At 54.3% G+C, this 56,953-nt stretch carries 53 protein-coding genes, 2 tRNA genes and 1 pseudogene (2 of these 56 running past the window's edge); 34 read left to right on the plus strand and 22 right to left on the minus strand.

Annotation, left to right across the window (positions count from 1 at the left end; all coding sequences use genetic code 11):
* The 5 genes from V7Q49_RS11195 to V7Q49_RS11215 form a co-directional block, all read left to right on the plus strand.
* Window positions 1-237 carry the 3' portion of an FAD binding domain-containing protein gene (locus V7Q49_RS11195; RefSeq protein ID WP_333851203.1) on the plus strand. The gene continues 720 nt to the left of window position 1, outside the view, so the window shows 237 of its 957 coding nt (coding positions 721-957); its start codon lies off the left edge, out of view; it ends in the stop codon at window positions 235-237.
* Window positions 234-2,432, plus strand: a complete 2,199-nt coding sequence (paoC, locus tag V7Q49_RS11200) for an aldehyde oxidoreductase molybdenum-binding subunit PaoC (RefSeq protein ID WP_333851205.1) — start codon at window positions 234-236, stop codon at window positions 2,430-2,432. Before V7Q49_RS11195 ends, paoC begins: the two co-directional genes overlap by 4 nt.
* A 9-nt stretch (window positions 2,433-2,441) precedes the next feature.
* The gene (locus V7Q49_RS11205) at window positions 2,442-3,377 is read left to right on the plus strand and encodes an XdhC family protein (RefSeq protein WP_333851207.1); all 936 of its coding nucleotides are present in this window, start codon (window positions 2,442-2,444) and stop codon (window positions 3,375-3,377) included.
* Window positions 3,377-3,928 (plus strand): nucleotidyltransferase family protein, encoded by a 552-nt coding sequence (locus V7Q49_RS11210; RefSeq protein WP_333851209.1) that lies wholly within the window; start codon window positions 3,377-3,379, stop codon window positions 3,926-3,928. The genes V7Q49_RS11205 and V7Q49_RS11210 overlap by 1 nt, the downstream gene beginning before the upstream one ends.
* 237 nt (window positions 3,929-4,165) lie before the next feature.
* Window positions 4,166-5,368 carry a multidrug effflux MFS transporter gene (locus V7Q49_RS11215; protein ID WP_333851211.1) on the plus strand — a complete coding sequence of 401 codons (1,203 nt, stop codon included), beginning with the start codon at window positions 4,166-4,168 and terminating at the stop codon, window positions 5,366-5,368.
* Between the two features lie 7 nt (window positions 5,369-5,375).
* Here the strand turns inward: V7Q49_RS11215 and V7Q49_RS11220 are convergent, their stop codons facing one another.
* On the minus strand, window positions 5,376-5,954 hold the full coding sequence (locus tag V7Q49_RS11220; RefSeq protein WP_333851214.1) for a nitroreductase family protein: 579 nt from the start codon (window positions 5,952-5,954) through the stop codon (window positions 5,376-5,378).
* A gap of 214 nt (window positions 5,955-6,168) precedes the next feature.
* On the opposite strand from V7Q49_RS11220, the gene V7Q49_RS11225 reads away from it, so the two are divergent.
* The 14 genes from V7Q49_RS11225 (at window position 6,169) to V7Q49_RS11290 (ending at window position 19,278) form a co-directional block, all read left to right on the plus strand.
* Window positions 6,169-7,233: an alpha/beta hydrolase gene (locus V7Q49_RS11225; RefSeq protein ID WP_333851216.1), complete on the plus strand. Its 1,065-nt coding sequence runs from the start codon at window positions 6,169-6,171 to the stop codon at window positions 7,231-7,233.
* 585 nt (window positions 7,234-7,818) lie between these two features.
* Window positions 7,819-8,283, plus strand: a complete 465-nt coding sequence (locus tag V7Q49_RS11230; protein WP_333851218.1) for a PTS sugar transporter subunit IIA — start codon at window positions 7,819-7,821, stop codon at window positions 8,281-8,283.
* Between the two features lie 62 nt (window positions 8,284-8,345).
* Entirely contained in the window at window positions 8,346-8,627 is a 282-nt protein-coding gene (locus V7Q49_RS11235) for a PTS sugar transporter subunit IIB (protein WP_106992051.1), read from the plus strand.
* An 11-nt stretch (window positions 8,628-8,638) separates the two neighbouring features.
* A complete protein-coding gene (locus tag V7Q49_RS11240) occupies window positions 8,639-10,030 on the plus strand; it encodes a PTS galactitol transporter subunit IIC (protein ID WP_106992050.1) in 1,392 nt (463 codons plus the stop codon).
* Between the two features lie 77 nt (window positions 10,031-10,107).
* On the plus strand, window positions 10,108-11,619 hold the full coding sequence (locus tag V7Q49_RS11245; RefSeq protein ID WP_333851221.1) for an FGGY-family carbohydrate kinase: 1,512 nt from the start codon (window positions 10,108-10,110) through the stop codon (window positions 11,617-11,619).
* Window positions 11,619-12,653 carry a zinc-dependent dehydrogenase gene (locus V7Q49_RS11250; protein ID WP_333851223.1) on the plus strand — a complete coding sequence of 345 codons (1,035 nt, stop codon included), beginning with the start codon at window positions 11,619-11,621 and terminating at the stop codon, window positions 12,651-12,653. Before V7Q49_RS11245 ends, V7Q49_RS11250 begins: the two co-directional genes overlap by 1 nt.
* A gap of 163 nt (window positions 12,654-12,816) precedes the next feature.
* Window positions 12,817-13,560, plus strand: a complete 744-nt coding sequence (locus V7Q49_RS11255) for a GntR family transcriptional regulator (protein ID WP_106992047.1) — start codon at window positions 12,817-12,819, stop codon at window positions 13,558-13,560.
* A 5-nt stretch (window positions 13,561-13,565) separates the two neighbouring features.
* On the plus strand, window positions 13,566-14,405 hold the full coding sequence (locus tag V7Q49_RS11260; RefSeq protein ID WP_106992046.1) for a class II aldolase: 840 nt from the start codon (window positions 13,566-13,568) through the stop codon (window positions 14,403-14,405).
* 42 nt (window positions 14,406-14,447) lie between these two features.
* Window positions 14,448-14,720, plus strand: coding sequence for an HPr family phosphocarrier protein (locus V7Q49_RS11265; protein ID WP_333851225.1), 273 nt, complete (start codon window positions 14,448-14,450; stop codon window positions 14,718-14,720).
* Window positions 14,721-14,788: 68 nt separating this feature from the next.
* Entirely contained in the window at window positions 14,789-15,562 is a 774-nt protein-coding gene (surE, locus tag V7Q49_RS11270; RefSeq protein WP_333851227.1) for a 5'/3'-nucleotidase SurE, read from the plus strand.
* 87 nt (window positions 15,563-15,649) lie between these two features.
* Window positions 15,650-16,705, plus strand: a complete 1,056-nt coding sequence (locus V7Q49_RS11275) for a galactitol-1-phosphate 5-dehydrogenase (RefSeq protein ID WP_333851229.1) — start codon at window positions 15,650-15,652, stop codon at window positions 16,703-16,705.
* A gap of 56 nt (window positions 16,706-16,761) precedes the next feature.
* Window positions 16,762-17,097, plus strand: coding sequence for a hypothetical protein (locus tag V7Q49_RS11280; RefSeq protein WP_333851231.1), 336 nt, complete (start codon window positions 16,762-16,764; stop codon window positions 17,095-17,097).
* Between the two features lie 313 nt (window positions 17,098-17,410).
* A complete protein-coding gene (locus V7Q49_RS11285) occupies window positions 17,411-18,262 on the plus strand; it encodes an aldo/keto reductase (protein ID WP_333851233.1) in 852 nt (283 codons plus the stop codon).
* 26 nt (window positions 18,263-18,288) lie between these two features.
* Window positions 18,289-19,278 carry an aldo/keto reductase gene (locus tag V7Q49_RS11290; protein WP_333851235.1) on the plus strand — a complete coding sequence of 330 codons (990 nt, stop codon included), beginning with the start codon at window positions 18,289-18,291 and terminating at the stop codon, window positions 19,276-19,278.
* Window positions 19,279-19,312: 34 nt separating this feature from the next.
* Here the strand turns inward: V7Q49_RS11290 and V7Q49_RS11295 are convergent, their stop codons facing one another.
* The gene (locus V7Q49_RS11295) at window positions 19,313-20,206 is read right to left on the minus strand and encodes a LysR family transcriptional regulator (RefSeq protein ID WP_333851237.1); all 894 of its coding nucleotides are present in this window, start codon (window positions 20,204-20,206) and stop codon (window positions 19,313-19,315) included.
* A gap of 303 nt (window positions 20,207-20,509) precedes the next feature.
* Between V7Q49_RS11295 and V7Q49_RS11300 the strand changes: the two are divergent.
* Window positions 20,510-20,761, plus strand: a pseudogene (locus tag V7Q49_RS11300) (helix-turn-helix domain-containing protein); the annotation flags it as partial.
* A 50-nt stretch (window positions 20,762-20,811) separates the two neighbouring features.
* On the opposite strand, the gene V7Q49_RS11305 reads toward V7Q49_RS11300, so the two are convergent.
* Window positions 20,812-20,887: transfer RNA gene (locus tag V7Q49_RS11305), tRNA-Thr, on the minus strand.
* A 316-nt stretch (window positions 20,888-21,203) separates the two neighbouring features.
* Between V7Q49_RS11305 and V7Q49_RS11310 the strand changes: the two genes are divergently transcribed.
* Window positions 21,204-23,837, plus strand: a complete 2,634-nt coding sequence (locus tag V7Q49_RS11310; protein ID WP_333851239.1) for a bifunctional diguanylate cyclase/phosphodiesterase — start codon at window positions 21,204-21,206, stop codon at window positions 23,835-23,837.
* Between the two features lie 33 nt (window positions 23,838-23,870).
* On the opposite strand, the gene proA is transcribed toward V7Q49_RS11310, so the two are convergent.
* Complete coding sequence (proA, locus tag V7Q49_RS11315) at window positions 23,871-25,124, minus strand: glutamate-5-semialdehyde dehydrogenase (RefSeq protein WP_333851241.1); 1,254 nt, start codon at window positions 25,122-25,124, stop codon at window positions 23,871-23,873.
* A gap of 10 nt (window positions 25,125-25,134) precedes the next feature.
* Window positions 25,135-26,238, minus strand: a complete 1,104-nt coding sequence (proB, locus tag V7Q49_RS11320) for a glutamate 5-kinase (RefSeq protein WP_333851243.1) — start codon at window positions 26,236-26,238, stop codon at window positions 25,135-25,137.
* 303 nt (window positions 26,239-26,541) lie between these two features.
* Here proB and phoE point away from each other — a divergent pair, with 303 nt between their 5' ends.
* The gene (gene phoE / locus V7Q49_RS11325) at window positions 26,542-27,594 is read left to right on the plus strand and encodes a phosphoporin PhoE (protein WP_333851246.1); all 1,053 of its coding nucleotides are present in this window, start codon (window positions 26,542-26,544) and stop codon (window positions 27,592-27,594) included.
* 68 nt (window positions 27,595-27,662) lie between these two features.
* On the opposite strand, the gene crl is transcribed toward phoE, so the two are convergent.
* The 3 genes from crl to gpt all read right to left on the minus strand — a co-directional run bounded on the left by crl (window position 27,663) and on the right by gpt (window position 29,924).
* Window positions 27,663-28,064, minus strand: coding sequence for a sigma factor-binding protein Crl (gene crl / locus V7Q49_RS11330; RefSeq protein ID WP_333851248.1), 402 nt, complete (start codon window positions 28,062-28,064; stop codon window positions 27,663-27,665).
* 57 nt (window positions 28,065-28,121) lie between these two features.
* Window positions 28,122-29,366, minus strand: coding sequence for an esterase FrsA (frsA, locus tag V7Q49_RS11335; protein ID WP_333851250.1), 1,245 nt, complete (start codon window positions 29,364-29,366; stop codon window positions 28,122-28,124).
* A 99-nt stretch (window positions 29,367-29,465) separates the two neighbouring features.
* Entirely contained in the window at window positions 29,466-29,924 is a 459-nt protein-coding gene (gene gpt, locus V7Q49_RS11340) for a xanthine phosphoribosyltransferase (protein ID WP_333851253.1), read from the minus strand.
* 257 nt (window positions 29,925-30,181) lie between these two features.
* Between gpt and pepD the strand changes: the two genes are divergently transcribed.
* Window positions 30,182-31,639 carry a cytosol nonspecific dipeptidase gene (pepD, locus tag V7Q49_RS11345; protein WP_333851255.1) on the plus strand — a complete coding sequence of 486 codons (1,458 nt, stop codon included), beginning with the start codon at window positions 30,182-30,184 and terminating at the stop codon, window positions 31,637-31,639.
* Between the two features lie 211 nt (window positions 31,640-31,850).
* Here the strand turns inward: pepD and dinB are convergent, their stop codons facing one another.
* From dinB to V7Q49_RS11385, 8 genes are all read right to left on the minus strand, one after another.
* Entirely contained in the window at window positions 31,851-32,909 is a 1,059-nt protein-coding gene (gene dinB, locus V7Q49_RS11350) for a DNA polymerase IV (RefSeq protein ID WP_106996018.1), read from the minus strand.
* Between the two features lie 67 nt (window positions 32,910-32,976).
* Complete coding sequence (nqrM, locus tag V7Q49_RS11355; RefSeq protein ID WP_374049306.1) at window positions 32,977-33,177, minus strand: (Na+)-NQR maturation NqrM; 201 nt, start codon at window positions 33,175-33,177, stop codon at window positions 32,977-32,979.
* 2 nt (window positions 33,178-33,179) lie between these two features.
* The gene (nqrF, locus tag V7Q49_RS11360; protein ID WP_333851258.1) at window positions 33,180-34,403 is read right to left on the minus strand and encodes an NADH:ubiquinone reductase (Na(+)-transporting) subunit F; all 1,224 of its coding nucleotides are present in this window, start codon (window positions 34,401-34,403) and stop codon (window positions 33,180-33,182) included.
* 11 nt (window positions 34,404-34,414) lie between these two features.
* Window positions 34,415-35,011 (minus strand): NADH:ubiquinone reductase (Na(+)-transporting) subunit E, encoded by a 597-nt coding sequence (nqrE, locus tag V7Q49_RS11365; RefSeq protein WP_333851260.1) that lies wholly within the window; start codon window positions 35,009-35,011, stop codon window positions 34,415-34,417.
* Window positions 35,012-35,017: 6 nt separating this feature from the next.
* On the minus strand, window positions 35,018-35,656 hold the full coding sequence (locus V7Q49_RS11370; RefSeq protein WP_032616678.1) for an NADH:ubiquinone reductase (Na(+)-transporting) subunit D: 639 nt from the start codon (window positions 35,654-35,656) through the stop codon (window positions 35,018-35,020).
* Window positions 35,649-36,443 carry a Na(+)-translocating NADH-quinone reductase subunit C gene (locus V7Q49_RS11375; protein ID WP_333851264.1) on the minus strand — a complete coding sequence of 265 codons (795 nt, stop codon included), beginning with the start codon at window positions 36,441-36,443 and terminating at the stop codon, window positions 35,649-35,651. Before V7Q49_RS11375 ends, V7Q49_RS11370 begins: the two co-directional genes overlap by 8 nt.
* Entirely contained in the window at window positions 36,436-37,674 is a 1,239-nt protein-coding gene (locus tag V7Q49_RS11380) for an NADH:ubiquinone reductase (Na(+)-transporting) subunit B (protein ID WP_333851266.1), read from the minus strand. The genes V7Q49_RS11375 and V7Q49_RS11380 overlap by 8 nt, the downstream gene beginning before the upstream one ends.
* A 3-nt stretch (window positions 37,675-37,677) precedes the next feature.
* Window positions 37,678-39,021: a Na(+)-translocating NADH-quinone reductase subunit A gene (locus V7Q49_RS11385; RefSeq protein WP_333851267.1), complete on the minus strand. Its 1,344-nt coding sequence runs from the start codon at window positions 39,019-39,021 to the stop codon at window positions 37,678-37,680.
* A 425-nt stretch (window positions 39,022-39,446) separates the two neighbouring features.
* On the opposite strand from V7Q49_RS11385, the gene dpaA reads away from it, so the two are divergent.
* The gene (dpaA, locus tag V7Q49_RS11390) at window positions 39,447-40,187 is read left to right on the plus strand and encodes a peptidoglycan meso-diaminopimelic acid protein amidase (RefSeq protein WP_333851269.1); all 741 of its coding nucleotides are present in this window, start codon (window positions 39,447-39,449) and stop codon (window positions 40,185-40,187) included.
* Here the strand turns inward: dpaA and V7Q49_RS11395 are convergent.
* Window positions 40,158-40,925, minus strand: coding sequence for a class II glutamine amidotransferase (locus tag V7Q49_RS11395; protein WP_333851270.1), 768 nt, complete (start codon window positions 40,923-40,925; stop codon window positions 40,158-40,160). The two genes, dpaA and V7Q49_RS11395, sit on opposite strands and share 30 nt — an antisense overlap.
* A 45-nt stretch (window positions 40,926-40,970) precedes the next feature.
* Complete coding sequence (gene lpcA, locus V7Q49_RS11400; protein ID WP_095280885.1) at window positions 40,971-41,549, minus strand: D-sedoheptulose 7-phosphate isomerase; 579 nt, start codon at window positions 41,547-41,549, stop codon at window positions 40,971-40,973.
* A 238-nt stretch (window positions 41,550-41,787) separates the two neighbouring features.
* Between lpcA and fadE the strand changes: the two genes are divergently transcribed.
* Both fadE and V7Q49_RS11410 read left to right on the plus strand, forming a co-directional pair.
* Complete coding sequence (gene fadE, locus V7Q49_RS11405; protein ID WP_333851273.1) at window positions 41,788-44,232, plus strand: acyl-CoA dehydrogenase FadE; 2,445 nt, start codon at window positions 41,788-41,790, stop codon at window positions 44,230-44,232.
* Between the two features lie 109 nt (window positions 44,233-44,341).
* Complete coding sequence (locus V7Q49_RS11410; RefSeq protein WP_333851275.1) at window positions 44,342-45,112, plus strand: amidohydrolase; 771 nt, start codon at window positions 44,342-44,344, stop codon at window positions 45,110-45,112.
* Between the two features lie 99 nt (window positions 45,113-45,211).
* Here the strand turns inward: V7Q49_RS11410 and V7Q49_RS11415 are convergent.
* Both V7Q49_RS11415 and dnaQ read right to left on the minus strand, forming a co-directional pair.
* A tRNA-Asp gene (locus V7Q49_RS11415) sits at window positions 45,212-45,288 on the minus strand.
* Between the two features lie 130 nt (window positions 45,289-45,418).
* Window positions 45,419-46,162 carry a DNA polymerase III subunit epsilon gene (gene dnaQ / locus V7Q49_RS11420; protein ID WP_333851277.1) on the minus strand — a complete coding sequence of 248 codons (744 nt, stop codon included), beginning with the start codon at window positions 46,160-46,162 and terminating at the stop codon, window positions 45,419-45,421.
* 166 nt (window positions 46,163-46,328) lie between these two features.
* On the opposite strand from dnaQ, the gene V7Q49_RS11425 reads away from it, so the two are divergent.
* The 6 genes from V7Q49_RS11425 (at window position 46,329) to rnhA (ending at window position 53,446) form a co-directional block, all read left to right on the plus strand.
* Entirely contained in the window at window positions 46,329-47,981 is a 1,653-nt protein-coding gene (locus V7Q49_RS11425) for a sensor histidine kinase (protein ID WP_333851279.1), read from the plus strand.
* Window positions 47,974-48,669 carry a response regulator gene (locus V7Q49_RS11430; RefSeq protein ID WP_333851281.1) on the plus strand — a complete coding sequence of 232 codons (696 nt, stop codon included), beginning with the start codon at window positions 47,974-47,976 and terminating at the stop codon, window positions 48,667-48,669. The genes V7Q49_RS11425 and V7Q49_RS11430 overlap by 8 nt, the downstream gene beginning before the upstream one ends.
* 199 nt (window positions 48,670-48,868) lie before the next feature.
* Window positions 48,869-49,957, plus strand: coding sequence for an ABC transporter substrate-binding protein (locus V7Q49_RS11435; protein WP_333851283.1), 1,089 nt, complete (start codon window positions 48,869-48,871; stop codon window positions 49,955-49,957).
* A gap of 87 nt (window positions 49,958-50,044) precedes the next feature.
* On the plus strand, window positions 50,045-51,814 hold the full coding sequence (locus V7Q49_RS11440) for an ABC transporter permease (RefSeq protein ID WP_333851285.1): 1,770 nt from the start codon (window positions 50,045-50,047) through the stop codon (window positions 51,812-51,814).
* Entirely contained in the window at window positions 51,807-52,877 is a 1,071-nt protein-coding gene (locus tag V7Q49_RS11445) for an ABC transporter ATP-binding protein (protein ID WP_333851287.1), read from the plus strand. The genes V7Q49_RS11440 and V7Q49_RS11445 overlap by 8 nt, the downstream gene beginning before the upstream one ends.
* A 101-nt stretch (window positions 52,878-52,978) precedes the next feature.
* The gene (rnhA, locus tag V7Q49_RS11450) at window positions 52,979-53,446 is read left to right on the plus strand and encodes a ribonuclease HI (RefSeq protein ID WP_333851289.1); all 468 of its coding nucleotides are present in this window, start codon (window positions 52,979-52,981) and stop codon (window positions 53,444-53,446) included.
* On the opposite strand, the gene V7Q49_RS11455 is transcribed toward rnhA, so the two are convergent.
* The gene (locus tag V7Q49_RS11455; RefSeq protein WP_333851291.1) at window positions 53,447-54,163 is read right to left on the minus strand and encodes a class I SAM-dependent methyltransferase; all 717 of its coding nucleotides are present in this window, start codon (window positions 54,161-54,163) and stop codon (window positions 53,447-53,449) included.
* A 32-nt stretch (window positions 54,164-54,195) separates the two neighbouring features.
* On the opposite strand from V7Q49_RS11455, the gene gloB reads away from it, so the two are divergent.
* A complete protein-coding gene (gene gloB, locus V7Q49_RS11460; protein WP_333851293.1) occupies window positions 54,196-54,951 on the plus strand; it encodes a hydroxyacylglutathione hydrolase in 756 nt (251 codons plus the stop codon).
* 71 nt (window positions 54,952-55,022) lie between these two features.
* Window positions 55,023-56,390 (plus strand): murein transglycosylase D, encoded by a 1,368-nt coding sequence (gene mltD / locus V7Q49_RS11465; protein ID WP_333851295.1) that lies wholly within the window; start codon window positions 55,023-55,025, stop codon window positions 56,388-56,390.
* Between the two features lie 53 nt (window positions 56,391-56,443).
* Here mltD and V7Q49_RS11470 read toward each other — a convergent pair whose 3' ends face one another.
* Window positions 56,444-56,953, minus strand: partial view of a class I SAM-dependent methyltransferase gene (locus tag V7Q49_RS11470; protein ID WP_333851297.1) — the 3' portion only. The gene runs 261 nt beyond the window's last position; the window shows 510 of its 771 coding nt (coding positions 262-771); its start codon lies off the right edge, out of view — the gene reads right to left on this strand; it ends in the stop codon at window positions 56,444-56,446.

The following is a 56,953-nucleotide window of genomic DNA, read 5'->3' on the forward strand; positions in this document are numbered from 1 at the left end:
CTGGTTTCGGTTGCTGCGATTGTCCAGCCAGACGGCAGCGGACGCGTCGCGCTCGGCGGCGTCGCCCACAAACCCTGGCGGGTTGAACAGGCCGATGCGCAGCTCCCCCAGGGGGCGCAGGCGGTCTATAACGCGTTGTTTGCCGACGCGCACCCGACGCCTGAAAACGCGTTCAAATTAACGCTGGCGAAGCGCACGCTTGCCTCCGTGCTGACAGAAGCGAGGGCCCCGGTATGAAATTCGATAAACCCGCAGGCGACAACCCAATCGATCGGTTGAAGGTGGTCGGTCAGCCCCGGGATCGTATTGACGGTCCCTTAAAAACCACCGGCATGGCGCACTATGCCTACGAGTGGCATGACACCGCGCCGGACGCAGCCTATGGCTATGTGGTCGGATCGGCAATCGCCAAAGGTGAGATCGCGGCTATCGACACCCAGGCCGCGAAAAACGCGCCGGGTGTATTAACGGTGATCACAGCCAGTAGCGCGAACGCGCTCGGCAAAGGCGAGAGAAACGCGGCCACTTTATTGGGCGGGCCGAAGATAGAGCACTACCATCAGGCGGTTGCGCTGGTGGTGGCAGAGACCTTTGAGCAGGCCCGGGCGGCGGCGTCGCTGGTGCAGGTGAGCTACCGGCGTGAAAAAGGATCGTACTCACTGGAGGATGAAAAACCCGCCGTCAGCCAGCCTCCCGAGGATACGCCGGATAAAAACACCGGCGATTTTGAATCTGCCTTTTCTGCCGCCGCGGTGAAGCTGGATGCGACCTACACCACGCCCGACCAGAGCCATATGGCGATGGAGCCCCATGCCTCGATGGCCGTCTGGGAGGGTGACAAAGTAACCCTCTGGACGTCGAACCAGATGGTGGCCTGGTGTCGTACCGATCTGGCGGCGACCCTGAAGATCCCGGAGGAAAACGTGCGCGTCATCTCGCCCTATATCGGCGGCGGCTTTGGCGGCAAGCTGTTCCTGCGAAGCGATGCCCTGCTGGCCGCGCTGGCCGCCCGCGCCGTGAAGCGCCCGGTTAAGGTGATGCTGTCGCGACCGACAATCCCCAATAACACCACCCACCGTCCGGCCACCATTCAACATATCCGTATCGGGACTGACACCGCCGGGAAAATTACCGCCATTGCCCATGACAGCTGGTCCGGCAATCTTCCCGGCGGCACGCCGGAGACGGCGGTTCAGCAGACGGAATTGCTCTACGCGGGTGCCAATCGCCATACCGGCCTGCGGCTGGCAAAACTGGATCTGCCGGAGGGCAACGCCATGCGTGCCCCTGGCGAAGCGCCGGGTTTGATGGCGCTGGAGATCGCCATCGACGAGATGGCGGAAAAAGCGGGCGTCGATCCGGTTGAATTCCGCATCCTCAATGACACCCAGGTCGATCCGGCCGATCCCAGCCGGCCTTTTTCCCGTCGTCAGCTTATCGAGTGCCTGCGTACCGGGGCCGAGGCGTTCGGCTGGAAACAGCGCAACGCAACGCCCGGACAGGTCCGCGACGGTCGCTGGCTGGTGGGCATCGGCATGGCGGCCGGTTTTCGCAATAATCTGTTAGAAAAATCCGCCGCGCGCGTGCATCTCGATGCCGCCGGAAACCTGACGGTCGAAACCGACATGACCGACATCGGCACCGGGAGCTACACCATCATTGCCCAGACGGCGGCAGAGATGCTGGGCGTGCCGCTGGAGAAAGTGACGGTTCATCTCGGTGATTCGAGCTTCCCGGTATCCGCCGGTTCTGGCGGCCAGTGGGGCGCGAACACCTCCACCTCGGGAGTGTACGCCGCCTGCGTGAAGTTGCGCGAAGCCATAGCCACGAAGCTGGGTTTTGATCCTGACCAGGCGCAGTTCAGCGACGGCAAGATCGCCAATGACACCCGCAGCGCGGACATCTCCGAGGCCGCCGCCAGCGGCACGCTGACGGCCGAAGACGGTATTGAATTCGGCGATCTGGATAAGCAGTACCAGCAGTCGACCTTTGCTGGCCATTTTATCGAGGTGGGCGTGGATAGCGCGACCGGGGAAGTGCGGGTCCGTCGGATGCTCGCGGTATGCGCGGCCGGACGCATCCTTAACCCGAAAACGGCACGCAGCCAGGTTATCGGCGCGATGACCATGGGGCTGGGCGCGGCGCTGATGGAAGAGCTGGCGGTGGATACCCGGCTGGGCTATTTCGTCAATCACGATATGGCGGGATATGAAGTGCCGGTTCATGCCGATATTCCCGAACAGAAGGTGATTTTCCTTGATGATACCGACCCCATCTCCTCCCCGATGAAAGCCAAAGGCGTGGGCGAGCTGGGCTTATGCGGCGTGGGCGCTGCTATTGCCAATGCGGTGTATAACGCAACGGGGGTGCGGGTCCGGGACTATCCCATCACCCTGGATAAGCTGATCGGCGACCTGCCGGACGTGGTTTAAGGAGGAACAATGCCCCAACTTCTTAATCTGGCGGACGATCTGCGCCAAACGCCGGAACGGGCCTTTCTGACTGACGACAGCCAGGAGATATTGCGCTTCGCGGTAGAGGCACTGATGTCCGGCAAAGCGGCAGCGCTGGTGATGCTGACGGAGATACGCGGCGGCGCGGCGCGATCCCTGGGGGCACAGATGGTGGTGCGCGAGGATGGCCAGTACTGTGGTTTTGTCTCCGGGGGCTGCGTCGAAGCGGCGGCGGCATTTGAGGCGCTGGACGTCATCGCGACAGGACAGGATCGCGAGGTGCGTTATGGTCAGGGCTCGCCCTGGTTCGACATTGTCCTCCCCTGTGGGGGTGGGATCACGCTGTCTATCCATAAGCTGCGTTCGGCGCAGCCGCTGCTGGCGGTGTTGAACCGCCTCGAGCAGCGGCTGCCCGCGGGGTTGCGCTACACGCCGCAGACCCGGACGCTCACCTTCATGCCTGCGCCTGTATTAACCCGCTGGCATAACAACGGGATCGAGACAGGCTTCCATCCCTGCGTGCGGGTGCTGATCCACGGAGGCTCCATCGAAGCGCAGGCGACGGCAGAGCTGGCGGCGGCGGCAGGATATGACATTTGTCACTTCGATCCCTGCTCGGGTAATCCTGCTTCGCAGATTGATACTGACACGGCGGTGATCCTCCTGTGGCACGATCTTCACCGGGAAATGCCCGTCCTGCAGGCCGCCCGCGACGCGAAGCCGTTTTACATCGGCGCGCTGGGCAGCCAGCGAACGCACATGCAGCGGCGGCAAAAGCTCAGTGAACTGGGGTGGCGGGAGGACGAGATAGACCGCATCAAAGCGCCCATCGGCATCTTCCCGAAAGCAAGGGATGCGCGCACCCTCGCCCTGTCTGTTCTGGCAGACGTGGCTGCCGCGCGTTTGCGTCAGGACCAGGGTTAATGTCCTGGCCGGTTGTGATTATTCTCGCCGCCGGACGCGGCGAACGCTTTCTCGCCTCGGGCGGGAAAACCCATAAGCTGGAGGCGCTGTTGGGCGGGAAATCTGTTGTGGCGCATGTGATTCAGGCGGTAGAAACGGCGGGACTTCCGTGGCATCTCGTGAGGCCCGAGGGCGGTACGGGTGGCATGGGGGAGTCGATTTCGCTGGGGGTAGAGGCTACTGCTGAGGCGTCGGGTTGGTTGATTTTGCCTGCCGATTTACCACTGATCCAACCCGCTTCTTTGCTGAGTGTCGCTGAAGCGCTGAGGGATAAAGGGATTGTGGTTCCTCACTACCGGCAACAGGCGGGGCACCCGGTGGGGTTTCGGCGGGAATATGGCGAGGCGTTGCTGGCGCTGGCTGGGGATACCGGGGCGCGGGAGATTGTGAGGGGCGCGCGACGGATGGGGGATGTGGGGGATGTTTGGCTTGAGGATAGTGGAATTGTGTTTGATGTTGATACGGTAGAGGATTTGGAGAGGGCGCAGGGGCGCTTTTCATTGCGTCGCTAATATCACCATTACTTCAGACGCCGTGCAAACCTTCCTGGAGCTCCAGGCCCCCTCGCTGGCGCGATCGACTAAGAACATATGTTCATTAATCCTTAACTGGAGTACAGCAGAGATCTGCAAATCTACTGATACTCAGTATTAATGAATACCATTCATAGTCCCTATCCTTCCCTCTCTGATTATCTGAGAGCACAAACCCGTTAACATGCTTTATCTCTTCATATCCTACGGATCATCATGCTTAATCAACAGGCACGTACACAGTCGGCTACCGCTAAAAAAATCGGCCTGTCGTTTTTACTCATTCTCAGCGCCCTAATGGCTGTTACCTCCTTATCAACCGACATCTATCTTCCCGCCATGCCCGTCATGGCGAAAGATTTACAGGGTGATGCTGAGCTGACAATCACAGGGTTTCTTATCGGCTTTTGCATTGCACAACTGATTTGGGGACCGATTAGCGATCGTTATGGGCGTCGACTGCCGCTGTTTATCGGTTTAGGTCTATTCATCGTCGGCTCGGTGGGCTGCGCGTTATCAACGGATATCGTGCAAATTGTCTTCTGGCGCGTTTTTCAGGCGTTAGGTGCCTGTACCGGCCCGATGCTGGCACGAGCAATGATCCGTGACCTGTTTAGCCGCACCCGTGCTGCACAAATGCTTTCGACTCTGATGATCATTATGGCCATCGCGCCGATTGCCGGGCCCCTGATAGGGGGGCAGATGATTAAAGTCACCTCGTGGCATGCCATTTTCTGGCTGCTGGCGATTATCGGAATATTAATGCTGATGTCTTTATTCTGGTTACCAGAAACATTACCTGCTGAAAAACGCTCGCAAGCTTCCGTAACCAGAGCTTTTCACAACTACTATGCCTTGCTCACCAACGCCAGATACATGCGGTTTACTCTGTGCCTGACGTTCTACTACGTTGCAGCCTACGCCTTTATCACCGGTTCCCCGTTTGTGTACATCACGTACTTCGGCGTTGACCCGCAGCATTACGGTTGGCTGTTTGCAGTAAACATTGTTGGACTGATGGCCGTGAGCATGGTCAACAGACGTCTTGTTCACCGCTATCCACTGGAAGCGTTGCTCAGGAATGCCGTATTCGTCGCCGCTATTGCCGCAATAGTGCTGGCGGTCACCACCGGCCTGGGTGTGGGTGGAATTACCGTGATTGTCGGCGCTGTGTTCGTGTTCTTCTCTATGAATGGCATCATCGCGGCGACATCCACGGCTTGCGCACTAGACGCAGTGCCTAATGTGGCTGGCTCCGCGTCGGCACTAATGGGCGCGTTACAATACGGCAGCGGCATCATCTCTTCACTGCTTCTTGCCCTGTTCAGTGATGGCACACCATGGACGATGGGCTGGATAATTGCGTTGTTTACAGCAGCCAGCGCCCTGATGGCACTGACCGTTCAGATAAAAAAATAAAACGTCGTTATTGATGCCAGACGACACTTTCGTCCAGAGATACCCGCCCTTCCCTGTAACTCAGGGAGGGATGCGTTTTATCTGGGATCCCAAAAGAAATACCGTAAAGCAGCCTGAAACCTTCAGGAACATTCAATAGCCTACGCACCGTTTGGGCAAAATAACTCAGCACTGCCTGTGGAACGCATGCGTAACCTCGAGCTGCCAGAGAAAGCAGGAATGTCTGGGCATACATACCGGCGTCCGAGGCTACGCGAACGTTGTCCCCTACAGCAGGAATAAACAGCAGGGCAACATGAGGCGCGCCGAAAAATCTCACATTACGCTCGACCACTTCTGAGCGACTTAAGCTATCCCCCCGCGCAACGCCCAGTGCCTGATAGTACGAGCGCCCCTGCTCCGAAGCCCGTTGCCTGAATGGCTCGGGATAAGCTTCTTTATCAAACGTAAAATCAAGACTGTAGTTCCCCGCTCTCAGATCTTCCGTCAGCGCATCGCTTAGTTCACGAAGCTTCTCTCCTGCGACAATATGCAGGGACCAGGGTTGAGTGTTGCAGTTGGATGGTGCGCATTGCGCTTCGAGCAAAATGTCTTTGAGGATATCGCCCCCGCAGGAAGTCAGAATGCAGTGTTCGGGCCAGCTGAGAACTTTACCGGTCACGTCAGGGTTGATCCTCTCTTCAAACCGGATAATCGTCCGCATTCATGAGTCTGCCAAATAAGGGCAATCAGGGGCGCTAAATAATTGCCGCTGACAACTCAGATATGATTGAGCGGCAAACATAACAGAGGATGTAATCTTGAAGACAATCTTAAAAACGCTGGCCATCTGCGTGATGGCGGGTGGCCTGATGGCTCAGTCGGTATACGCCGAGCCGCTGGTCATTCAGGAACAGGGAAGCTTTTCTGCTGGTGGCACCATCATTACCGCACCAGGAACATTTGACGCGGAAAAGCCGCTGGATTCAGCTGGCCAAACCTGGCATGGCGATCATGCCTCAGTGTTCTACCAAATCCCGGAAAATCCGCATAAATATCCTATCGTCATGCTGCACGGCGCAGGTCAGTTCTCCCGTACCTGGGAAAGCACGCCGGATGGTCGCGAAGGGTTCCAGAACATCTTCCTTCGTCGCGGGTTCTCAACCTATCTTGTCGATCAGCCGCGTCGGGGTAGCGCCGGGCGCACGACGGTAGAAGGTACTGTTACGCCTAAACCGGATGAACAGATGTGGTTCAATCAGTTCCGCGTTGGCGTGTGGCCAGAGTATTTTAAGGGCGTTCAGTTCTCTCACGACAAAGAAGCACTGAATCAGTATTTCCGTCAGATGACCCCAAATACCGGGCCGTTTGATATCAATGTCATCTCTGATGCGATGTCCGCAGTAGTGGATAAATCCGGCCCCGCTATCCTCTTCACCCACTCTCAGGGTGGCGGACCAGGCTGGTACACGGCGATGAAAAATGACAAGGTCAAAGCCATTGTCGCCTTCGAGCCTGGCAGCAGCTTTGTCTTCCCGGAAAAAGAACTCCCTGCCCCTATGCCAAGCGCGTTCGACACGCTGAAGGGTGAGCCTGTGCCAATGGAGCAGTTTATGGCACTGACCAAAATCCCGATTCTGATTATTTACGGCGATAACATTCCGGATAAACCTGTCGCCATGCCCGCGCAGGACAGCTGGCGCGTAAGACTGGCGATGGCCCGTGAGTGGCGTGACGTGGTGAACAAGCATGGCGGGGATGTCACTGTGACGCATCTGCCAGAAGTGGGAATCAAAGGGAATACCCACTTCCCGTTCTCTGATTTAAATAACGTGCAGATTGCTGATTTGGTGAGTGAGTTCCTGAAGGAAAAAGATCTGCAGTAGGAAGCGATAGTGTTGAACCCTCATTATTGAGGGCTCAACACCAGCATCAGCTTTATAAAAAATAAAGTAGCCTAATCCTGTCGGAAAACTGTTGAAGGTGAATGTCTGCTTTGAGCGAAAGGCAGGCGTTAAACTTACGGAAACGTGGATTGAAGCATCTTTAGCCAGAAACAATCTTCTATGTGCTCCAAACATCCAGATTTACGGCATTCAGAATGTAGAAAGACCACCACTCGCGAAGTTTCCGTCAGCGTGCCTTACGCCTTACCGCATACACCTATGTTCCGTTGATACATGCAATCCAGCCAATTAACAGAGCGATAGTGCTTCCCGACTAACCCTCCGATGCCATCATTTTAAAATAACATTTTAAATCAAGGAATTAAGATTACCTTATGCTTGCAACTGTGCAAGAGAAGCGAGTTTTTTGTGAAATGAAACACAAATTTTCACTACTCAGGTTGCGTGCACCGTGAAGCAGGGAGTACCTTTTAAACAAGTTGAACATAGTTGTACATAGACAAGTATACCCGTCTTAGGATTAGCAAATTAAAAGAATTAACAGTAATTATGAGGCCGAAAGTTATGTCATTGAATACTAAGCTAGAACCTGAACTGATATTACTTAATGAAGCTCCTATAGACAGGAACATGCTTTTTAATTCAGTCAGTAAGCTGCTGTTAACAAAGGGTTATGTTGAGTCGACCTATCCAGATGCATTAGTAGCCAGGGAAGAATTACATCCAACTGCCATGCAGCTCGAAAGGATGGGAGTCGCAATCCCGCATGTTGATGTTGAACATGTAAAGGAAGAAAAACTTGTTGTTGTCACCTGTCCAGAAGGAATCGTATTTAATCAGGCTGAGGATCCTGATTGTACGATGAAAGTTCATGTCATTTTCTTTTTACTCCTGAAGGAAAAAGATGCACATCTTGAATTTCTGATGAAGCTTATTTCGCTTTTTCAGCGCAGCAATGAAATGGATAACATCCTTTGGGCGAAATCAAAGGATGACGTAATGGAAATTCTGACGAAAAATTTGTACTGAGTGGTCTTAAATACAGTTTTATTATTACCTCGTTATTCCTACTACTATATGTGGAGTCTGAAATGAACAAGAAAATTATCTTCGCTTGTACCAGTGGCATTGCAACCTCTGCGGTAGCAACTGAGAAAGTCGTTCAATACTGTAAAAGCCAGGGTATTAACGTTGAACCGATTCAGTCCAATATTGGTACCATTAATAAACAAGATGGCATGGCTGACTTAATTATTGTTACTTCTGCCGTTAAAACGGAACTACAGACACCCGTTCTGAATGGTCTTCCTCTGCTTACTGGTTTTGGCGAAGAAGAATTGCTGGAAAAAATCGTAGCCATCCTTAAAAAATAAAGGTGAGCGTGATGGATAAAGTTTTCGCAGCCGTCCAGTACATACTGGGGCTTGGTCCTACAGTCATGTTGCCGATAATTATATTTATTATGGCAATGTGTCTCCAGACCGGGTTCAGCAGAGCGTTACGTTCGGCATTAACTATCGGTATGGGTTTCATCGGTATTTTTTTGGTCTTTGGTTTGCTGGTTGATAGCCTTGGCCCAGCGGCGAAAGAGATGGTTAATCATACCGGCATTGACCTGCCTGTAGTGGATCTTGGCTGGACACCACTGGCGGCTATTGCATGGGCCTCACAAGTTGCACCTTTTGTTGTACCGATGACTATTGGTATTAACATTCTGATGCTTACTTTGAACTGGACTAAAACCGTCGATATTGACGTCTGGAACTTCTGGCATTTCTCAATGGTCGGCGCCATGGTTTATGGTGTCACCGGCAGCTTCTTCTTTGGCCTGTTGATTGCAGGTGTTACTGCCGCAATTACATTTGTCATGGCGGACTGGTGTGCACCAATGATCCAGAAGTATTTCAACCTGCCAGGGATCTCTTTACCAACACTTTCATCGGTAATTTTCTTTCCGATTGGCGTACTAGGTAATCTGATTCTCGATAAAATTCCTGGTATCAACAAATTAAATGCCGATCCGGATCAAATTCAAAAACGGTTTGGTGTATTTGGTGAGCCGATGATGCTCGGTGTTATCCTCGGCGCGGGTATCGGGTTACTGGCGGAGTATGATGTCAAAGGCGTGTTGAACCTTGCTATGAGCCTTGGTGCAGTCATGCTGATTATGCCCCGAATGGTCAAACTGCTGATGGAAGGATTACTCCCCCTTTCTGATGCCGTACGCAGTTTCCTGAAGAAACGCTATCCTGACCGTCATGATCTCTATATTGGCCTGGATATCGCTGTAGCTGTAGGACACCCTTCTGTACTGTCCACTGCGCTACTGCTGATTCCTGTAGGTGTATTGCTGGCGGTCGTTCTGCCGGGTAACAGACTACTACCGCTGGGTGACCTTGCGAATATCTGGGTTCCGATTTCAATGGTCGTTCTGGCTTGTCGCGGAAATATTGTCAGGGCATTCATTATTGGTATTCCTTGCCTGGCAATGAATTTATATATTGCGTCCGCTGCAGCACCCATTTTGACCAAAATTGCCCGGGATATGAATTTCCCAATGAAAACAGATGGTGAGATTTCCAGTTTGCTTGATGGCGGTAATCCCTATCGTTTCCTGGCGGTTAAAGTGTTCGAAGGAAATACAATTGCCCTTGTACTTATCCCTGTCATTTTCTTGCTGTGTCTGTGGCTTTATCGCGTGACTAAAAAACAGCTGAAAGTGGAAGAAGCTTTAGAAAATGAAGTTTCAGCGGGCGATATTCCGGCAGTAAAATAATCCTGACTATTCAGAAGCAGAGGGGCTCTGCTTCTGAATAAAACAAACGTTGTCCCTTGCATAAAAAGGGGAGAGTGATGTATACGATCGGAATCGATGTTGGCACGACAAATTGTAAGGTGTGTTTGTTCTCAATTCCTTCGCTTGAATTAGTAAATCAGTGCAGTTTCAAAACACCAAAAATTGTAGATGGGGAAAACACAGATTTTGATGTCAAACTTATCTGGAAAGGTGTACTTGACGGTCTTAACGTAATAACAAATAGTCTCGATGATGCCGAACAGGTTAAAGCCATCGCCGTCGCCAGTGTAGGAGAGGCTGGAGTATTACTTGATGAGCATGATCATATTATTGGACCCGCGTTAACCTGGTATGACACACGACCAAAACAGCAGCTTAACAATATTCTGTCTGTCATGAATGTTGACGATATTTATGAAATAACCGGGATCCCTGCGCATTCAAACTACAGCATCAATAAAATTAAGTGGCTCCAGGATAATATTAGTAATGCCAGTAAGGGTCGAAAATGGTTATGTCTGGCTGAATATATTGCTTTTAAGTTATCGGGCATTAAACGCTCAGAATATTCGCTGGCATCACGAACAATGGCTCTGAACATAGAGGAAATGAAATGGGGTGAACAGCTCATCAATGCTGCCGGGCTATCACCCTCGTTATTCAATCCATTAGTTCAGGCAGGCGTAGCCATTGGCAACATTACTTTAGAAACGTCAGAACTGACCGGGTTATCTACAGCAACCCGAGTTGCTATTGCAGGTCATGATCATATGTGTGGCTCTGTTGCGGTGGGCCTGCAGGGTGAAGACCAGATACTGAATTCGACAGGAACCACTGAAGGGTTATTAGTGGTGACTGAAGCAGTTAATAATACCCGTAACTTTTTCCGGGCAAAGGTCTCGAATGGTATACACGTCCTGCCAGGCCTTCATTCCTTGTATGCCTCGTTACCTTCTGCAGGGTATGCCATTGAATGGTTCAGAAACCTCTTCGAACTCGATATGCCAGCGTTCCTGAGAATGGTGGATACGCTTCGTAACGAGCAGGACCTGAGTGCAGCAGGAACCCTGGACGGAATTTTCATCCCTCACCTTCGAGGTAGCGGTCCACCGGAAAGAAATACATGGTCCCGGGCGCTGATTTACGGTCTCGACGACAAGTCCCGGCCAGAGGATGTGTTGCGATTCGTTTTCCAGGGGCTGTGTTTTGAACTCAGGAATTTGCTGGATTTGTATGAAACGCTGACAGGACGAAACTACCCCGTAGTTAATGTAATCGGTGCCGCTTGCAAAAACCCATACTGGCTTCAGCTAAAAGCCGACATTCTTAATCGGGAAATTGTGGCCTGTAATGTTGATGAAGCGGTCAGCAAAGGGGCGGCGATGCTGGCAGCGAAAACCATCGGCGTGGAAATCGAAAGTCTTCCGGTAGCGTCTGAAGAAGAAACCCGGCGTTATTTGCCGCAGAGTAACTCAGTCGCTCATTTCCAGGAGATTTACACTCAAGTTTATAAACCCCTTTATGAATCCAAGATGCGTACTGAGCGTCTTTGCAACGGAGTTAACTAATGAAAGCCAGCGTGTACTACAGCAAAAATGATATTCGCTATGAAGATATCGACGTTCCTGAGATTGGTGACGGCGATATGCTCATCAAAATGCAGTCATGCGGATTATGCGGCACAGATATCCATAAAGCACAACATCAGACTGTTACTGGCCCGGTCATTCTCGGACATGAAGTCTCTGGCGAGGTAGTGAAAATCGGTAAAGATGTGACTCGTTACCGTGTCGGTGAACGCGTAGTTACCGCAATTCATGTCCCCTGCTTCAACTGCCATTACTGCGATAGAGGTTTCTTTACGCTGTGTGACCAGTTCAAGAAAACCAACCTGGAGCCAGGGGGATTCAGTGAGTTTATTCGTATACCTCAACTGCATGTTGAACATCTGACGCACCGAATTATCGATGGTCTCGACTGGGACCGGGCGGCAATGATTGAACCTGTAGCCTGTTGTTTACATGGACTGAAATCATCCAATATCCATCCGAAAGATACGGTTCTGGTCCTGGGTTCCGGCACAATCGGCCTGGTTAGTGCACAACTGGCCGCGCTGAAGGGAGCCTCGACCGTTATCGTTTCAGACCTGTCTCGCTTCAAACGTGAGCTGGCACTGAAGGTCGGGGTTACGCATGCGATTGACCCCGCAAGTGAGAACCTGGAAACACGGGTAGCGGAAATCACTCAGGGGAAAGGTCCTGATGTGGTGATTATTGCAGCCGGAGTCTCATCGCTTGTTTCTCAGGCAGTAAATGTTGTACGCCGCGGGGGAAGGATTGTTGTGTTCTCGCCATTTGACAGAAACCCGGTGGTTGAAATCGATGCCGGTCGTTTATTCAGGGATGAGATCTCAATCGTTGGCACCTATTCACTCACACCGTATGACATGAAAGAAGCGATTGAAATCGTTGAGAAAGAAAAAATTAACACCAGGGATATGATCACTCATACGTGGCCGCTTTCACGTATTGGAGAAGCGATTGATTTCGCTTCCAATCCTGAAAATGATGTGTTGAAAGTTATTATTAAAGCTGATGAATAATCGGGAGGCCCCTTCTCCGGTGGGGGCCAATCAAATTTTATCTTTATCAGAACGTTGAGCTGAAACTGTGATGTTGGTCATGTAGTTAATTCAAAAGAAACGCTGTATCATCAAGAGTTGTTCATACTTGTATACAGATGATCTACAACAGGAGAAGCACGACATGAGCACCATACTGAAAGACTCAGAAATCCCTTTGTATCTCCAGGTTTCTGAATGGATTCGAGAAAATATTTATAAAGGTGAGCTGAGTAAAGGTGACCGGGTTCCATCTGAAAATCAGATCATGGAAATACTTCATGTCAGCCGAGGTACGGTGAAAAAAGGCGTCACCATGCTGGTCAATGAAGGGTTGCTGGTTCAGGTACAGGGAAAAGGGACGTTCGTAAAGAAAGAAAATATTTCTTATTCCCTGGGAGAAGGTTTGTTGTCTTTTGCTGAATCGCTCGAAAGTCAGCACTTAGCATTTACCACAGAAGTGATTGATTCCTATATAGAGAAAGCATCTAAAGGAGTGGCAGAAAAACTACAAATTGAGCCAGGCACGCCCATTTTTTATCTTAAGAGGATCCGTAGCGTGGACGGAGAAAGGGTTATGTTAATTGAAAACAGAATCAATTTTGCATTATGCCCTGGGATTACTGAAGTTGATTTCAATAAGCATAACCTGTTTCAAACCGTTGAATCCATGACGGGCAATAAAATTGAATATTCAGAAAGCCGATATGCTGCAAAAATTGTTGGCAGTGAACGTGGACATTATCTTGAAGTTAATGAAGAAGCACCTGTTCTTCATCTCGAACAGTTAGTTTTTCTTGATAACCACTTACCATTTGATTTTGGAAATGTCTGGCTAAAATCAGACAAATATTATTTAGGTACAGTACTTCAACGAAGAGAGAGGTAAATCTCATGCCATTAGTAAACGGTAATATCCTGCTTGATCGTATTCGTGAAAAACGTGTTCTGGCAGGTGCATTCAATACGACAAACCTGGAAACGACAATTTCTATCCTGGACGCGATTGAGCGTTCAGGTCTACCAAACTTTATTCAGATTGCACCGACAAATGCGAAATTGTCTGGTTATGATTACATCTACGAAATTGTCAGAAAACGCGCTGTGTCCATGGATGTTCCTGTCAGCCTGCACCTTGATCATGGTAAAGAGTTAAATGATGTCAAACAGGCGGTGCGGGCTGGTTTCACTTCCGTGATGATTGACGGCGCCGAACTCCCGTACGAAGAAAATATTGCGTTTACTAAAGAGGCTGTGGATTTCTGTAAATCATATGGCGTCCCGGTTGAGGCCGAGCTTGGTGCTATTCTGGGTAAAGAAGATGATCACGTCAGCGAGGCGGATTGTAAGACTGATGTCAATCAGGTACGTCGCTTTGTTGAAGAAACCGGGTGTAGCATGCTTGCCGTTTCTGTCGGTAATGTTCATGGACTGGAAGATATTCCTCGCATTGATATCCCATTATTACAAGAGATTGCCAAAGTCTGTCCATGTCCATTGGTTATTCATGGAGGATCCGGAATTGATGAAGCCATCATCCGTAGTTTCGTGAAGTATAATGTTGTCAAACTCAATATTGCCAGCGATCTGCGCAAGGCGTTTATTACTACAGTAGGTCAGGCCTGGACACAAAATAATAATGAGGCAAATCTGGCAAAAGTAATGTCAGGAGCAAAGGCAGCAGTTGAAGCGGACGTCTATAGCAAAATTTTAATGATGAACCGCGCCTCCTGATTAAAGGATAATTTAATTCAGCGATCTGATTTGGAAGTAAATATGATTCGAGAGAATATTCGTGTTGTTAACAGCACTGGCCTGCATGCACGTCCCGCAGCCACCTTTGTGAAAACCCTGAAGAAATATGAATGTTCAGTTACGCTCGTAAATAATGGAAAGGAAATCCAGATTAAAGGATTGATGAGCGTTTTGGGCGCTGGAGTTAAAGGAAAATCCAGTATCGAACTTATTTGTGAAGGGCCTGATGAACAGGCGCTAATGAATGAGTTAATAGGACTGTTCGCAAGTGGATTTGGTGAAAAAGAAGAGTAATTTCTTCTTATTCCAAAATACAACCCTACCAGACAGATTTATATCGATCCTGTAAAGGAGGATACTCTATGGCTCAGAAATGCTTAAAACGGATTTTACTGGTCAATGATGACGGTATTGAAGCGCCAGGCATAAAACTTCTTGAGGGTGTCGCAAAAAATCTCGCGGATGAGGTGTGGGTAGTAGCGCCTGCAACCGATAACAGTGGAGTGGCTAATTCTGTCAGTCTGAGGGAGCCTGTTCGTGTTGAACAACGCGGAGAACACCGATTTGCAGTGTATGGAACTCCAGCAGATTGTGTCACCCTGGCGGTTCGGCAGCTGATGAAAGAACATCCCCCACAGTTAATATTGTCAGGTATTAACAATGGTTCAAATATTGGTTTTGAAACTGTTCTGTCCGGCACGGTAGGTGGTGCTATCACAGGTCTTTTGCTCGGTGTGCCGTCAATCGCTTTGAGTCAGGACAAACGACCAGAAGATGCCATTAACTGGAGTACAGCAGAAGATTTTTGTATGCATGTACTCGACAAGTTAGTCAGCCCGGGATTGGCTGTGGGAACTTGTCTGAGCATTAATTTTCCGAATCTGCCTGCGGAGCAAATTCGGGGAATTAAAGCCACCCATCAAGGGATTGGTAAGGTGAAGGGTCTGCAGGTTATACCGGCGACAGATCCCCATGGAGAAAACTATTTCTGGATCCGTGTGGAGCATGGTATCACCGCATTTCCTGAATACAGTGAGGCTGGGGCTGTATCTGAAGGATTCATTTCTGTCACGCCTTTAACGTTTGAAAGAACAGCGACAGAAAGCTGGTCCCGCCTCTCTGAAATATATAACTAACCGCACGAGTACTAATCATGACATGTTTGTCGCCCTTGCAGGTGAGGGCGACCTTTTTTTACCTCACTACCGATAAGTGGAGAAAATATGAAGGCGCTAAATCTTTACGGGATAAAGGATGTCCGCTACGAAGAGGTATATAACCCTGTTGTTGAAAAAGAAAATGATGTTCTGATTAAAGTTCATACAGCGGGGATATGTGGTTCTGATATATCACGCTTTGGCAAAATAGGCTCATATAATCCGGGACTGACGTGGGGACATGAGTTCTCCGGTACAGTTGTCGCTACAGGTAATGGCGTGACAGCTGTCAAGAGAGGCGATCGCGTGACGGCCTGTAACTGTTTTCCCTGTTTCCAATGTGATTACTGTAAGCAGGGAAAATATGCCCGCTGTACAGATCTTCAAGTGCTGGGCGGGCATAAAAAAGGGGCGTTTGCTGAATATATTCTGATGCCTGCTGAGAATGTACTTAAATTACCTGAATTGATGGATTTTGATACGGCAAGCTTTATTGAGCCATCCAGTGTTGTGGTCCATGGTATGCGGCAGGTCGATATTAAAGCCGGAAGCAGTGTGGCCATTGTCGGTTGCGGCACTATTGGCCTACTTGCAGTGCAGTGGGCAAAAATTTGTGGCGCTGGCGAGGTTTATGCCTTTGATACAGATAAAGAAAAACTTGCTATTGCTGAAAAAACCGGCGCCACTGCTACTTTTTGTGTACAAGATGATGACCATTTAGCTTTATTCCAGCAAAAGTCCTTTAACGCAGGTGTTGATGTCGTCTTTGAGTCTTCCGGGAATGCTGCAGGGATCGCGTCATCATTACTTCTTGCCGCCAAAGGCGGTTCAGTTGTCCTGTTGGGTATACCCTACGGTGATGTTGCCTTACCAAGACTCAATTTTGAAAAAATTGTTCGTAATGAACTCAAAGTGATTGGTTCATGGAATTCAATTTCCGCACCTTTCCCGGGTAAAGAATGGCAAACATCAATCCACTATCTCAGCACCGGCCAAATTGATGTGGCCCCTTTAATTACAAAAAAGATCCCTTTATCTGATGTTCCTTCAGTATTGCCGGGCCTTTTTAACAGGGAAGAGTTTTTCGTCAAAGTACTAATTAATGTAAATGAACCCTCATGATTTCATGTAGGATTTTGCATACCTCACTCAGATTTCATTTAACAAAGTGGTAATAAATGAAACCGCTTCATGAATTAGTAATTTTGAATAATTTTTATTACTGCTTCCTTATGGCAATTAAATTTCGCAATTGCCATATATCATTTTCTTCGAGCTTTACGCAAAGGGAATTTCTTGAAACTTGGCTGACTAATGCTCAGGTTCATAAGTTATTCGATAAATTAGTTTATGAAGAAATCCAATGGTTAAAACAAAGTCTGACAGATGAGATCAAATCCATCCGTGAGTTTGAGTACAATATCGAACTAATCTATTATCGCTCACTTGAAATGATTAAACAAAAAGAAGAAAAAATGCTTACTTCGATGATGCTAGATCTGGCGAAACATTAAACTCAATTATGAAATATGACACACTCACCTACCAAAAATTAATTCACATTTATAATATGGGACAACTATGTATTAACTAGCACCTGCTTAAACGGAACAAAGAAATATTTATACGCGCATGCATAAAAAACAATTTATTTTCCTTCGAAGAAATTTACAGCTAACAGCATTGTCCGCCTTTGGGACAAGACCGTACGTCAACCTTTCACAAAATTAATGAACACATCTAATAAACCCTAGCTAATTACCCCATCTAATCGAATAAATCACTTTGCGTTATGCTTTTCCAACACAACAGCTGAAGGATAACGTCATGCAAACTGTAAAACTGAACAACGGGATTGAAATGCCCCTGCTGGGCTTTGGTGTCTTCCAGATGACGGATGCTGCTGAGTGCGAAAGAGCCGTTATTGATGCCATCGATACGGGATACCGCCTGATCGATACCGCTGCGTCTTACCAGAATGAAACCCAGGTAGGGAACGCACTGAAACAGAGCGGTATCGCCCGCAACGAACTCTTTGTAACGACCAAACTTTGGCTGCAGGATACAAATTACGAAGGCGCTAAAGCCCAGTTCGAACGCTCCCTGAACCGGCTGCAAATTGATTACGTTGACCTGTACCTGATTCACCAGCCTTACGGCGATGTCCATGGGGCATGGCGCGCTATGGAAGAACTGCAGCAGGCAGGCAAAATTCGCGCCATTGGCGTGAGCAACTTCCATCCTGACCGACTGGCCGACCTTATCGCCTTCAACAAAGTAGCCCCTGCGGTGAATCAGATTGAAGTTAACCCCTTCAACCAGCAGCTGCATGCCGTTCCATGGAATCGAAGCCGTGGCATTCAGCCGGAAGCCTGGGCACCGTTTGCTGAGGGTAAAAATGGCCTGTTCCAGCATCCCGTGTTAACGGCGATTGGCCAGAAGTACGGCAAAAGCGTGGGTCAGGTTGTGCTGCGCTGGATCTTCCAGCGAGGCATCATTTCACTGGCGAAATCGGTGCGCAAAGAACGCATGGAAGAGAACATCAACATTCTCGATTTTGAACTCAGCGCTGAGGATATGCTGCAAATTGCCGCCCTCGACACCGCAACCAGCGCCTTCTTCTCTCACCGCGATCCGGCGATGGTGGAATGGCTGACGGGCCGCAAACTTGATGTTTAAGTCGCGATAAAAGAGGTATTAATTCAATGCAAAAACGTTATCTGGGTAAATCCCGACTCGAAGTCTCCGCGCTTGGGCTCGGTTGCATGGGCTTAAGCCACGGCTATGGCCCGGCGACCGATACTCGTCAGGCTATCGAGCTCATTCGCGCAGCGGTTGAACGTGGCGTAACCTTCTTCGATACCGCTGAAGTGTATGGACCCTTTCTTAATGAAGAGGTTGTCGGTGAAGCCTTAAAACCGTTTCGTAACCGCGTGGTCATCGCCACCAAGTTTGGTTTTACTTTTGGCGACGACAACAAGCAGCAGATTTTAAACAGCCGTCCGGAGCATATCCGTGAAGCTGTGGAAGGATCATTACGTCGTCTTAAGACTGATATCATTGATCTGCTGTATCAACACCGTGTCGACCCGGATGTCCCGATTGAAGATGTTGCGGGTACGGTAAAAGACCTGATCGCTGAAGGCAAAGTTAAACATTTCGGTCTGTCCGAAGCGGGCGCGCAAACCATTCGTCGTGCGCATGCCGTACAACCGGTCACTGCGCTGCAAAGCGAATACTCCATGTGGTGGCGCGAGCCTGAGCAGGAGATCCTGCCGTTGCTGGAGGAACTAGGTATTGGTTTTGTGCCCTTCAGCCCATTAGGTAAAGGTTTCCTGACGGGATCGATTAAGCCAGGAACCACTTTTGGGAAGGATGATTACCGCAGCACCGTGCCGCGTTTCGCCGAGCAGGCGATTGAAGCCAATGAAAAGCTGGTCTCATTGCTGGGTGAACTGGCGGCAGAGAAAGGCGTGACGTCTGCACAAATCGCGCTGGCATGGCTGCTGGCACAAAAGCCGTGGATTGTTCCTATCCCTGGTACCACGAAACTGCACCGGCTGGAGGAAAACCTGGGGGCCGCCGACATCATCCTTTCTCAGGATGACTCGCGACAGATAACCCAAGCGCTTGAAACGATTAAAATCGTCGGCGAACGTTACTCTCCTGAGCACCAGGCCCGCGTAGGTCGTTAATACCCGGACGGGTCCGCTGCAATTGGCGGACCCGTTATTCCTGATAGCGAAGTGCATCGATCATCAGCGCAAAAGCGGGGGGATGCTGCTTGCGGCTCGGGTAGTAGAGGTAATATCCGGGGAAAGATGGGCACCAGTCCTGCAAAACCTGAATAAGCTCTCCCGACTTTATATAATCCTGCACCCTGTCTTCAGGTATACAGGCGATACCAAAACCGGATAACGCCGCATCAATCCTTTCCGCCTGCAGATTAAACGTGACCTGCCCTTCCACTCTGACCCTTAACGGTTTCCCTTCCTTCTCAAACTCCCAGTGGTAAAGCCCACCGGCTGTCGGCAGGCGCATATTGATACACCGATGATGTTGTAGTTCGTGCGGCGTTTCAGGTGCAGGATTTGCAGCGAAAGAAGACGGCGCTCCTACCACAGCCATTCTCATGTCCGGCCCAATTCTTACCGCAATCATGTCCTTATCCACGCTTTCACCCAGGCGGATCCCGGCATCAAAACGCCCCTCAACAATATCGACAAAGCCGTTATCCACCACCAGTTCGAGATTAATTTCGGAATATTCCCTGAGGAAGGGTTTTAGCTTCGGCCATACCAGACTTCGCGCGGCATGCTCCCCGGCTGATAAACGAATATTGCCGGAGGCGGTGCCGTTCAGTTGAACCAGCGATTCCAGTTCCTTTTCAAGATCGGCAATACGCGGTTCAAGGCAGGCAATAATTCTCTCACCGGCTTCTGTAGGGGCAACGCTTCGGGTCGTGCGGGTCAGAAGGCGGATATTCAGCCTTTCCTCCAGGGCCTTCATCGCGTGGCTGAGAGCAGACTGAGAAACGCCCAGTTTGCCCGCTGCTTTGGTAAAACTTCGCTCCCTTGCCACCACAAGAAAGATTTGCAGTTCGTTGAAGTTTTCTTTGAGCATGAGCGGTTTCCTTGTTCAGTCGCTTCCCCTCAACGCGCACATACGAAGGGTCTTCACAGACCTCTTCATTTTAGCGCCGTTGCTGACACTGTTGTCATATCGCCGTCAGTCTGCTGACAATTCGGATCGGTATATTGCCGGATAAGGTCATGGAAAAGGTTCCATGGCAGAAACAACCTGATGCAGACAGTTATTTAAAGAGGTAAACAACATGAAAGCAACACTTGTGACAGTCCTTTTCATGGGGTTCATGACGGCGAATGCCGCATCAGCTGCCTAACAAATAAGCCATGCTGATGGAAAGATGTTGCCGCCCGGGCGGGCTATTCAAAATGGCATCTTCAGCGGCTGTTTGTTCAGGCTAAATAGGTCAGTCTGGGGAAATATATTGGCGATAAAAAGCTGAAGCTGGCAGCAAAGGATCTTGTTGAGACCAATGAGTCAATTATGGATATCGCGTATAAATACGGGTTTGACTCGCAACAGACGTTTACCCGGGAGTTTTCGAATTACTATCAATTGCCGCCGTTACGGTATCGAAATGTTAAGCGATAAGAGTTGGGATAGATGGGGGTGATTTCATTGCATCTAAAATGCGTTAGAAATGGTGCCGATAATAGGAGTCGAACCTACGACCTTCGCATTACGAATGCGCTGCTCTACCAACTGAGCTATATCGGCTTTTAGAAAAGAAACTACGATGTGAAAGGGTAAGAAAAAGCGCGCACCCCGTCAACCCCTCAGGTTTTAGTCGTTGATTTTTACAGCAACACGCGCAAAAACCACACACAACAAAGGGCTAATCCCCGTCTTTCGCTCTTCCATAACACATACTCGTCACATTTTGCGGCATTTTGCCCGCACCAGCCGCCTCATCTCCCCTCTTCCTCCCAGGATCGGCTATCTTCAAATTTACCTTTTTGAAATCAAGCCCCGCCAGAACAGGTCGATATTAATTAGATCGGAACACAGAAATGCCTGAGAGAGTGGGTCAATAATGCATAAATTTTTTGTCACCGATGATATATCCGGCACGGATCTGGAGCCTAAAAGAACGGCGACCTTTGTCAAACGTGCCCTGCTGTTAATGGTTTCTCTGCTGGCGGGACTGTTTATTATCGCCATCATCGCGCTGCTGACGATTGTGCAAAACATCAATCAGGACAGCGATAAGCACAGCGCCATGCTGCTGGAAAAGGCGATCCACAACCGCGTGGATACGCTCACCACCCATATCAAAGACTACGCCTGGTGGGGCGAAGCCTACCAGCACCTTCATCCGAGGGTGGATACCGAGTGGGCCTATACCCGGCAGAATATGGGTGGCACGCTGTGGCGCGATTTTGAGTACGAAGGAGTGTTCGTGCTGGACGGCGGCGGGCAGACCCGTTACAGCGTGATTGACGGCAAGCTGACGACAGACTCTCTGCAATCCTGGCTGGGAGACGATCCCCTGCCCGGGCTGATTCAGAAAATAAATAAGCCGGACGCGATCCCCCTCTCCAGTACGGTGGTGATGAAGAACGGCCATCCGGCGCTGGTGGCGGCGGCACGCATCACCACGGGTGACGACGCCAGGATCCCTGTAGCCCCTGGCCCGGCCTCGGTGCTGGTGTTTGTTGATGTTCTGAATGACCGTAAGCTCGCCGCGCTGGGTGAAGAGTACGGTATCGCCCAGACCCGCGTGCAGCACAAGGACGCCCCGAAGCTGGCAGGGCGACGCGGGGTCGCAACGCTCCCTATTGATGGCCAGCAAATCACTTTTGAGTGGAAAAGCGATGATCCGGGGCGGGAGCTGCTGCGCTATATCCTGCCGATGCTGATCCTGCTGGCGCTCTGTACCGCTATTCCCGGCGTGATGCTGGGACGCAACGCGCTCAAAAAGGCGCGCATGTACGACGAAAACACCTATCTGCTGGCGCAGAACCGTCTGGCGCTCACCGCCAGCGAGCGCCGTTTTCGTGACGTCGCCGAGGCTACCACGGACTGGATCTGGGAGACCGATCCCGAGCTGCGTTTTACCTGGCTGTCCGAGCGTTTTCCCGGCATCACCGGGCACAGCATCTCGGCCTGGATCGGTCGCCCGCTCAGTGAGTTCATGGCCGCCGATAACCAGTCGCTGGAAGAGTGGATCACCCTCCCCGGCCAGACGGGTCATCGCCGCCTGCTGCACTGCCGCTACCTCTCCGCGATGGGTCACCAGCGCTACTGCCATATTGCGATCAAACCGGTTATCACTCCGGAGGGAATAACCGGCTACCGCGGCACCGCCACGGATGTCACCCTGGAGGTTGAGGCCCAGGCGCGCGTGGAGTATCTCTCCCGCCACGACGAGCTCACCGGGCTACCCAACCGGGTGCGGATGCGCGAGTTTCTGGAAGGCAAGCTGCGGGCGCAGCCCACCCAGGAACATCCGCTGGCGATGCTCAGCCTCGATCTCGATAAGTTTAAACCGGTCAACGATCTGTTTGGTCACGGTGCGGGAGATAGCGTGCTGCATGAGGTCTCCACCCGGCTCCGGCACTGCATCCGCGATTACGATCTGGTGGCGCGCCAGGGCGGGGATGAGTTTATTCTGGTGATCTCCGACATTCATGACCGGCGCTATATTGAAACCCTGTGCGAGCGCATCATCGCCGAGCTGACGCGCCCGTTCCTGATCAACGGCAATGAGATCGTGATCGGGGCCAGCATCGGGATCGCCATGGCCCCGCACGATGCCGTCGATGCGGGCGAACTTCTGCGCTTCTCGGACATCGCGCTGTACAAGGCCAAAAGCACCGGGCGCAACAGGTGGGTGTTCTATATGCCTGAAATGGCGGAGCAGATGGTGCAGCGCCGGGAGATGGAAGAGAGCCTGCGCGACGGGATTAAAAAAGAGCAGTTCCGTCTGGTCTACCAGCCGCGCTACGGCCACGACTCCTCGCGGATCATCGCCGTGGAGGCGCTCATCCGCTGGGATCACCCCGAACTGGGTCTGATCATGCCGGATCAGTTTATTTCGCTGGCCGAAGAGACCGGGCTGATTATTCCGCTCAGCGACTGGGTGCTGAAAACCGCCTGTCGGGACGCGCAGCAGACGCTGCACGGCCTCGCGGTTTCGGTGAATATCTCTGCCGTCGAGTTCCAGTCCTGGCAGGTGGTGGACCGCATCCGGGATGCGCTGCTTGAATCGCAGTTAGATCCAGCCCGGCTCGAGATCGAGATTACCGAAAACGCCACCCTGTGGAACCCGGAAAACAGCCTCGAAATCATGCTGGCGCTGAAGAAACTGGGCGTGAAGCTGCTGATGGACGATTTCGGGACCGGCTACTCCTCCCTGAGCTACCTGCGCAACTTCCCGTTCGATGGCATCAAGCTGGATAAGTCCTTTATCGACGGCATGCCGGAAAGCGACAGCGCCAATACCATCGTTGAAAATATTATCGGCTTGGGCAAGGCGTTCTCACTGAGCATTACCGCAGAAGGAGTGGAGACCGAAGGACAACTGCAGAAGCTAATGATGATGAAATGCGATGAAACCCAGGGCTATTTCATCAGCAGGCCGCTCAGCCTGACGGCGTTGCAGGAGCAAATCGCCGCCCTGGACTCGGCAGCACAGGAACGAGTCGATCAGAATTCACAAGGATAGCGCGGGCAGCAGCAGTGGCTGCCCGCACGGGGATTATGCCCGGATGGTATCGTCACCGAAGCCGACCCACTTGTAAGTGGTCAGCGCTTCCAGCCCCATCGGGCCGCGCGCGTGCAGCTTCTGGGTGCTGACCGCCACTTCTGCGCCGAGGCCAAACTGGCCGCCGTCGGTAAAGCGGGTAGAAGCGTTCACGTAGACGGCAGAAGAGTCCACTTCGTTCACAAAACGGTTGGCATTGCTCAGGGTGCGGGTGAGGATCGCATCCGAGTGCTGGGTGCCATGGGCGCGAATATGGGCGATAGCGTCGTCCAGATCGGCAACCACCTTCACGTTCAGATCCAGCGACAGGAACTCGTCGTCGTACTGTTCAGCTTTCACTTCCTCAACCTTTGCCGGGCCCGCTTGCAGCGTGGTCAGCGCGTTGCTATCGGCATGCAGGGTGACGCCGCTTTGCGCCATCTGCTGGCTCAGGGCAGGCAGGAAGGTATCGGCAATATTCTGATGCACCAGCAGCGTCTCCACCGTGTTACAAGTGCTCGGGCGCTGGGTTTTGGCGTTGACGATGATCTTCAGGGCCGGTTCGAACTCGGCAGTCTCATCGACAAAGATATGGCACACGCCGATACCGCCGGTGATTACCGGGATCGTCGACTGCTCGCGACACAGCTTGTGCAGCCCTGCCCCACCGCGCGGGATCAGCATGTCGATGTATTTGTCCATCCGCAGCATCTCATTGACCAGCGCGCGATCCGGGCTTTCAATCGCCTGAACCGCCCCGGCAGGCAGGCCGCACTCTTCCAGCGCCTGCTGGATCACCTTTACCGTGGCGGCGTTGGTGCGCCAGGTCTCTTTCCCGCCGCGCAGGATGGCGGCGTTGCCGGTTTTGAGGCACAGCGAGGCGACATCGACAGTCACGTTCGGGCGCGCTTCGTAGATCACACCAATCACCCCAAGCGGCACGCGGCGACGTTCAATGCGCAGGCCGCTGTCCAGCAGTCCGCCGTCGATCACCTGCCCGACCGGATCGGCCAGGCTGCACACCTGCCGCACGTCGTCGGCAATGCTTTTCAGGCGCGCGGGGTTCAGAGCCAGACGATCGAGCATCGCCTCGCTCAGGCCGTTGCGGCGGGCTTCCAGCAGATCCTGCTCGTTGGCGAGCAAAATCTCGTGAGACTCGGCTTCCAGATACTCTGCGATTTTTTCCAGCACGCGGTTTTTCTCGCGGCTGGAAAGGAGCGCCAGTTTGTACGAGGCGGCTTTGGCAGCGGCGCCCATTTGTTCCAGCATGTCCTGCTCCTTAGCGGGTGATCATATCGTCGCGATGGACAGCAACCGGGCCATACTCATAGCCGAGAATGGCATCGATCTGCTGTGAATGGTGGCCTGCAATACGGCGCAGCGCGTCGCTGTTGTAGCGGCAGACGCCGTGGGCAATGTCGCGCCCTTCCAGATTACAGATACGGATCACTTCACCACGGGAGAAGTTGCCTGTCACGTTTTTAATTCCTTTTGGAAGCAATGAGCTGCCTCGTTCCAGAATCGCGGCAGTCGCGCCTTCATCAATGGTGATCTCCCCGGCAGGCGGCGCGCCAAAAATCCAGCGTTTGCGGTTTTCCAGCGGGGTGGCTTCGGCATGGAAACGGGTGCCAACCGAAATGCCTTCCATCACATCGCCAATCACGCCCGGACGGCTGCCGGCGGCGATGATGGTGTCAATACCCGCCCGGCACGCCACGTCGGCGGCCTGCAGTTTGGTGCCCATCCCGCCGGTGCCGAGGCCCGATACGCTGTCGCCCGCAATGGCGCGCAGCGCATCGTCGATGCCTTTTACATCGGTGATCAGTTCAGCCTGCGGGTTAGTGCGCGGGTCGGCGGTAAACAGCCCCTGTTGATCGGTGAGCAGCAGCAGCTTGTCAGCACCCGCCAGAATCGCGGCCAGCGCCGAGAGGTTATCGTTATCGCCGACCTTAATTTCTGCGGTGGCGACCGCATCGTTCTCGTTAATGACCGGCACGATGTTGTTATCCAGCAGCGCGCGCAGGGTGTCGCGGGCGTTAAGGAAACGCTCACGATCTTCCATATCGGCGCGGGTCAGCAGCATCTGCCCGACGTGGATGCCGTAGATAGAGAACAGCTGCTCCCAGAGTTGAATCAGGCGGCTCTGCCCCACCGCCGCCAGCAGCTGCTTGGAGGCAATGGTGGCGGGGAGTTCGGGGTAACCCAGGTGTTCACGTCCGGCGGCGATCGCCCCGGAGGTCACAATCACAATGCGGTGCCCTGCGGCATGCAGCTGTGCGCACTGGCGTACCAGTTCGACAATATGGGCGCGATTAAGGCGGCGCGATCCGCCTGTTAACACACTGGTACCGAATTTTACCACCAGCGTCTGGCTGTCACTCATGATTCTCTGCCGTTCAACAATAGGGAAATGATATCAATCAGACTTTTTATCAGGACTGGGGCCGGTTGCCAACCGCCTTCGCAAAAAGCGAAACACTTTGTTGCGCGGGATCAGCAAGCGTAGCGGCAAACGTTGACACTTTTATTACTGAAATAAAAAATTACCCTTTTTTAAACTTATTCTGGAATTGTCATAAAACGTTCATTTCATAACGTTAAAACCCTTCCTGTTTTTTCACGGAACAAAAGCTTGGGCTTACTGTTCAGCGAATATTAGCGCGTTTATAAGAAACCAGGATTGAAAATGAAAAAGAGTACTCTGGCATTAGTGGTCATGGGCGTTGTAGCAACTTCATCTGTACAGGCAGCCGAAGTATTTAATAAAAACGGCAATAAACTGGACGTGTACGGTAAAGTAAAAGCCATGCATTATCTCAGCGATGATGATGCCAAAGATGGTGACCAGACTTATGTGCGTTTCGGCTTTAAAGGCGAAACCCAGGTTAACGAACAGCTGACCGGTTATGGTCGCTGGGAAGCTGAGTTCTCCGGCAACAAAGCCGAAAGCGACGCGACGCAGAAAACCCGTCTGGCTTTCGCCGGTATTAAGCTGAAGGACTTTGGTTCAATCGACTACGGTCGTAACCTCGGCGCGCTGTACGACGTCGAAGCCTGGACCGATATGTTCCCGGAATTCGGCGGTGACTCTTCCGCGCAGACCGATAACTTCATGACCAAACGCGCCAGCGGTCTGGCAACCTACCGTAATACCGACTTCTTCGGCGCTATCGATGGCCTGGACCTGACCCTGCAATATCAGGGTAAAAACGAAGGCCGGGACGCGAAGAAACAGAACGGCGACGGTTTCGGTACCTCTCTGACCTATGATTTCGGCGGCAGCGACTTCGCCATCAGCGGTGCCTACACCAACTCTGACCGCACCAATGCCCAGAACCTGCTGGCACGTGGTGAGGGTGATAAAGCGGAAGCCTGGGGCACCGGTCTGAAATATGACGCCAACAACATTTACCTGGCAACCATGTACACCGAAACGCGTAATATGACGCCAATCTCCGGCGGCTTCGCAAATAAAGCGCAGAACTTCGAAGCAGTAGCGCAATATCAGTTTGACTTTGGTCTGCGCCCGTCCCTGGGTTATGTCCAGTCTAAAGGCAAGGATATTGAAGGCATCGGTGATGAAGATATCGTGAAATATATCGACGTTGGCGCGACCTACTATTTCAACAAAAATATGTCGGCGTTTGTTGATTATAAAATCAACCAGATTGACGACGACAATAAACTGGGCGTGAGCAGCGATGATATCGTTGCCCTGGGCATGACCTACCAGTTCTGATTGAGCGTAATAAAAAACCCGGCGCTGGATGGCCGGGTTTTTTTATTGTCTGTTTTTCACGTCGAACGTTAAGCGGTCAGCTTCACCGGCTCGTTGGTGAAATCATCCGCAGGCTCGAGTTTCAGATCGAATGTCGCCAGCAGCGTGCGGGCTTTCTCGTGGAATTCACGCAGGGTATGCTCCAGGCGCTGGACCACTTCAGGATCCTTAATCGCCGTCGCCTGCCAGTGGCCCTCTTTATCGAACAGGCCAAACTGGTAGCTATAGGTGAAGCGTGATGCTTCGGCTTCCATTTCCATCCACCATCCCCAGAATTCGCGCTTTTCCGGCGCAGGCTTTACGTTAACGCATACGGCCAGGCAGTCGAAAAAAAAGCGATTCTCTTCGCACTGCTCTTCGCGGATGTAGGGGCCAAGAGCCATAAACTTCTTGATCATTCTACTTTTCGGATGTCCACTCGGTAACGTCATTGCGATCTCCTTTTATGAAGCCACTGTTGTACCAAACCTTAAGAAATTAGCAATCTATTAACACAATCTCTGATGGATCCAACGTGTAATCTGCTGCAATGCCTTGTCAAAATTCTCATACACCGGGCTGAACGGCACCTCCAGCAGCTTACCGTCGACAGATGACGAGGTGATTAAGCGGGACTCCTCCTCCGGGCTGAAGGGATCGTTTTTCCAGAAGCCAGAGAGCATCGGCGTCGGACACCGGCGGCCCAGCAATCCCTGGGTTTTCAGCGAGTAGCGATTGAGTTCCACGCGCAATGCCTCGTCGGAGGCATCGTGCATGCCGAGGCGACTGGCCAGCACGTCGAGATACATTTCCGGCACGTTGCCCTGGCGCGCGGGTTCGCTTAACAGCGCATGCACCACCGGCCCCAGACAGGCCACCGCTTTCAGACGTGAGGATTCCAGATAGGCCAAACGTACGGCGACGTTAGCGCCAAAGCGGAAGCCAAACGCCGCCACCCGGGTGTGATCCACCCAAGGATTCTGTTCCAGCGCTTTCAGGGCATGCTGGTGGAGCAAGCTGGAATCCTGGGTCAGTTTCCATTTGGACGAGAAGCCAATCGACGGCATGTCGAGGGTCAGCATCGCCAGCCCTTTGGGGGCTAAGTAACGCTCATAGAGGCTGTAATAATCGGTTTGCAGCGAGTCGAGACCGCCGCACATCATCACCGTCGGGAAGGGCCCTTCGCCCGGGGGCAGATGCAGGAAGCCGGTCACCGCCGGGCCGCCGGGAACGGTAAAGGTGAGTTCGCGCATCTGGCCCGGCAGATGCTGGGCCGCCTCCTGATAGGCGCGATTTGCCAGGGCCTGCGCCTGCTCCGCCAGCTCGTCGCCTTTCAGGTGCGGGTAAGCCGCGATGCTGTAGAGGTTACAGGCATGCAGCCAGTGCTTGCCGCTTAACAGGGGATCGTCTTCCTGGCTCGCCTTTTGCTGCCAGATCATCGCCTGTTTTGCCCATTCGTAGATCCAGTTGCCGCCGCGATAGCCCACCACCGTGTCGTAGAGGTCGTCGTCGGTGCGTTCGGCCTGGCTCATCACGATACGCGCCTGCACATCCAGAATTTCACGGGGGTCGATGCCGCGCCAGACCCACATCAGACGGTTAACCATGCGATACCAGTGCGGGATGTTTTTGCCATCCAGCGCCGACTGCACTGACGGTTGTACGCCACTGTTAAAGCGACGAACCAGCGTCGAGGTTTCCGGGTGTTTGAATTTGGGCTTGAAGAGAATTTCGCTGAGATTCGCCTGGGACATTGCGCGCTGCCTCTTAAGATACGTCAGAGGGCATCATTGTAACGCGACAGAGGCGAAAAAAATAACGCCCGGCATCACCGGGCGTTAAAAATGTAGGGATTAGCGGCCTGAAATAGGTGGGACGAAGACAACGCCCATATCCCATGGCTGTTCAATCCAGGTATCCTGAGGGATATCAATCACATAATCGTCGACCAATGGCTTACCCGCCGGCTTGGCGAAGATCGTCACGAAATGCGCTTTTGGATACATTTCACGGATGGCAACCGCTGTACCGCCGGTATCAACCAGATCGTCAATCACGATGAAGCCTTCACCATCGCCTTCGGCGCGTTTCAGCACGGTCAGCTCACGCTGGTTGTCATGGTCGTAGCTGGAGATGCAGACGGTATCGACATGGCGAATACCCAGCTCACGTGCCAGCAATGCCCCCGGTACCAGGCCACCGCGGCTAACAGCGATGATGCCTTTCCACTGCTCAGATGGCATCAGGCGTGCAGCCAGTTTACGTGCATGAATCTGCAACATGTCCCAGGTGACGATGTATTTTTCGCTCATGTGAATTGTCCCAGCCTGTTTATATACGGCTTAAAAAGTGTTCGAGGGGGAAAATGGTTGCGCGAGATTATAGAGATCTGGAGCACTAAAAACCAGTGCTAAGCGGTTCCGCCCGGAGTTTTTACTTGCTTACCCCTACCCGCCGCCAGAGAAAGTGGTATTCTCAAACCCATCTCGCAAGTCTGACTTGTGGTAACTCTAAACCTGCTAACCCCGTGACCTGCAACATTGTCTGCAGGCCGACAAGGAGACTTACTGTGTCTGAACTGTCTCAACTATCACCACAACCGCTGTGGGATATTTTTGCCAAAATCTGTTCCATTCCTCACCCGTCTTACCACGAAGAACAGCTTGCCGAACACATTATGGGCTGGGCAAAGGAAAAAGGGCTGCACGCCGAGCGTGACCAGGTTGGCAACATTCTGATCCGTAAACCTGCCACCGCCGGGATGGAAAACCGTAAGCCGGTTGTGCTGCAGGCGCACCTGGACATGGTTCCGCAGAAGAACAACGACACCGTACACGATTTCACTAAAGATCCGATTCAGCCGTACATCGACGGCGAGTGGATCAAAGCCCGCGGCACCACCCTGGGTGCGGACAACGGCATCGGTATGGCCTCCGCGCTGGCGGTGCTGGCCGACGATCGCGTTGAGCATGGTCCGCTGGAAGTGCTGCTGACCATGACCGAAGAAGCCGGTATGGATGGCGCCTTTGGTCTGCAGGCGAACTGGCTGCAGGCCGATATCCTGATCAATACCGATTCCGAAGAGGAAGGCGAAATCTACATGGGTTGCGCGGGCGGTATCGACTTTATCTCCACCCTGCCGCTGACCCGTGAAGCGATCCCGGCGGGCTTCCAGACCTTCAAGCTGACGCTGAAAGGGCTGAAAGGCGGCCACTCCGGCGGCGACATTCACTTAGGTTTGGGCAATGCCAACAAGCTGCTGGCCCGTTTCCTGGCCGGTCATGCTGCCGAGCTGGATCTGCGTCTGGTGGACTTCAACGGCGGTACGCTGCGTAACGCGATCCCGCGTGAAGCCTTTGCCACCCTGGCCGTTGCCGCAGACAAAGCCGATGCGCTGAAAAAGCTCTCCACCGCTTATCTGGATATCCTGAAAAACGAACTGGAAGCGAAAGAGAAAAACCTGACCGTGGTGCTGGAAGCGGTGACAACGGATAAAGCCGCGCTGACCGAACAGTCCCGCGACCGCTTTGTTCAGCTGCTGAACGCAACGCCAAACGGCGTGATCCGTAACTCTGACGTGGCGAAAGGCGTGGTGGAAACCTCCCTGAACGTCGGCGTGGTGACCATGGCTGACGACAGCGCAGAGATCATCTGCCTGATCCGCTCCCTGATCGACAGCGGAAAAGATTACGTGGTGAGCATGCTGGAATCTCTGGGCAAACTCTCTGGCGCGAAAACCGTTGCCAAGGGCAGCTACCCGGGCTGGCAGCCAGATGCGAGCTCACCGGTGATGGCGCTGGTGCGCGAAACCTATCAGCGTCTGTTCAACAGCACGCCGAACATTCAGATTATCCACGCGGGTCTGGAGTGCGGTCTGTTCAAAAAGCCGTACCCGGAGATGGACATGGTCTCCATCGGGCCAACCATTACCGGTCCACACTCTCCGGATGAGCAGGTTCATATTGCCAGCGTGGGTAATTACTGGACCCTGCTGACCGAACTGCTGAAGGCGATCCCGGCTAAGTAATCAGCTGATCTGTTGCCCGGCGGCACTGCGTTTGCCGGGCCTACGGGGCAAGCGCCTTTTGTAGGCCCGGTAAGCGTTAGCGCCACCGGGCAATAGTTCGTAGGCCCGGTAAGCGTTAGCGCCCCCGGGCAATAGTTTGTAGGCCCGGTAAGCGCAGCGCCACCGGGCAGTAGTTCGTAGGCCCGGTAAGCGTTAGCGCCACCGGGCTTTTTTACAGCCCCAATACCAGCTGCCGCTCCAGCTGCGGGTCCAGCAGCGTGACGTGCAATCCCACCAGCCTTACCCCCCGCCCTGCCCGACGTTCTTCCCAGGTTTTCTTCGCGGTCGCAATCAAATCCTCTTTGTTCAGCCGCGGCCAGACGTGCTCCTGCGTGGTTTGCTGAAAGTCGTTGAACTTGAGTTTCACCCCCTGGCGGGCAATCAGCAGATCCGGTTTCACCTTTGCCAGCCGCCGCTCCAGCTCAGGATAGAGCTGCCCGACGATAATGGCTTCGCAGTCTGCCCAGTCGTGGATATCCTCGGCCAGGGTGCGTTCCACGCCCACCGATTTACGCAGCCGCTCGCTGTTAACGTTGCGCTCGTCGATACCCTGACTCCGCTCCCACAGCACCCGGCCAAACTTACCAAAGCGCTTCAACAGCATCCCCAGATCGCTGTTTTGTACATCCTCGCAGGTGCGCAGACCCATGTTCTCCAGCTTTGCCGCCGAGACTTTGCCCACACCGGGGATCTTGCCGAGCGGCAGCGTTTTGATAAACGCCGGTACTTCGTCAGGGGTGATCACATACTGGCCGTTGGGCTTGTTGAGATCCGAGGCAATTTTGGCGAGAAATTTAACCGGCGCGACGCCCGCCGAGGCGGTGAGCTGTAGTTCATCGAATATCGTCTGGCGGATTTCCTGGGCCATCAGCGTAGCGGAGCCGTGACAGTGCAGGCTGTCGGTGACATCCAGATAGGCTTCGTCCAGCGACAGGGGTTCAATCAGGGAGGTGTAGCGGGAGAAGATTTCACGAATATGGTGGGACGCTTCTTTATAGGCCTCGAAGCGCCCGGGTAATAAGGTGAGGTGCGGGCAGAGTTTTAACGCCATCGCGGTCGGCATGGCGCTGCGCACGCCAAACTTACGTGCCGGATAGTTGGCAGTGCTGATCACCCCACGCTGTACACGACTGCCGCCAATGGCGATGGGGATATCCCGCAGCGCCGGATTATCTCTCATCTCCACCGCAGCAAAAAAACAGTCCATATCTACATGGATTATCTTGCGCATTGTAAGCCCTCACTTATCACTGGATAAGTATACAGTCACAAGTGAGGGTTGAAAATGCCGGGCGCGCTTACAGGATCCTGCGCGCCTCACGTTCCATGCGCTTTTTACGCGCGTCGCAGGGTTCGGGGCAATCGCAGACTTTCTCCATCCCCAGCGAGGAGATGCCGCCGCAGCTGCCCTGAATGCTTTTGCGCTTAATCAGCCAGCCGAGCGACATGCCAAATATCACCAGTACAAAGATCGCAAAGGTCAGCAGGAAGGTCACCATTATCAGCCTCCAAAATCATCCAGCATGATGTTCTCATCTTCCACGCCGAGATCCTGCAGCATTTTGATGACCGCAGCGTTCATCATCGGTGGCCCGCACATGTAAAACTCGCAGTCTTCCGGTGCGGCGTGGTGTTTGAGGTAGTTTTCATACAGCACGTTATGAATGAACCCGGTATAGCCGGTCCAGTTGTCTTCCGGCTGCGGATCGGACAGCGCAATGTGGAAGCTGAAGTTCGGGTTATCCCGCGCCAGCTGTTCGAACTCCTCCTGATAGAACATCTCCCGCAGCGAACGGGCACCGTACCAGAAGCTGATCTTACGCTTACTGCCAAGGCGCTTAAGCTGATCGAAAATGTGCGAACGCATCGGCGCCATTCCGGCGCCCCCGCCGATAAACACCATTTCGGCGTCGGTCTCTTTGGCAAAGAACTCCCCAAACGGACCGGAGATGGTTACCTTATCGCCCGCTTTCAGCGACCAGATATAGGACGACATGATCCCCGGCGGTGCGTCCGGTACGCCCGGCGGCGGCGTGGCGATACGCACGTTGAGCATGATGATGCCCTTCTCGTCCGGGTAGTTAGCCATGGAGTAGGCGCGCAGCGTCGGCTCTTTGACCTCCGAGACAAAGCGGAACAGGTTGAATTTGTCCCAGTCGCCGCGATATTCGTCAGGCACGTCAAAGTCTTTGTACGCGACGGTATGCTCCGGGCATTCGATCTGAATGTAGCCACCCGCGCGGAACGGTACGTCTTCGCCATCGGGAACCCGCAGCTTCAGCTCTTTAATGAAGGTGGCTTTGTTATCGTTGGAGATAACCTCGCACTGCCACTTTTTCACGCCGAAGATCTCCTCCGGCAGCTCAATCTTCATGTTCTGGCGCACCGCCACCTGACAGGCCAGACGGCACCCCTCTTTCGCTTCACGCTTGCTGATGTGCGACAGTTCGGTCGGCAGAATATCGCCGCCGCCCTCTTTGACCGTGACCCGGCACTGTCCGCAGGAGCCACCGCCGCCGCAGGCAGAAGAGATAAAAATGCCATTGCCGGAGAGGGTGTTCAGCAGCTTGTCACCCGCAGGGGTGCGGATCTGCTTATCCGCCTCATCGTTAATCTCGATGATCACATCGCCGGAGTTCACCAGCTTTGACCGCGCCACCAGGATCAGCCCCGAGAGCACCAGCACGATCAGCGTGAACATCACTACGCCAAGTATAATTTCCATACATTTTGCCCTTACAGCTGCACACCGGAGAAGGACATAAAGCCCAGCGCCATCAGACCGGTGGTGATAAAGGTGATCCCTAAGCCGCGCAACCCGGCCGGCACGTTGGCATACTTCATTTTTTCGCGCAGGCCCGCCATCGTCACGATAGCCAGCATCCAACCAATACCGGAGCCGAAGCCGTACACTACCGACTCGCTAAAGTTGTAATCGCGCTGGACCATAAACGACACGCCGCCGAAGATGGCGCAGTTCACGGCGATCAGCGGCAGGAAGATCCCCAGCGCCGTGTAGAGTGACGGGAAGTATTTATCGAGGATCATCTCAAGGATCTGCACCAGCGCCGCAATCACCCCAATAAAGGTGATGAAGTTGAGGAAGCTCAGATCAACGCCCTCGACCAGCGCACCGTCGCGCAGCACCAGGTTAAAGACCAGGTTGTTGATGGGAACCGACAGCCCCAGCACCACCGTGACGGCAACGCCCAGGCCGAAGGCGGTCGAGACCTTTTTGGAGACCGCGAGGAACGTACACATGCCGAGGAAAAACGCGAGCGCCATGTTTTCAACAAACACCGCCTGCACAAACAAACTCAGGTAATGAGCCATTGTCGGTTACTCCTTTTCCTGCTGCTCAGGACGCCAGGTTCTCACCGCCCAGATCAGCAAACCGATAATGAAGAACGCGCTGGGGGCCAGCAGGAACAGGCCGTTCGGCAGATACCAGCCGCCGTTTTGCACGGTATCGAGCACGGTGATGCCAAACAGCTTGCCGCTGCCAATCAGCTCGCGCAGGAAACCGACCGTCAGCAGGATCACGCCGTAGCCGAGACCATTGCCGATGCCGTCCATAAAGCTCGCCAGCGGCGGCATCTTCATGGCATAGGCTTCTGCGCGCCCCATCACGATGCAGTTGGTGATGATCAGGCCGACAAACACCGACAGCTGTTTTGAGGTTTCGTAGGCAAAGGCCCGCAACAGTTGATCCACCACGATCACCAGCGAGGCGATGATCGCCATCTGCACAATAATGCGCACGCTGTTGGGGATGTGGTGGCGGATCATCGAGATGAACATGCTGGAAAACGCTGTCACCAAAGTCACTGCCAGGGTCATCACCACGGCGGTTTCCAGCTTGGTGGTGACCGCCAGTGCCGAACAGACGCCCAGCACCTGCAGGGTGATCGGATTGTTAGCGATGAGCGGCCCGATAAGAACCCGTTTAACTTCTTTCAGTTCGCCCGCATCAGCCATTGTTCAGCTCTCCTTCACGTACCTTTTTAAGAAAGGGTCCAAAACCCATCTCGCCCATCCAGAAATCAAAGCTGTGCTGCACGCCGTTTGAGGTCAGCGTGGCGCCGGACAGGCCATCGACAGCGTACTCATCACCCGGACGCGCGGCCCCTTTCATCACTTTCAGCGCTGGCTGGCCGTTCTCATCCAGCACTTTTTTGCCGACAAACTGCGCCCGCCAGGCCGGGTTTTCCACTTCGCCGCCCAGCCCCGGGGTTTCGCCCTGATCGTAGTAAGTGATGCCCTTAACCGTGCGGCCGTCGGTGTTGAGAGCGACGAAGGCATACATCATCGACCACAGCCCGTTGCCGTACACCGGCAGGACCAGCTCCTGAACGCGCTGTTGCTCATCGCGCACCAGATAGATCTCCGCCGTATTGCTGCGGCGTTTGATGCCAGCCGGATCCTGGCTCGCCTGTAGCTCGGTACTGCGCTGCGGATCTTTCAGCGCCTGCGCCTGGTTATAGCTGGACGGATCGCTCTCCAGCAGCTCGCCGGTATTGAGATCCACCAGACGCGGGGTGATACGTTCAGCAAAGATCTGCGCCACATCGTCGGCGCTCATTTCACCCTGCATCAGCCCCGCTACCGCCAGAATGTTACGCTGCTTATCGAGGGCGCGCTGCTCCTGCTGGCGGGATTTAAGCCCTACCGCAGAGCCCGCTACTACGATGGAACAGACCAGACACAGCACGACAACCACCATCAGCGTCTTGCCGATGCTGTCATTATTTTTTATCTCAGCCACGCGCCTTCCTCCGTTTGATGTTGGCACGCACCACCAGGTAATCGAACAGCGGCGCAAACAGGTTGGCGAACAGGATCGCCAGCATCATCCCTTCCGGATAGGCCGGATTCACGACGCGGATAAGCACGCACATCACGCCAATCAGCGCCCCGTACCACCATTTGCCTTTATCGGTAAAGGAGGCCGACACCGGGTCGGTGGCCATAAACATCATGCCAAAGGCGAAACCGCCCAGCACCAGATGCCAGTACCACGGCATGGCGAACATCGGGTTGGTCGCCGAACCAATCAGGTTAAACAGCGTCGCGGTGAGGATCATGCCGAGCATCACGCCCGCCACAATGCGCCAGGAGGCGACTCGGCCAAACAGAATGATGGCACCACCAATCAGGATCATTAGCGTGGAAACTTCCCCTATCGAGCCCGGAATGGTGCCGATAAAGGCATCAAACCAGCTGACCGGCTGGCCGGTGGCGTTGTTGACCAGCGCCTCGCCGCCGTGGGCGGCCCACTGCGACAGCGGCGTCGCCCCGGAGAAACCGTCCGCCGCCGTCCAGACCAGATCGCCGGAGATTTGCGCCGGGTAGGCAAAGAACAGGAACGCCCGTCCGGCGAGGGCCGGGTTGAGGAAGTTGCGTCCGGTACCGCCGAAGATCTCCTTCGCCATCACCACGCCAAAGCTGATGCCCATTGCCGCCTGCCACAGCGGCAACGTTGGCGGGACAATCAGGGCGAACAGAATGGAGGTGACAAAGAAGCCTTCGTTGATCTCGTGCTTGCGGATAATCGCGAACAGCACTTCCCAGAAGCCGCCCACCAGAAATACCGTCAGGTAGATAGGCAGGAAGTAGACCGCTCCCAGCGTCATCATGCTGATCCAACCGGCATCAGGGGTAAAGCTGACGCCCAGCATCTGCGCCACCCGGTAGTGCCAGTCGCCGGCGATAATCTGCGGCAGCTGCTGGGCATCATAAAGATGCGTCAGCGCCGGGATGGTCTGCAGACCGACGTTGTACATGCCCCAGAACATTGCCGGGAACACCGCGAACCAGACGAGGATCATCATGCGCTTGAGGTCGATGGCGTCGCGCACGTGCGCGGCCCCTTTGGTGACCTGGCCGGGCGTATAAAGGAGCGTCGCGGTCGCTTCAAACAGCGGGTAGTACTTTTCCAGCTTGCCGCCGTGGGTAAAATGCGGCTCCAGCTTTTCAATGAGATGTTTCAGGCCCATCAGTTATCCTTCCTGCTCAATGCGGGTTAACACCTCGCGCAATACCGGTCCGTATTCGTATTTACCGGGGCAAACGTAGGTGCACAGCGCCAGATCTTCTTCATCCAGCTCGAGGCAGCCCAGCGCCTGAGCGCCGTCAGTATCGCCCGCCAGCAGATCGCGCAGCAGCAGGGTCGGCAGGATATCGAGCGGCATCACGCGCTCGTAGTTGCCGATGGGCACCATCGCCCGCTCGCCGCCGTGGGTATCGGTTGTGAAGTTAAACACCTTGTTGCGCAGGAAGTGGCCCAGCGTCGTGCGGGTAACGGAGAACTTCTCTCTGCCGGGCATCACCCAGCCGAACAGCTCTTTCTCGCGCCCTTCCTTCACCACGCTAACCTGTAAATGAAAGCGCCCGAGCCAGGCCTGCGCGCCTGCGGCATGCCTGCCGTTAAGTACGGAACCCGAAATATGCCGGTTTTCGCCGTCCAGGGTTTCATCCACCAGCAGGTCATTGATGTCTGCCCCCAGGCAGGTGCGCACCAGACGCGGGTTGCGCATCTGCGGACCGCCCAGGGCGATAACCCGCTCGGTGCACAGCTCGCCGGTGGTGAACAGCTTGCCGATGGCGATAACGTCCTGGTAGTTCAGATGCCAGACCTGTTTGGTCAGGCTGACGGCCTCCAGGAAATGGATGTGCGTCCCAGGCAACCCTGCCGGATGCGGCCCGGCGAAGGCATTGAACGTTACCTTCCCCTGCGGGTGCCCGCCCAGCTTGCCACCGCCCGCCTGGCAAACATGCACTTTGCCCTCGGTCAGGCGCGTCAGGAGGGTCAGGCCGGCGTCAAACGCCTGACGCTGCGCCAGAATAATCGGCTGCGGGTCGGCGCTGAGCGGGTTGGTATCTATGGCGGTGACAAAAATGGCGGCCGGAAGGGTGTCGGGCACCGGGGTTTTACTGAAGGGGCGGGTACGCAGCGCCGTCCAGAGGCCGGACTCCAGCAGCTGCGCCTGAACGGCCTGGCGGGAGAGCGTGGGCAGTTCTGCGACATCGTGGCGGGTAAACTCGCGCTGCCGGTCACCTTCCAGACGGATCACCACCGATTGCAGTACCCGGCGCTCGCCGCGATGGATAGCCGCGATCGTCCCGCTGGCGGGTGCGGTGAAGAGAACGCCGGGATTTTTTTTATCCTCGAAGAGCGGCTGGCCCTTAATGACGCTGTCGCCTTCCTGCACCAGCATGGTGGGACGCATCCCTATGTAGTCGTCCCCGAGGATCGCCACATGGCGGGGTGTCGCACCGGGCGAAATTTGCTGTACGGGAATACCGGAAATCGGTAAATCAAGTCCTTTTCTGATTCTAATCATAGTGTTAGTTGATATCCATGAATAACCGTTCCGGCCAGGGAGCCGGACGAGTCAGAAGTCGTTGCACAGGATGAAGAAAGGCGGCGAGAACTCGCCTGTGTGACCAGCAGGATCGCGGATGATCCTGAAAAAGCTTCCTTTCTTACCCTTCGGTCATAAGACGGGCGCAGTGTACCATTTTCACCGATCGGGCGGCAGCGATAACGCAGCGGCAGGTGCTAAAATGCGACCGATTACGCAAAGTTCTCAATGCCAGCGGGGCCATTCCAGGTTATAAGGTAAAACTATTTTGTAAACCGTCGTGCTGGCGCTTGCGAAAAAATGCAGTGGTGCTAATGTGAGCACGCCTAATGCAGATAAATCTGATTTCGGGTCTCTTTTGCCGTCCTGGCAAGTTGGTTACGTTTTATCAAGGAACATGTAGTATGCGTAAAATCGCATTGTTCATTGCGATGCTTCTTATTCCGTGCGTTTCGTTTGCCGGGCTGCTCAGCAGCAACAGCTCCACGACGCCCGTTAGCAAAGAATACAAGCAGCAGTTGATGGGCTCTCCGGTCTATATCCAGATCTTTAAGGAAGAGCGCACGTTAGACCTGTTCGTGAAGATGGGCGAGACGTATCAGCTGCTCGACAGCTATAAAATCTGTAACTACTCCGGCGGCCTCGGCCCGAAACAGCGTCAGGGCGATTTTAAAAGCCCGGAGGGGTTTTACAGCGTCCAGCGTAGCCAGCTAAAACCGGACAGCCGCTTCTATAAAGCCATCAATATCGGCTTTCCGAATGCCTATGACCGTGCCCATGGTTATGACGGTAAATACCTGATGATCCACGGTGCCTGTGTTTCCGTTGGCTGCTACGCCATGACCGACACCGGGATTGATGAGATCTTCCAGTTTGTGACCGGTGCGCTGGTGTTTGGCCAGTCTGCGGTGCAGGTGAGCATCTATCCGTTCCGGATGACCGACGCCAATATGGCACGTCACAAAAGGTCCTACTACGCAGATTTCTGGAATCAGCTGAAGCCGGGTTACGACTACTTCCAGCAGACGCGTAAGCCGCCAACCGTTTCGGTGGTGGATGGACGTTACGTGGTCAGCAAGCCGCTGAGCCACGAAGTCGTCCAGCCACAGCTGGCGTCAAACTACGCGCTCCCCGAGACAAAATAAGATCCACTCGCCTGGCATAATCTTTTGCCAGGTTTCGTTGCCCGTCAGCGGCTGCGTCGCAATCACAGTGACCACATCGTTTGGTGTGGTCTCTGTCTGAAAATCAATTTCCACATCCTGATCCAGTAGCTTTGCCACGCCGAACGGTGCCCGCCGGGTGATCCAGAACAGGTTCGTGGAGCAGAACGCCATCACGTAGCGCCCGTCAGACAACAGCATGTTGAACACGCCCTTCTCACGTAACTCGGACGCCAGCGAGGCAATGTATTTAAACACCGCGGTCATGTTGCCGGGAGTACGTGGGTAGCGCTCGGTCAGCTTGTGTAGCAGCCAGCAGAAGGCCTTTTCACTATCGGTTTCCCCTACCGGGCGGAAGTTGCCGGTCTCCAGCGACTTATAGCCGCTCAACTGGCCGTTATGGGCGTAGGTCCAGTTTCGTCCCCACAGCTCGCGGGTAAACGGGTGGGTGTTTTCCAGCGCGACTTCACCGCGGTTGGCCTGGCGAATGTGGGCCACCACCGAGCGGGATTTAATCGGATAATCCTGCACCAGTTTGGCAATCGGAGAGTTGAAACTGGGTTGTGGATCCTTGAACGTGCGACAGCCTTTCCCTTCGTAGAAGGTGATACCCCAGCCGTCTTTATGCGGCCCGGTTCCTCCCCCGCGCTGCACCAGCCCGGTGAAACTAAAGCAGATATCGGTTGGCACATTGGCGCTCATCCCGAGCAGTTCGCACATATATCACCTCCACAACAGCGGGGGCGATATGCCCCCAGCGAAGTCTTACTTAACCATCTCTTTTTCGATCAGCTGAATCAGGATGTGGATCACTTTGATGTGAATTTCCTGAATACGGTCGGCGTAACCGAAGTGAGGCACGCGAATTTCGATATCCGCCGTACCCGCCATTTTGCCGCCGTCTTTGCCGGTCAGGGTGATGACTTTCATCCCCTTCTCACGTGCCGCTTCAATCGCTTTGATCACGTTGCCGGAGTTGCCGGAGGTGGAAATCCCCAGCAGAACGTCCCCTTCACGACCCACTGCTTCGACATAGCGGGAGAAGATGTGATCGTAACCGAAGTCATTGCCCACGCAGGAAATGTGGCTGACATCAGAGATCGCAATCGCCGGGTAGCCCGGGCGGTTTTCACGATAGCGACCGGTCAGCTCTTCAGCGAAGTGCATGGCATCACAATGTGAACCGCCATTGCCGCAGGAGAGCACTTTACCGCCCGCTTTGAAGCTGTCGGCCAGCAGGACCGCCGCGCGCTGAATAGCGTGAATATTGGCTTCATCTTTCAGAAAGTTAGCCAGCGTTTCCGCCGCTTCGTTCAGTTCGTTACGAATAAGATCCTGGTACATGAGGATAATCCTTCAGTATTGATGAAATAACAGAGCAAGTTTACCGGATAGCGGGAAAAGCGAGAAGCTAAAGCCGCATGAATCGACGGGCGTTTTGCTTTTTTGTGCCGCGTAAAACCTGAACAATGTGAACCAGGTTGTAATTATTTTGTGAATGCATTGCTAAAAGAAATAACATCCACTACAACCATATCATCACAAGTGGTCAGACCTCCTACAAGACAGGGAGCATTTCTTTATGATGATTTTAAGTATTCTCTTATCCGTTGTTCTGCTCGGGGTGTTGTTCTATCACCGGGTCAGCTTAATTCTGAGCAGCTTCATCTTACTGGCCTGGACTGCGGCGCTTGGCGTCGCCGGCATCTGGACCACCTGGGTGCTGGTCCCACTGGCGATCATTCTGGTGCCGTTCAACGTCCGCTCCATGCGTAAGTCACTGATTTCGGCTCCGGTATTCCGTGGCTTCCGTAAGGTGATGCCGCCGATGTCACGCACTGAAAAAGAGGCGATTGACGCAGGCACCACCTGGTGGGAAGGCGATCTGTTCCAGGGCAAGCCAGACTGGAAAAAGCTGCATAACTACCCGCAGCCGCGCCTTACTGCTGAAGAGCAGGCGTTTATCGATGGTCCGGTTGAAGAAGCCTGCCGGATGGCGAATGACTTCCAGATCACCCATGAGATGGCCGATCTGCCGCCGGAACTGTGGGCATTTTTAAAAGAGCATCGCTTCTTCGCGATGATCATCAAGAAAGAGTACGGCGGGCTGGAGTTCTCTGCTTACGCTCAGGCTCGGGTGCTGCAAAAACTGTCTGGCGTCTCCGGGATCCTGGCGATCACCGTGGGCGTGCCTAACTCCTTAGGCCCGGGCGAACTGCTGCAACATTACGGTACGGAAGAGCAGAAAGATCACTACCTGCCGCGTCTGGCACGCGGCCTGGAAATCCCTTGCTTCGCCCTGACCAGCCCGGAAGCGGGTTCCGATGCAGGCGCCATCCCGGATACCGGCGTGGTCTGCATGGGCGAGTGGCAGGGTGAGCAGGTGCTGGGTATGCGCCTGACCTGGAACAAACGCTACATTACGCTGGCGCCAATCGCTACCGTGCTGGGTCTGGCCTTTAAACTCTCCGACCCGAACAAGCTGTTAGGTGGTGAAGAAGATCTGGGCATTACCTGTGCGCTGATCCCTACCTCTACCCCGGGCGTGGAAATTGGTCGTCGTCACTTCCCGCTGAACGTGCCGTTCCAGAACGGTCCGACTCGCGGTCAGGATATCTTTGTGCCGATTGATTACATCATCGGTGGCCCGAAAATGGCCGGTCAGGGCTGGCGTATGCTGGTGGAATGTCTGTCGGTGGGCCGCGGCATTACCCTGCCGTCGAACTCAACCGGCGGTCTGAAATCGGTGGCGATGGGGATTGGCGCTTACGCCCACATCCGCCGTCAGTTCAAGATCTCTATCGGTAAGATGGAAGGGATTGAGGAGCCACTGGCCCGTATCGCAGGTAACGCCTACGTGATGGATGCGGCAGCTTCATTAATTACCTACGGCATCATGCTCGGCGAGAAGCCGGCCGTGCTGTCCGCGATTGTGAAGTACCACTGTACCCACCGTGCGCAGCAGTCGATCATTGATGCGATGGATATTGCCGGCGGGAAAGGCATTATGCTCGGCGAAGGCAACTTCCTGGCGCGCGGCTATCAGGGCGCACCGATTGCTATCACCGTGGAAGGGGCCAACATTTTAACCCGCAGCATGATGATCTTCGGTCAGGGCGCAATCCGCTGCCATCCATACGTGCTGGAAGAGATGGCCGCCGCGCAGAACAACGACGTGGATGCCTTCGATAAGCTGCTGTTCAAACATATCGGTCACGTGGGCAGCAACAAGGTGCGCAGCTTCTGGCTGGGCCTGACGCGCGGTCTTACCAGCGCGACCCCAACAGGCGATGCAACCCGTCGTTACTACCAGCATCTGAACCGTCTGAGTGCCAACCTCGCGCTGCTCTCCGACGTGTCGATGGCGGTGCTGGGCGGCAGCCTGAAGCGCCGGGAACGTATCTCCGCGCGTCTGGGTGATGTGCTGAGCCAGATCTTCCTCGCCTCCGCGGTACTGAAACGCTACGACGACGAAGGCCGGCATGAAGCGGATCTGCCGCTGGTGCACTGGGGCGTGCAGGACGCGCTGTATCAGGCAGAGCAGGCCATTGACGATCTGCTGGTGAACTTCCCGAACCGCTTTGTCGCGGGTGCCCTGCGCGTGGTCATCTTCCCGACCGGCCGTCACTATCTGGCGCCGTCCGATAAGCTGGATCATAAAGTGGCGAAGATCCTGCAGATACCGAGCGCGACCCGCTCCCGCATTGGCCGCGGCCAGTATCTGACCCCGAGCGAGCATAACCCGGTGGGTCTGCTGGAAGAGGCGCTGCTGGATGTGATGGCGGCCGATCCGATTCATCAGAAGATCTGCAAACAGCTGGGCAAAAACCTGCCGTTCACCCGCCTGGATGAGCTGGCGAAACAGGCCCTGGCTGGCGGTATCATCAGCAAGGATGAAGCAGCCCTGCTGATCAAAGCTGAAGAGAGCCGTCTGCGCAGTATCAACGTTGATGATTTCGACCCCGAAGAGCTGGCGACACAGCCGGTAAAGCTGACAGAAATCGTACGTAAACCTGAAGCCGCATAACCCGTTTCAGGGCTAAAAAACCCCGCCTGGTGCGGGGTTTTTTATTGCCACCCGTTTCTCTGATTGTCGTGCTACAGTGTCAAAATGGGGTTCTTCGAGGAGTCTTACTGTGCCTGGTTTGAAGATTACGCTTTTACAACAACCGCTGGTGTGGATGGATGGTCCCGCCAACCTGCGTCATTTTGATCGTCAACTGGAGGGGATCGCCGGACGCGATATCATTATCCTGCCAGAAATGTTCACCACCGGATTTGCCATGGAAGCGGCAAGACAGTCCCTCCCGCAGGAGGATGTGGTCGCCTGGATGCAGGCAAGGGCGCAGCAAACCCAGGCGTTAATCGCCGGGAGCGCCGCGCTGCAGACCGAACGCGGGCCGGTTAACCGTTTTCTGCTGGTTGAGCCCGAGGGCAAGGTGCATTTCTACGATAAGCGCCACCTGTTCCGCATGGCGGATGAGCACCAGCACTATGAAGCGGGTACCGAGCGGCTGGTGTTTGAGTGGCGCGGCTGGCGCATTCTGCCGTTAGTCTGTTACGACCTGCGCTTCCCGGTATGGTCGCGTAACCGTAACGATTATGACCTGGCGCTGTATGTCGCTAACTGGCCCGCTCCACGCTCGCTGCACTGGCAGGCGCTGCTGACCGCACGGGCGATTGAGAACCAGGCCTATGTGGCAGGCTGCAACCGGGTGGGTACAGACGGCAACGGACATCACTATCGCGGTGACAGCCGGGTGATTAACCCGCAGGGGGAGATTATCGCCACCGCAGAGCCGCACCATGCGACGCGCATCGACGCCGAGCTGTCGCTGACGGCACTGAGAGAGTATCGGGAGAAGTTTCCTGCGTGGCAGGATGCCGATCCGTTTAGCATTAACTAAACATCTGCCGGGCGGCACCGCGCTGCTTGCCCGGCCAAATCTGCCGCGCGATAAAATGAGAAAGGCCTGAATCATTGCTGATTCAGGCCTTCTGAATAGTGGCGGAACGGACGGGACTCGAACCCGCGACCCCCTGCGTGACAGGCAGGTATTCTAACCGACTGAACTACCGCTCCGCTGTGTTCCCTTGGGAACGAGGCAGATATTACGGTTTGCCTCCGATCCCGTCAATGCTTTTTCTCTTCTTTTGAATCGTTTGCTGCAAAAACGATCCAAACGGTTATTTTACCAGCATTTCCGTCGCAATTAACCGCGCCAGAGGCAGCTTCCGCCCTTCTTCTGCACCAGATCGAGACGAGATTCATGTGCCAGCAGCTCTTCATCGCTGGCGAGAATGACCCGTAATGCGCTGCTCTGACGAATGACGCGCTGGATTTCACTCTCTCCGGACTGATTCTGTGAATCACTATCCGCGTTAAAGGCCAGCGCTGTCTGGCCGCCCGTCATGAGCAGATAGACATCGGCCAGGATCTGGGCATCGAGCAATGCCCCGTGCAGCGTACGTTTACTGTTATCTATTTCATAGCGTGAGCACAAGGCATCGAGGCTGTTACGCTTGCCGGGGAACATCCTTCTCGCCATCGCCAGACTGTCGGTGACTTTACAGAAGGTGTCGGTCTTCGGCAGGCCGCGGTTGAGCTTGCTGAATTCATAATCCATAAAGCCGATATCAAACGAGGCGTTATGAATAACCAGCTCGCCGCCTTTGATGTAGTCGATGAATTCATCGGCGACGTCAGCAAAGGTGGGTTTATCCAGTAAGAATTCATCTGCGATACCGTGAACGCCAAAGGCTTCCGGGTCCACCAGCCGGTCTGGCTTCAGGTAGACGTGGAAGTTATTGCCGGTAAGACGGCGGTTGATCACCTCTACCGCACCGATCTCGATGATCTTGTGCCCTTCATAGTGAGCACCGATCTGGTTCATACCCGTGGTTTCGGTATCGAGGACGATGATCCTGTCGGCGTTATGTGTGTCTGCAATACTCATTCTGAAAACCTGCTCTGTTCGACGGCGACATTGTAAACAACCTGACCAGGCGTTCAAAGCGCTAATCGCCGTGTCGATGCAGTTCACAACTCTGTCGCCAGCAGATTGCGACACCGTTTTTCGCATGCCAGGCTGCTCCGATTCAACTCTTATCGCAGCGGGCGCTATGACTCTCAGGATCCCCTTTCAGGTCAAACTCTTCCTGTCGCTGGTGGCATTTTCCTGTCTCCTTCTCGCGCTGCTGGGCGCCGTCCTGTTTCATTTCATCGATCGGCAGCTGCATCACGATATCGGCCAGCGCGCGCGGGTTCAGGCCAGCGAGATCGCCCTGATGCCCGATCTGGCGCTTAAAGTTGCTAACCGCGACCTGGCGGGGATTGCCCGGCTGATCCAGCCTCTGCGTAACCAAAGCGACGCCAGCTTTATCGTGATAGGCGACGTGCGCGAACAACATCTTTATCACTCTGAATCGCCGGAGCGCATTAATTTACCGATGATTGGCGGGGATAACGCAGAGGTGTTGCAGGGGAAAACCATTATTTCCGCGCGCCAGGGCGGGATCGGCTTTTCGCTTCGCAGCAAGGCCCCGATACGCAACGCGCAGAACGAGGTCATTGGCATTGTCTCGGTCGGGTATCTGACTTCATACATTAACAGTATCAATGCTCGTATCCTCTGGCAGGCCGCCTTATACGGTGTGGTGCTGTTACTGCTGCTGTTTATGTTCTCCTGGGTCTTTACCCGCAACGTCAAAAAACAGATGTTCTGGCTGGAGCCCAAGGCGATCGCTCTGCTGGTGCGGCAGCAAAAAGCCCTGCTTGAGGCGATGTATGAAGGGGTATTTGCCATCAATGCGGAGAGGCAGTTGATCTCCATTAACCGCGCCGCGCGAGAGCTGCTCGATATTCGTCAGAGCGAAAGCGAGATCCTCGGCAAACCGCTGGCGGCCGTGCTGCAGACGCCCCCCACCTTTTTTACCGGGGAAAAGATGCCCGATGACGGTCATCACCACGATCAGATCACGGTGCTGAATCAGCGGCAGGTGATTGTTAATCGGGTGCCTATCGAACTCGAGCCAGGCAAGGAGAGCGGCTGGGTCTTTAGCTTCCGCGATAAAAATGACATTAACACCCTCAGCAGCCAGCTGAGCCAGGTGAAGCGCTATGCGGATAATCTGCGGATTATGCGCCACGAGCAGATGAACTGGACCGCGACCTTGGCCGGGCTGTTGCAGATGCAGCGTTATGACGATGCGATGCGCTATATCGAAGCCCAGTCCGAAGGAGCGCAGGCGGCGCTGGATTTTGTCTCGACCCGCTTCACTTCCCCTGCCCTGTGCGGTCTGCTGCTGGGCAAATACGTCAGCGCCCGTGAAAAAGGCATCGAGCTGACCTTTGACCCGGCCTGCCAGCTAGCCCACCAGCCGACGGCCATCAGCGAAACCGAGCTGATGTCGATCATCGGCAACCTGCTGGATAATGCGGTAGAAGCAACGCTGCAAACTGCATCCCCCTACTCACCTGTGGCGCTCTACATTTCCGACCGAAACCACGAGCTGGTGATTGAGGTAGCGGATCAGGGCCGCGGCGTGGATGACTCGCTGAAACCCATCCTGTTTGAACAGGGGGTGACCAGCAAACCGACTCGCCCTGACGCCCTGACCGGGTCGGATCACGGTATCGGCCTGTATCTGGTGGCAAGCTATGTCCGGCAGGCAGGCGGCAGTATCGAAATTGCAGACAATGCCCCGCAGGGGGCGATATTTACCGTTTTTATCCCTTTAACGGTCACCGAGGCAACAGGACAGCACCATGAATAACACCCGTGAATTCGATGTCGTCATTGTGGAAGATGAACCCTATCTGGCCGGTTTGCACCGCGACTATATCGAACAACATTTCCCGCTGCGCGTGGTGGGGATTGCCGCCACGCTGGAACAGGCCCGGTCCCTGTTACAGCTTCACCAGCCGAGGCTGGTGTTGCTCGATAACTATCTGCCCGATGGTCAGGGGGTAGATTTAATCGACAGCGCCCTGCTGAAAAGCTTTGATTGCTCGGTCATTTTCCTGACGGCCGCCAGCGATATGCAGACCTGCAGCCGGGCGATGCGCCACGGGGCGTTTGACTACCTGATTAAGCCGGTCTCGTTTCAACGTTTGCAGAGTTCACTGGAGCGGTTTGTGGCCCTGCTGCGCACGCTGCGGCATGTGAAGGTGGTGGATCAGGACGCGCTGGACAAGCTGTTTAATCTGCCGACCCGTGCTGCGCCGCCCGCCCCGTCGACCAAAGGGATCGAGCCCAATACCCTCGAGCGGATTCAACACGCTTTTACCACCAGCCCCGATCGCTGCTGGTCGGTGGAGCAGATTGTCGAAGAGGTGGGGATCAGTAAAACCACCGGTCGCCGCTATCTGGAATATTGCGTGGAGACCGGCTTTATCAGCGTTGAAATGCAGTATGGCAATATCGGGCATCCGCGACGGCTCTACCGTAAGCTCGGCGAATGAGCGACCGCATTTATTCCACTAACAGGCCTCCGACGGCCTTTTTTTTTTTTGGTGCCTGCCGTGGTGTTTATGGTGTTAATTGCCGAATAAAAGCCAGCAATCACACTTCGGTGAGATAAAAATTGGGCCCTGTTGTCTGAGAAATCCGATGCGCTATGTTGAATTTTAGTTTCTCAAACGTAGCCAAAGGTTAATAACAATGTTAAATAAACTACATCTTTCTCTGCTTGCTACCGCTGTGCTGTTCTCTACGTCTGCCATGTCTGCTTTGCCTCAGGGCTATCCCGCCGATTATCAAAAGGTCGTCGATGCTGCAACCAAAGAGGGTAAGCTGGTCGTTTATTCCACCACCGATACCAAAGCCGCAGGCCCGCTGATTCAGGGGTTCGAAGCCACCTATCCGGGGATCAAAGTGGAATATAACGACATGAACAGCACCGAGCTGTACAACCGTTATATCAGCGAACAGGCCGCAGGCAGCAGCAGCGGCGACGTGGTCTGGAGTTCATCCATGGACACCGCGCTGAAGCTGGCGACCGACTACGCGATGGAATATACCTCTCCTGAGCAGGGTCAGATCCCGGCCTGGGCGGTATGGAAAAACCGCGCCTACGGCACCACCTACGAGCCGGTGGTGTTTATCTATAACAAACGGCAGATCCCGGCCAACAGCGTGCCGGATTCTCATGCGACACTGGCGAAACTGATCGCCAGCCAGCCCGACGAGTTCAGCAAAAAAGTCACCACCTATGATATCGAGAAATCCGGCCTCGGCTTTATGCTATCGGTACAGGATTCCCGCGCCGATCCGGCCTATTTCACCACCCTTGCTGACGTTGCCAAAGGTGGGTTAGCCGTGCAGTCCTCAACGGGTACCATGATGGAACGAGTCTCATCCGGTGAAAACCTGATCGGCTTTAACATCCTCGGCTCCTATGCTGAAGCCCGCGCCAAGACGGACCCGGCGCTCGGCATCATCTATCCGAAGGATTACACCCTGGTCCTCTCGCGCGTCTCCTTTATCAGCCAGGGGGCGCAGAACAGCAACGCCGCGAAGCTGTGGCTGGACTACGTCCTGTCTGAAAAAGGCCAGAGCATTCTGGCGAACAAGGCCGACATCCCCTCTCTGCGTAATGATATCGAAGGTAACAACGATATCGCCGGGTTAACCAAACGCCTGGGCAACGCCCTGAAACCGATCCCGGTGGATGAAAATCTGCTGGAATTTTTACAGCAGAAAAAACGCCTGGAGTACATCAAACAGTGGCGCGCTGCCGCACAGAAATAGTGGCGAGGTGGCGTGTGGCGCCATGCCGCACGCCCTTTCCTCTCGTCTGTTTTCACTGTTCAGGGTTGTACACTGAAGGGATGTGACATGAGTGCATTGGCTAGAAAGTGGCAGAGCCTGCCGCGTGGTATCGTGGTGTTGATAACCGCCCTGGTTATCTACGTCCCGTTATCGTTCATTGTGATACAAAGTTTCCTCTCCGCTCCGTTCTTTTCGCCATCGAAAACATGGAGCCTGGAGTCGTTTGGCTTCATTTTTACCGATCCCGATTTTTATACCGCCCTGAAAAGCGGCTTTATTCTGGCGTTCGGCCTGGTCGCTATTGCCATCCCGCTGGGCGGTATTCTGGCGTTTCTGATGGTACGCACGGATTTGCCGGGCCGTCGGCTGATTGAACCGCTGATCCTGGTGCCTATTTTTGTCTCGCCGATGGTGCTGGGCTTTGGCTATGTCGTAGCCGCCGGGCCGGTGGGCTTCTTCTCGCTGTGGGCGAAATCGCTGATTGGCTTCGTGCCGTGGAACATCTACAGCATGCCGAGCATCGTTATCATCGCCGGCCTGACCCACGTTCCGCACGCCTATCTCTATATTTCCTCGGCGCTGCGCAGCGTGGGATCGGATGTGGAAGAAGCGGCGCGTATTGCCGGTGCCACGCCGCTCCAGGTGATGACCTCCGTTAGCCTGCCCATGGTGCGCCCGTCCATTCTCTACGCCTGCGTGCTGCTGTTTTTCCTCGGGCTGGAGGTGTTTGGCCTGATGCTGGTGCTTGGCGATCCGGAAGGCAACCTGGTGCTGGCGACCTATCTGTATCAGCTGACCAATAAACTCGGCACCCCCTCTTATCACCTGATGGCAGCGGTGGCCGTGGTGCTGATCTGTCTCACCATCCCGCTGGTGATGTTGCAACGTCGGTTGATGCGAACCGCTAACCGCTTTGTCACGGTGAAAGGCAAAGCCTCGCAGGCACGCGCGCTGCCGCTGGGAAAATGGCGCTGGGTCGCCGGGGCGGTAGTGGCCTGCTGGCTGACCGTCACCATCGGCGTACCGCTGGTAGGCGTCATGCTGCGAGCCTTTATCTCTAACTGGGGCGTCGGGGTCTCGCTCTGGGATGAGGTGTCGTTCCAGACTTTCCGCAGTATCTGGGAACAACCTAACCTGCTGCGGGCGATCGTCAACTCCATGGCCATCGGCGTCTTCGGCGGCGCCCTGGCGGTGGCCTGCTATCTGTTTATCGGCATTGCCATGCACCGCAAACCCGACGGCATAACCCGCGCGCTGGACTACAGCGTGCTGGTGCCGCGTGCGGTTCCCGGCCTGCTGGCGGGCCTGGCCTTCCTGTGGGTTTTCCTGTTCATACCGATGTGGCTGGATAACGCCCTGAAATCGGGCGCCCTTTCCGATATGCCGTGGTCACAGTGGCTGCGGGACAATCTGGTGCCCTGGCTGCGTTCGCTGCGCAGCACCATCTTCAGCGTCTGGCTGGCCTATACCGTGGTGTGGATGGCTTACGGGCTACGCCTAATCTCCTCGACGCTACTGCAGGTAGGGCCGGAGCTGGAAGAGGCCGCGCGCAGCACCGGCGCGACCCGCGGGCAGATCACCCGTCACGTCACCATTCCGCTCTCCCGCTACGGGCTGATTGGCTCCTGGCTGCTGATGTTCCTGATCTTTGAACGTGAATACTCAACCGGCGTGTATCTGCTGTCACCGGGGACAGAAACTATCGGCTCCATGCTGGTTTCGCTGTGGGCAGCCGGAGCGATTGATATTGTCGCGGCGCTCTCTTTTATCAACATCCTGCTGGTAGTGGTCGGCCTGGGTATCGCCCTTCGTTTTGGAGTGAAATTACATGATTGAGTTATCGGTTGAAGACCTGCATTTAACCTATGGCGACAACCCGGTGCTGAAAGGGGTGTCCATGGAACTGAAACCCGGTGAAGTTGTGTCGCTGCTGGGACCTTCCGGCAGCGGCAAGACCACCCTGCTGCGTGCCGTTGCCGGGCTGGAAAAGCCGACCCAGGGCAAGATTACTATCGGCAAAAGAAGCGTCTATAACGGCACGCCGCGCAGCGAAGTCCCCGCCGAAGAGCGCAACCTGGGGCTGGTGTTTCAGTCGTACGCGCTATGGCCGCATAAGACGGTGTTTGAGAACGTGGCCTACCCGCTGAAACTGCGTAAAGTCGCGAAAGCGGAAATCGCGCAACGGGTTGCCGCGGTGCTGGAGCAACTCGGGCTCGGCCATCTCGCGCATCGCCATCCGCATCAGCTTTCCGGCGGACAGCAGCAGCGCGTGGCCATTGGCCGGGCGCTGGTCTACAACCCGCCGGTGATCCTGCTGGATGAACCGCTGTCGAATCTTGACGCCAAGATGCGCGAAGAGGCCCGGGTGTTTCTGCGCGAGCTGATCGTCAAACTGGGGTTGTCGGCGCTGATGGTGACGCACGATCAGAATGAAGCCATGGCGATCTCCGATCGGATCCTGCTGCTGAATAACGGCAAGATCGAACAACAGGGTACGCCGCAGGAGATGTATGGCTCGCCAAAAACGTTGTTTACGGCGGAGTTCATGGGCAGTAACAACCGGCTGCACGGGAAAGTGACCGACGTCCGCGAGGGGAAAGCGCGCATCGAAGGTCGCGACTGGGCCCTGTGGGGACGGGCCGGCGAAGGCGTTCAGTCTGGTCAGGAGGCGACGGCGGTGATCCGCGTTGAGCGCGTGGTGGTCACCGACGGCCCCGGGGCAAATCAGCTTGAGCTGCCCATGCTGACCAGCATGTATCTCGGTGACCGCTGGGAGTATCTGTTCCGCACGGCGGGGGATGAGTTCGTCATCCGCGCCTACGGCGCAGAGGTGCGCGATCCGCAACATTGCCATCTGGCGCTGCCGGAGGAGCACGTCTGGATCTTCCCGAAATCCTGATCCCACCGGGGGCGGCCACCAGCGCCCCCTGTCGTTTTTGCTGTGCTGACGGCGACCATTTATGTCAGACTTACCGTTTTGATTACAGGATGTCTGCCAGGATGCGTAAACAGGTAGAGATTTACACCGACGGATCGTGCCTCGGCAACCCGGGTCCGGGGGGCTACGGTGCGATTTTGCGTTATCGCGAGCACGAAAAAACCTTCAACGAAGGCTATCGCCTGACCACCAACAACCGTATGGAGTTGATGGCCGCGATTGTGGCCCTCGAGGCGCTAAAAGAGCACTGCGATATTGTGCTGAGCACCGATAGCCAGTATGTGCGCCAGGGGATCACCCAGTGGATCCATAACTGGAAAAAACGGGGCTGGAAAACAGCCGACAAAAAACCGGTGAAGAATGTCGATCTCTGGCAGCGCCTGGATGCGGCACTCAGCCAGCATAAAATCCAGTGGGAGTGGGTGAAAGGCCACGCCGGACATCCCGAAAACGAACGTTGCGACGAGCTGGCCCGCGCTGCCGCAATGAATCCGCAGCATGAAGATGTGGGATACAAACCGGATGCCTGATCAGGGCTTACGGTATTGTCGCGTGGCGCCGACGGCGGCACGCAACCGCGCTTTCGCTTTACTTTGCTTCATGGGATTGAGCGTCAGGGGGATGGTTCGCTTGCGCGCCACAATCAGCTGCATGCAGCCCAGCGCCGGGAAATGGGTGGTGAGCATCTTCCCGCCCTGCCGCGTCCAGGGAATGACCTGAAAACCGCTATGGTGCATCACCTCAAAGTTGAGCAGCGACAGCCAGTCCAGCTGGCGCATCAGGGTAAACATCCGGCTGTTGTACGGCGGGGTGCGGCGCAGCACCGGCACCAGCTTGCGCAAACCCATCAGACTCATCGGATTAAAGCCGCTAATCACCAGCCAGCCATCATCAATCAGCACCCGGTCGGCTTCGCGCAGTAACCGGTGCGGATCGTCGCACCAGGGCAGCGAATGCGCCAGCAGGCAGGCATCCACGGATTTTTCCGCAAACGGCAGATGCAAAGGATTGGCCTTCACCTGAACCGGGTCGCCCCCGAGCGAAACATTGACCTGATGTGAAATTCCACAACTTTCAGTGTTGATTTCCGCGCTCAGATTGCCAATCTTAAGCAGGTGAAAACCATACATTTTTGCGAACCAGGGCTTAAGCTGCTGCTCAAGCGCTTCGCGATAGTATTCACCCCAGGGCAATTCCGCCCAATGTGCGGGTGCTGAGACAATCTGAGGTATCCTTGCCGGTTTCATCAAAACACCCGCCACGCTATGAGAGGTAATGTATGAATCTTAACAGTATTCCTGCTTTTCAGGACAATTACATCTGGGTTTTAACCAATGATGAAGGCCGCTGCATCATTGTCGATCCTGGCGAGGCTGAACCGGTGCTGAGGGCCATTGAGCAAAGCCAGTGGCAGCCAGAAGCAATCCTGTTGACCCATCATCACCACGACCATGTGGGCGGCGTGGCGGCGATCTGTGCAAAATTTCCGCATCTTGTGGTTTACGGCCCCGCTGAGACACAAAATAAGGGAACGACCCGCGTAGTCGAAGATGGAGAAAAGATCCTCATTCTTGAGTCGGAGTTTTCCGTAATTGCCACACCTGGTCACACTTTAGGACATATCTCGTTCTTCAGTTTTCCTTATCTTTTCTGTGGCGATACCATGTTCTCTGGCGGCTGCGGAAGACTGTTCGAAGGCACGCCAGCCCAGATGTACCAGTCATTCCAGAAAATTAACGCCCTTCCTGAAGACACTCTCATTTGCTGTGCGCACGAATATACTTTAGCGAATATGAAGTTTGCAATGCACGTTTTGCCGGAGGATACGGCGATTCAGGATTATTACCGCAAAGTTAATGAGTTACGTGCAAAAAACCAAAAAACACTCCCCGGAATTCTGAAAAATGAGCGTAAAATTAATTTATTTCTCAGAACAGATGATGTTGATTTAATTAATAAAATTAATGAAGAAACAAATATGCAACAACCAGAAGAGTTTTTCGCATGGTTAAGGGCGAAGAAAGATAACTTCTGATAATTGCGTGTTGCCTTTTTAAATATTCGTCGTTATCATCGCTCGTCTTTTAAGCAACTATTGACACACACATGAAGGCAAAAGCGATATTACTCGCCTCTGTCCTGCTTGTGGGTTGCCAGGCGTCTCAGAACACTGGCAACGTACAACAGCACGCACAGAGCCTTTCTGCAGCTGGTCAAGGGGAAGCAGGGAAGTTTACAAGTCAATCGCGATGGGCAGACGATGGGACGTCTTTCGCACAGGATCAAGACTTGTGGGTCTCTATTGGCGACGAGCTGAAGATGGGAATTCCGGATAACAGCCGGATTCGCGAACAGAAACAGAAGTATTTAAGCAATAAGAGCTATCTCCACGATGTAACTTTACGGGCAGAGCCGTATATGTACTGGATAGCAGGGCAAGTTAAGAAACGTAACATGCCTATGGAACTGGTACTACTACCCATAGTGGAGAGCGCTTTTGACCCACATGCAACGTCTGGCGCCAAGGCCGCAGGTCTTTGGCAGATCATACCGAGCACAGGGCGAAATTATGGTTTGAAACAGACCCGCAACTATGATGCGCGTCGTGATGTGGTCGCTTCGACGACTGCAGCACTCGACATGATGCAACGTCTGAACAAGATGTTTGACGGCGACTGGTTGTTAACTGTCGCGGCGTATAATAGCGGTGAGGGTCGTGTACTGAAGGCAATGAAAGCGAATAAAGCACGGGGTCTACCCACCGACTTTTGGTCGCTTCCACTGCCACGGGAAACCAAAATTTACGTACCAAAAATGCTGGCTTTGAGTGAAATCTTCAAAAACAGCGAACAGTACGGCGTGAAGCTGCCGACCTCGGACGAGAGTCGCGCGCTGGCGAGAGTGCGTATCAACAACCCTGTTGAATTGCGACAGGTTGCCGATATGGCAGGTATCTCGGTTACCAAACTGAAAGCCTTTAACGCAGGTGTGAAAGGCTCTACGTTGGGTAACAGCGGGCCGAAGTATGTTCTGGTGCCGCAGAAACACGCTGAACAGTTACGGGTATCTCTGGCAGCGGGTGAAATTGCAGCGGTTCAGTCTACGCTGATCGCCGATAATTCACCGGTTAACAGCCGTAGCTATCAGGTACGTACAGGCGATACGCTTTCAGGTATTGCATCACGTCTTGGCGTGAGCGCGAAAGATCTGCAGCAGTGGAACAAGCTGCGCGGCTCTACCCTGAAAGTAGGTCAGAACCTGACGATTGGCGCGGGTAACAGCGCGCAGCGTCTCGCCAATAACAGCGATAGCATTACCTATCGCGTGCAAAAAGGTGATTCGCTCTCCAGTATTGCTAAGCGTCACGGCGTAAACATCAAAGATGTCATGCGCTGGAACAGTGATACCGACAATCTGCAGCCTGGCGATCGGATAACGTTGTTTGTGAAAAACAACGCCACCCCGGATTCCTGATTTCAGAGACCAGATGTAAAAAAGGCACCGATTCCCCCGGTGCCTTTTTTGTTTTATCCCGCCTTTTGGGCTTCAGCGAAGAGTGTATCGCTGGTGAATGAGCCCTCTTCCTGCAGCTCGAAGTAGGCTTTCACCTCGGCGGAGGCGCTCTCCTGATACAGCCTGATTGCCTGGCTTAATGGCTCAGGCGTGCGCATACGGGCAATCCACGAGGAGAACTCCAGCGTCAGCCTGTCAGTTTGCAACGCGCGCGTAATCAGCCCGGCTTCCGTAAACATCGATAACCATTCGCCGCTGGAATAATTGCGCACATGCGAGGTGTCGCGCAGGGCTTCAACCGTCTGCAACCAGATATCCCGCACCGGATGGCCCGGCGACATAATATCCATAACGATGACCAAACCGCCCGGCTTCAGCACGCGTTTAACCTCGCGCAACGCCTGGCCGACATCGTGCCAGTGATGCGCCGAGTAGCGGCTGATGACGATATCAAAGGATTGATCGGCAAAGGGTAAGGATTCGGCATAACCCTGGCGGGTGGCGATATTCCCCAGCCCCTTCTC

Origin of the sequence: Leclercia sp. (assembly GCF_036780805.1) — a bacterium.
Lineage (GTDB): Bacteria > Pseudomonadota > Gammaproteobacteria > Enterobacterales > Enterobacteriaceae > Enterobacter.

What these genes read in the sequence shown, in the direction of transcription:
- V7Q49_RS11260 (WP_106992046.1), top strand. Translation starts at nt 13,566, where the DNA reads ATGCCATTAGTAAACGGTAATATCCTGCTTGATCGTATTCGTGAAAAA.
- V7Q49_RS11310 (WP_333851239.1), top strand. Translation starts at nt 21,204, where the DNA reads ATGCATAAATTTTTTGTCACCGATGATATATCCGGCACGGATCTGGAG.
- V7Q49_RS11265 (WP_333851225.1), top strand. Translation starts at nt 14,448, where the DNA reads ATGATTCGAGAGAATATTCGTGTTGTTAACAGCACTGGCCTGCATGCA.
- mltD (WP_333851295.1), top strand. Translation starts at nt 55,023, where the DNA reads ATGAAGGCAAAAGCGATATTACTCGCCTCTGTCCTGCTTGTGGGTTGC.
- V7Q49_RS11210 (WP_333851209.1), top strand. Translation starts at nt 3,377, where the DNA reads ATGTCCTGGCCGGTTGTGATTATTCTCGCCGCCGGACGCGGCGAACGC.
- V7Q49_RS11255 (WP_106992047.1), top strand. Translation starts at nt 12,817, where the DNA reads ATGAGCACCATACTGAAAGACTCAGAAATCCCTTTGTATCTCCAGGTT.
- dpaA (WP_333851269.1), top strand. Translation starts at nt 39,447, where the DNA reads ATGCGTAAAATCGCATTGTTCATTGCGATGCTTCTTATTCCGTGCGTT.
- proB (WP_333851243.1), bottom strand. Translation starts at nt 26,238, where the DNA reads ATGAGTGACAGCCAGACGCTGGTGGTAAAATTCGGTACCAGTGTGTTA.
- surE (WP_333851227.1), top strand. Translation starts at nt 14,789, where the DNA reads ATGGCTCAGAAATGCTTAAAACGGATTTTACTGGTCAATGATGACGGT.
- paoC (WP_333851205.1), top strand. Translation starts at nt 234, where the DNA reads ATGAAATTCGATAAACCCGCAGGCGACAACCCAATCGATCGGTTGAAG.
- nqrF (WP_333851258.1), bottom strand. Translation starts at nt 34,403, where the DNA reads ATGGAAATTATACTTGGCGTAGTGATGTTCACGCTGATCGTGCTGGTG.
- V7Q49_RS11250 (WP_333851223.1), top strand. Translation starts at nt 11,619, where the DNA reads ATGAAAGCCAGCGTGTACTACAGCAAAAATGATATTCGCTATGAAGAT.
- V7Q49_RS11280 (WP_333851231.1), top strand. Translation starts at nt 16,762, where the DNA reads ATGAAACCGCTTCATGAATTAGTAATTTTGAATAATTTTTATTACTGC.
- V7Q49_RS11425 (WP_333851279.1), top strand. Translation starts at nt 46,329, where the DNA reads ATGACTCTCAGGATCCCCTTTCAGGTCAAACTCTTCCTGTCGCTGGTG.
- frsA (WP_333851250.1), bottom strand. Translation starts at nt 29,366, where the DNA reads ATGTCCCAGGCGAATCTCAGCGAAATTCTCTTCAAGCCCAAATTCAAA.
- V7Q49_RS11370 (WP_032616678.1), bottom strand. Translation starts at nt 35,656, where the DNA reads ATGGCTGATGCGGGCGAACTGAAAGAAGTTAAACGGGTTCTTATCGGG.
- fadE (WP_333851273.1), top strand. Translation starts at nt 41,788, where the DNA reads ATGATGATTTTAAGTATTCTCTTATCCGTTGTTCTGCTCGGGGTGTTG.
- V7Q49_RS11215 (WP_333851211.1), top strand. Translation starts at nt 4,166, where the DNA reads ATGCTTAATCAACAGGCACGTACACAGTCGGCTACCGCTAAAAAAATC.
- nqrM (WP_374049306.1), bottom strand. Translation starts at nt 33,177, where the DNA reads ATGGTGACCTTCCTGCTGACCTTTGCGATCTTTGTACTGGTGATATTT.
- V7Q49_RS11240 (WP_106992050.1), top strand. Translation starts at nt 8,639, where the DNA reads ATGGATAAAGTTTTCGCAGCCGTCCAGTACATACTGGGGCTTGGTCCT.
- V7Q49_RS11380 (WP_333851266.1), bottom strand. Translation starts at nt 37,674, where the DNA reads ATGGGCCTGAAACATCTCATTGAAAAGCTGGAGCCGCATTTTACCCAC.
- V7Q49_RS11430 (WP_333851281.1), top strand. Translation starts at nt 47,974, where the DNA reads ATGAATAACACCCGTGAATTCGATGTCGTCATTGTGGAAGATGAACCC.
- V7Q49_RS11290 (WP_333851235.1), top strand. Translation starts at nt 18,289, where the DNA reads ATGCAAAAACGTTATCTGGGTAAATCCCGACTCGAAGTCTCCGCGCTT.
- V7Q49_RS11435 (WP_333851283.1), top strand. Translation starts at nt 48,869, where the DNA reads ATGTTAAATAAACTACATCTTTCTCTGCTTGCTACCGCTGTGCTGTTC.
- V7Q49_RS11230 (WP_333851218.1), top strand. Translation starts at nt 7,819, where the DNA reads ATGTCATTGAATACTAAGCTAGAACCTGAACTGATATTACTTAATGAA.
- V7Q49_RS11205 (WP_333851207.1), top strand. Translation starts at nt 2,442, where the DNA reads ATGCCCCAACTTCTTAATCTGGCGGACGATCTGCGCCAAACGCCGGAA.
- phoE (WP_333851246.1), top strand. Translation starts at nt 26,542, where the DNA reads ATGAAAAAGAGTACTCTGGCATTAGTGGTCATGGGCGTTGTAGCAACT.
- nqrE (WP_333851260.1), bottom strand. Translation starts at nt 35,011, where the DNA reads ATGGCTCATTACCTGAGTTTGTTTGTGCAGGCGGTGTTTGTTGAAAAC.
- dinB (WP_106996018.1), bottom strand. Translation starts at nt 32,909, where the DNA reads ATGCGCAAGATAATCCATGTAGATATGGACTGTTTTTTTGCTGCGGTG.
- rnhA (WP_333851289.1), top strand. Translation starts at nt 52,979, where the DNA reads ATGCGTAAACAGGTAGAGATTTACACCGACGGATCGTGCCTCGGCAAC.
- gloB (WP_333851293.1), top strand. Translation starts at nt 54,196, where the DNA reads ATGAATCTTAACAGTATTCCTGCTTTTCAGGACAATTACATCTGGGTT.
- gpt (WP_333851253.1), bottom strand. Translation starts at nt 29,924, where the DNA reads ATGAGCGAAAAATACATCGTCACCTGGGACATGTTGCAGATTCATGCA.
- V7Q49_RS11275 (WP_333851229.1), top strand. Translation starts at nt 15,650, where the DNA reads ATGAAGGCGCTAAATCTTTACGGGATAAAGGATGTCCGCTACGAAGAG.
- V7Q49_RS11385 (WP_333851267.1), bottom strand. Translation starts at nt 39,021, where the DNA reads ATGATTAGAATCAGAAAAGGACTTGATTTACCGATTTCCGGTATTCCC.
- V7Q49_RS11285 (WP_333851233.1), top strand. Translation starts at nt 17,411, where the DNA reads ATGCAAACTGTAAAACTGAACAACGGGATTGAAATGCCCCTGCTGGGC.
- crl (WP_333851248.1), bottom strand. Translation starts at nt 28,064, where the DNA reads ATGACGTTACCGAGTGGACATCCGAAAAGTAGAATGATCAAGAAGTTT.
- V7Q49_RS11295 (WP_333851237.1), bottom strand. Translation starts at nt 20,206, where the DNA reads ATGCTCAAAGAAAACTTCAACGAACTGCAAATCTTTCTTGTGGTGGCA.
- proA (WP_333851241.1), bottom strand. Translation starts at nt 25,124, where the DNA reads ATGCTGGAACAAATGGGCGCCGCTGCCAAAGCCGCCTCGTACAAACTG.
- V7Q49_RS11395 (WP_333851270.1), bottom strand. Translation starts at nt 40,925, where the DNA reads ATGTGCGAACTGCTCGGGATGAGCGCCAATGTGCCAACCGATATCTGC.
- V7Q49_RS11455 (WP_333851291.1), bottom strand. Translation starts at nt 54,163, where the DNA reads ATGAAACCGGCAAGGATACCTCAGATTGTCTCAGCACCCGCACATTGG.
- V7Q49_RS11445 (WP_333851287.1), top strand. Translation starts at nt 51,807, where the DNA reads ATGATTGAGTTATCGGTTGAAGACCTGCATTTAACCTATGGCGACAAC.
- lpcA (WP_095280885.1), bottom strand. Translation starts at nt 41,549, where the DNA reads ATGTACCAGGATCTTATTCGTAACGAACTGAACGAAGCGGCGGAAACG.
- dnaQ (WP_333851277.1), bottom strand. Translation starts at nt 46,162, where the DNA reads ATGAGTATTGCAGACACACATAACGCCGACAGGATCATCGTCCTCGAT.
- V7Q49_RS11440 (WP_333851285.1), top strand. Translation starts at nt 50,045, where the DNA reads ATGAGTGCATTGGCTAGAAAGTGGCAGAGCCTGCCGCGTGGTATCGTG.
- V7Q49_RS11245 (WP_333851221.1), top strand. Translation starts at nt 10,108, where the DNA reads ATGTATACGATCGGAATCGATGTTGGCACGACAAATTGTAAGGTGTGT.
- V7Q49_RS11235 (WP_106992051.1), top strand. Translation starts at nt 8,346, where the DNA reads ATGAACAAGAAAATTATCTTCGCTTGTACCAGTGGCATTGCAACCTCT.